The following is a 57,671-nucleotide window of genomic DNA, read 5'->3' on the forward strand; positions in this document are numbered from 1 at the left end:
GCGCAGTGCCGCCGGTGGTGGCGAGCTGCCGGTGACGATCATCGGTGCCGCCGGCAAGCCGCTGCCCGAGCGCGGCCAGCTGCTGTTCTCCGGCATCAATGTCGATGCACGCACCGGCGATGTGATCCTGCGCATCCTGGTCGACAACCCGCAGCGCCAGCTGTTGCCCGGCATGTACGTGCGCGCGAAGGTGCCACGCGGTGCCCCGGCCAGTGCACTGACCGTGCCGCAGCAGGCCGTGCTGCGCAGTGCTGGCGGCCAGGCCTACGCCTGGGTGATCGGCGCCGACGGCAAGGCGGTGATCCGCACGCTGGAGGTGGACGGCAGCGTTGATCGCCAGTGGCTGGTGCGTACCGGCCTGAAGGCGGGCGAGAAGGTGGTGGTCGAGGGCCAGGAGCGCCTGCAGGAAGGCGTGGTGGTCGATGCGCGCGACTGGCAGAGGCCGGTCGCCAGCGCCGGTGCGATGCAGGCCGGCAGCAAGGGCTGAGCCTTTCCCGGGCCGGTCCCTCCAGGGAAATCCAACATGGCACGTTTCTTCATCGATCGCCCGGTGTTCGCCTGGGTGCTGGCGATCTTCATCATCCTGGCCGGCGTGTTGGCGATTCCGCGGCTCGCCGTGGAGCGCTATCCGGCGGTTGCGCCGCCGAGCGTCAGCATCTATGCCAGCTACCCGGGTGCCAGCCCGCAGACGCTGAACGATGCGGTGGTCGGCCTGATCGAGCGCGAGCTGTCCAGCGTCAAGCACCTGTTGTACTTCGAATCGTCGGTGGACACCTCCGGTGAAGCCTCGATCACCGCCACCTTCAAGCCCGGCACCAATCCGGAGCTGGCGCAGGTGGACGTGCAGAACCGGATCAAGGCGATCGAGCCGCGCCTGCCGCGCAGCGTGCGCCAGAACGGCCTGTTCGTGGAGGCCGCCGATTCCGGCTTCCTGATGCTGGTCGGCCTGCGTTCGCCGGACGCCAGCGTCAGCGAGGCCGCGCTGGGCGATTTCATGGCGCGCAACATCATCGAAGAGCTGCGCCGCATCGATGGCGTCGGCCGCGTGCAGCTGTTCGGTGCCGAGCAGGCGATGCGCGTGTGGCTGGCCCCGACCCGGTTGACCGGCTACGGCCTGACCATGGGGGATGTGGCCACCGCCATCGAGCAGCAGAACCTGGAGATCTCGCCGGGACGCATTGGTGATTCGCCGGGTGTTCCAGGCCAGCGCATCACCGTGCCGCTCAGCGCCGAGGGCCAGTTGTCCACGCCGGAACAGTTCGCCGCCATCGTGCTGCGTGCCGGGGCCGACGGTTCACGGGTGGTGCTGGGCGATGTCGCCCGCGTTGAACTGGGCGCGCAGAGCTATGCCTGGGGTACCCGCGAGGACGGCCATCCGGCCACCGCCGCCGGCGTGCAGCTGCGCCCGGGCGCGAATGCGGTGCGCACCGCGTCGGCGGTGCGTGAGCGCATGGCCGAACTGGCGCCACTGCTGCCGCGCGGCGTGGAATCGAGCATTCCGTTCGACACCGCACCGTTCGTCAAGATCTCGATCCAGAAGGTGGTACAGACGCTGCTTGAGGCGATGCTGCTGGTGTTCGCGGTGATGTACCTGTTCCTGCAGAACTGGCGCTACACGCTGATTCCGGCGCTGGTCGCACCGATCGCGCTGCTCGGCACCTTCGCGGTGATGCTGGCGCTGGGTTTCTCGATCAACGTGCTGACCATGTTCGGCATGGTGCTGGCGATCGGCATCATCGTCGACGACGCGATCGTGGTGGTCGAGGGCGTGGAACGGATCATGGCCGAGGAGGGCCTGCCGCCGCGCGAGGCGACCATCAAGGCGATGCGCGAGCTGACCGGTGCGGTGATCGGCATCACCCTGGTGCTGACCGCTGTGTTCATTCCGATGGCCTTGGCCAGCGGCTCGGTGGGCGCGATCTACCGCCAGTTCACCGTGGCGATGGCAGTGTCGATCCTGTTCTCGGCGCTGCTGGCATTGAGTCTGACGCCGGCGCTGTGCGCGACCCTGCTGCGCCCGAACACCCATGGCCACCATGGTCGGGGCGGGCTGTTCGGTGCCTTCAATCGTGGCTTCGAGAAGATGACCGGGCGCTACCAGCGTGGCGTGGCCTCCGTGCTGCGGCGAAGCGGGCGGGTGATGGGCGTGTTCGCCGCACTGGTAGTGGCGCTGCTGCTGGGCCTGCACTGGCTGCCGGGCGCGTTCCTGCCGGAGGAGGACCAGGGCTATTTCATGACCTCGATCCAGCTGCCGGCCGAAGCCACCGCCGAACGCACGCTGGCCGTGGTCGAAGCCTACGAACGGCATGTGGCCTCGCGCCCAGGCATCGGCTCCAACCAGTCGATCCTTGGCTACAGCTTCTCTGGCTCCGGCCCGAGCGCGGCGCTGACCTACACCATGCTGAAGGACTGGGGCGAGCGCGCAGGCGCCACCGCGGCCGGCGAGGTGGAGGCCGCGCAGAAGGCGATGTCCACGATTGCCGAGGGCGAGGTGATGAGCGTGATGCCGCCGGCGATCGACAGCCTGGGCCGTTCGTCCGGGTTCTCGCTCGCCCTGCAGGCGCGCACCGGGCAGAGCCAGGCCGAGCTGCGCGCGGCCCTGCAGCAGCTGCTGAAGCTGGCCGAGGCCAGCCCGCTGCTGTCCGAGGTGCATGCCGATGGCCTGCCTGCAGGCACCAGCGTGCGGCTGGACATCGACCGCGCCAAGGCCGAGGCGATGGGCGTGGGTTTCGGTGACATCAGCAGCACGCTGTCGGCGGCGATGGGCTCGCAGTACGTCAATGACTTCCCCAACAAGGGCCGGTTGCAGCAGGTGATCCTGCAGGCCGACGCGCCGCACCGCATGGAACTGGAGGACGTGCTGAAGCTGTACGTGCGCAACAGCGAGGGCGGCATGGTGGCGCTGTCCGAACTGGTGACCCCGCACTGGACCGAGGCGCCGCTGCAGCTGCAGCGCTACCTCGGCTTCCCGGCGCTGAACCTGTCCGGCGCCCCGGCCTCCGGGGTGTCGACCGGCCAGGCCATGGCGGAGATGGAGCGGCTGGCCGAAAAACTGCCGTCCGGCTTCGCCCTGCAGTGGACCAGCCAGTCGCTGCAGGAGCGTGAGTCGGGCGCGCAGGCGCCGTGGCTGCTGCTGTTGTCGATGCTGGTGGTGTTCCTGGTGCTGGCGGCACTGTACGAGAGCTGGTCGATTCCGCTGGCGGTGATGCTGGTGGTGCCCTTGGGCCTGCTCGGTGCGGTCGCCGCCGTGTTGTTGCGCGGCATGCCCAACGACGTGTTCTTCAAGGTCGGCATGATCACCGTGATCGGGCTGTCGGCGAAGAACGCGATCCTCATCGTCGAGTTCGCGCGGCAGCTGCAGCAGCAGGGGCGCGGCCTGGTTGAAGCAGCGCTGGAGGCGGCGCGACTGCGCCTGCGGCCGATCGTGATGACCTCGCTGGCGTTCGCGCTGGGCGTGGTGCCGCTGATGCTGGCGCAGGGCGCGTCGAAGGAAACCCAGCAGGCGATCGGAACCGGCGTGTTCGGCGGCATGGTCAGTGCGACCGTGCTGGCGGTGTTCTTCGTGCCGGTCTTCTATGTTGTGGTGCAGGGCGCGCGGCAGTGGATCGCGCAACGCCTGCGCAGGCGCCGGCCGATGCCGGAAGGATCCGTGGATGGAACGGGATATCGTTGAAGACCTGCATGAGCGGCAGCTGGCAGTGCTGGAACAGCGCCTGCGGCAGGCATTGCTGGAAGACGACCACGATGTGCTGACCGCGCTGGTATCGCCGGCCTTGTTCATGATGGACGGGCAGGGCGGGCGCATGCTCGATCTGCCCTGGCTGGGCGACTGGCTGGCCGGGAACCTGCAGGTGCGAAGCCTGCAGTCGTACGCGGTGGAAACGCTGCTGTGTGGCCGTCTGGCGTTGCTCTCCAGCGACGTGCGATTGGCGGTGTGCCGGCACGGCCGGGAGAGCGAATTGAAACTGCGCCTGCTGCGGGTCTGGACCTGCAGTTCCGGCGGCAGCGGCGCGCAGCTGCTGTCCATGGCGGTACTGGCTGCATGAGTGCGGTCAGGCCGCTTTCAGGCCCCGCTCACCGACAGGTGGTAGGGTCGAGCCTCTCTGTAGTGTCGACAAGGAGTCGAGCCATGCGTGTAGTTCCCAGTCTGTTGGCAGCCTCCCTCGGGTTGGTGCTGGCCGCGTGCCAGCCGGCCCAGCCGCCCGCCGCGAGCGGCAGTGATGCCGCGCCGCCGGCGGCGCCCGAACCGGCTGCCAGCACCGGCGCCGGTACCGGCAGCGAGACCACGTACCAGTGCGGTGATCTGAGCGTGCGCGCGACCTTCAATGGCGAGGATGCGGCGACGGTAGTGATCGGCGACCGTACCTTCGCCATGACCTCCGAGCGTGCGGGGTCGGGCGCGAAGTATGGTGATGGCCAGGGCAACAGCTTCTGGACCAAGGGTAGCGATGACGGCCTGTTGAGCCTGAAGGGCGAAGCCGATCGCGAGTGCCATGCGGTGGAAGCCACTGAAGGCGATGGCAGTGCCGGCAATGCCGCGTTCCGTGCCACCGGCAACGAGCCGGGGTGGCTTGCGGTCGTTGATGGCGACACGCCGGGCCTGCAGGTGGAAGTCGACTATGGCGAGCGCCGCTTCGATGTGGCCAAGCCCACCGAAGGCGCTGACGGCTGGAGTGGCAAGGCGTCCGACGGTACCGACGTCAAGCTCAGCTTCCAGCGCACCAGCTGCCAGGATGACATGAGTGGCGAGGCATTCGATGCCAAGGTGAACCTGACCATCGGCACCCGCCAGTACCACGGTTGTGGCAACTTCGGCGCGAAGCAGCCGTAAGCTCTCTGTAGAGCCGAGCCCACGCTCGGCTGCTGTGTGCGTTGGGCAGGCACTGCAGCCGAGCGTGGGCTCGGCTCTACACAACCGTTGTCGCCGATGATCCGTCCGCTGCCTGCGGCGAACACGCCGCAAGCAGGGACAGGCAGGCGATCAGCGCGAGGCGCTTAGTCGGCACGGCCAGCGAATTCGCCGGTGGCGGTGTTCACCAGCACGCGCTCGCCGTTGACGATGTACTCCGGCACCATGATCTCGATGCCGGTGTTGAGCTTGGCCGGCTTCGGGCGCTTGGTGGCGGTGCCGCCCTTCAGTTCCGGCGGCGTCTCGATCACTTCCAGCACCACCGAGGCAGGCAGCTGGATCGCCACCGGCTGCTCGTCGATCACCTGCACGTAGATGCCGGTCAGGCCGTCGGTGATGTAGCCGGCGTCGTCGCCGATCACGTCCGCGTCCAGGGTGTACGGGGTGTAGTCCTCGTCATCGAGGAACACGAAGGCATCGCCATCCTTGTACGAATAGGTGGACTGGCGGCGCAGCAGTTCGACCTCGACCAGGTTGTCGTCGGCATCGAAGCTGGCGTCGAGCTTGTTGCCGCCCGGCACGCTGTACATGATGAAGCGGAAGCGGACGTTGCCGCCGCGACCCTGCGGCGAGCTGCGCTCGATGTCGCGGATCTGGTACACGCCGTTGTTGTACTCGACGACGTTGCCCTTCTTGATGTCGTTGGCTTTCATGGTGATCTAGGTCGTTGGGGGAGGGCGCCGTCCCGGCGCCCGGGGGAATCACTTCGGAGCGAGGCGGGTAGCGCCGTCCAGGCGGATGGTCTCGCCATTGAGGTAGGTGTTGCCGAGGATGAAGCCGACCAGGCTGGCGAAGTCTTCCGGCTTGCCCAGGCGCGACGGGAACGGGATCGAGGCGGCCAGCGACTGCTGCACGGCCTCGGGCATGCCGTCCACCATCGGCGTCCAGAACACGCCTGGAGCAATCGTATTGACGCGGATGCCGAAGCGCGACAGTTCGCGCGCCATCGGCAGCGTCATCGACACCACGCCGCCCTTGCTGGCGGCATACGCGGCCTGGCCGATCTGGCCTTCATAGGCGGCGATGCTGGCGGTGTTGATGATCACGCCGCGCTCGCCGTCGGTGCCGGCCTCGTTGTGCTGCATGCGGTTGGCCGCGGCCTTTGCAACGTTGAAGCTGCCGACCAGGTTGACCATCACCGTGCCCTGGAAGCCGGCCAGCGGCATCGGGCCTTCCTTGCCCAGCACGCGGCCGGCGCCGAGGATGCCGGCGCAGTTCATCGCCACGTTCAGGCCGCCGAGGAAATCGTGGGCCTGGTCGATGGCTGCCGAGACGGCGGCTTCATCACTGACGTTGACGTTGAAATAGCGGGCCTTGTCGGCACCCAGATCGGCAACGGCGGAGGCGCCCTTGTCGTCGTTGAGGTCGAACAGGGCCACCTTGCCGCCCTGGGCGACGAGGTGCTGGGCCACGGCCAGGCCGAGGCCGGAGACGCCGCCAGTGATCACGGCACGTACGGAAGACAGCTGCATTGCACGGTCCTGCAGGTTCGAGAACCGCCGATTCTAACGGAAGCCGCGACCGCCGCTGTTGTGCACTGCGCCGCCGCTGCAGGGCGGCGCAGCGCAGCGGTCAGCCGGCGGCGGCCAGTGCCTGGCCGGTGCGGCTGGCGGTGGCGCGGCCGAGCAGGCCGGCCAGCCAGCGGCCGGTCTCGGCCAATGCCGGCAGGTCCACGCCGCTGTCCAGGCCCAGGCCCTGCAGCAGGTAGACCACGTCCTCGCTGGCGACGTTGCCGCTGGCGCCCTTGGCATACGGGCAGCCACCGGCGCCAGACACCGCGCTGTCGACCACGCGCACGCCTTCTTCCAGGCAGGTGGCGATGTTGGCGATGGCCTGGCCATAGGTGTCGTGGAAGTGCACGGCCAGTGCCGCCATCGGAATCTCGGCGGCAACCGCCTGCAGCATCGCCCGTGCCTTGCGCGGGGTGCCGACGCCGATGGTGTCGCCCAGCGAGATTTCGTAACAGCCCATCTGGTGCAGGGCACGCGCCACCCGCACCACGTCGGCCAGTGGCACCTCGCCCTGGTAGGGGCAGCCGAGCACGGTGGAGACATAGCCGCGCACGCGCACGCCATCGGCGGCGGCGCGGCGCAGGATCGGCTCGAACCGGGCCAGCGATTCGTCGATGCCGGCATTGGTGTTGGTGCGGTTGAACGCCTCGGACGCTGCGGTGAACACCGCCACTTCCTCCACGCCCACCGCACGGGCGCGGTCGTAGCCCTGTTCGTTCGGCACCAGCACCGGGTAGTGGATGCCGGGCCGGCGCTGGATGCCGGCGTAGACCTCGGCGGCATCGGCCAGCTGCGGGATCCACTTCGGGCTGACGAAGCTGGTCGCCTCGATGCTGCGCAGGCCGGTGGCCGACAGGCGGTTGATCAGTTCGATCTTGTCGACGGTGGACACCGACTGCTTTTCGTTCTGCAGGCCGTCACGCGGGCCGACCTCGACGATGCGGACGTAGTCGCTCATGCGGCTACCTCGTCGGCGGGGCGATGGCAGACCGCCTCGATGTTGTTGCCGTCCGGGTCGAGCACGAAGGCGCCGTAGTAGTCGGGGTGGTACCACGGGCGCAGGCCCGGCGCGCCGTTGTCGCGGCCACCGGCGGCGAGGGCGGCGGCATGGAAGGCATCCACCTGGTTGCGGCTGGCGCAGGCGAAGGCCACGTGCACGCCGTGGCTCGCGGTACCGCCATTGCCGAGCCAGAAGAACGGCTTGCCGTCGCTGCCAAAGCCGATGTGGTCGTGCGCGCCGGTCTGTTCGGCGGTCACTTCCATCACCACGCCGATCTGCAGCGGCGCCAGTGCCTGCAGGAAGAAGGTCTTGCTGCGCGCCAGGTCGGCGCTGGTCAAACCAAGATGATCGAGCATGTTCAGGCTTCCGTGACCCAGTGGGGCGCGCGCTTGTCGAGGAAGGCGCCCAGGCCTTCCTGGCCCTCGGCGGACACCCGCAGGCGCGCGATCAAGGCGGCATTATCGCGATCCAGGGCGTCGCGGTCATGGCTGTCGCGGACCTGCCGCACAAGCTGCTTGGCGGTGGACGAGGCGATCGGGCCGGCCTTGTCGAGCAGGGCCAGTTGGCGCTCCAGTGCTTCATCCAGGCGTTCCGGCTCGACCAGCTGATGGACCAGGCCGATGCGCAGCGCTGTCTCGGCGTCGAAATGCTCGCCGGTAGCGAACCAGCGCCGGGCCTGGCGCGGGCCGATGGCCTCGATCACGTAGGGCGAGATCACCGCCGGCAGCAGGCCCAGGCGACTTTCGGTCAGGCCGAAGCGCGCCGAGCTGCTGGCGATGGCGATGTCGCAGCAGGCGACCAGGCCGACGCCGCCACCGAAGGCCGCGCCATGGACCCGGGCCAGGGTCGGTTTGGGCAGCTCGTCCAGGGTGCGCATCAGCCGCGCCAGGGCCAGCGAGTCCTCGCGGTTGTCGGCCTCGCTGGCGGCGGCCATGCCGCGCATCCACTGCATGTCGGCGCCGGCCGAGAAGGAGGCGCCGTTGCCGGCGACCACCACGGCGCGGACCGAATCATCGCGGCCGGCGGCTTCCAGTGCGGCGGTCAGCCGGGCGATCAGGCTGGCGTCAAAGGCGTTGTGCAGCTCCGGCCGGTTCAGCCAGAGGGTGAGGACGGCGCCACGGCGCTCGATCTGCAAAGCATCGTTCATGGGATTCCAGGGTCACTCCATACCTGTATGGATCATAGCGGGCCATTGGTCATGGGCCATGACGCGACGCGGGAATGTTAGAATCGAGAACCATTTACATCCAGCAGAGAACACGCTAGATGACGCTGTCCGAACTGCCGCTGCACACCTCGGCCGTGGTCGAGTCCGTGCAGGACCTGCATGCCAACGATGCCATTGCCCGTCGCCTGCGCGAGCTGGGTTTCGTGAAGGGCGAGGAAGTGCGCCTGGTGGCCAAGGGCCCGGTGGGCGGCGAGCCGCTGCTGGTGCAGGTCGGGTTCACCCGGTTCGCGCTGCGGATCAGTGAAGCCAAGCGCGTCGTGGTCGACGCCGCCAGCCAGGAACGACGCGCATGACCGCTACCACCGCCACCGCCCCCCTGCGCATCGCGCTGGTCGGTAACCCCAACAGCGGCAAGACCGCGCTGTTCAACCAGCTGACCGGCAGCCGCCAGAAGGTCGCCAACTATACCGGCGTCACCGTCGAGCGCAAGGAAGGCCGCCTGCGCGCGCCGTCCGGCCGCGAGTTCGCCGTGCTTGACCTGCCGGGCGCCTACAGCCTGCATCCGGCCAGCCTGGACGAGGCGATCACCCGTGACCTGTGCCGGGGCTTCTACCCGGGCGAGGCCGCACCGGACGTGCTGCTGTGCGTGATCGACGCCACCAACCTGCGCCTGCACCTGCGTTTCGCGCTGGAACTGCGCGAGCTGGGCAAGCCGATGGTGGTGGCCCTGAACATGGTCGATGCGGCCCAGCGCCGCGGCATCCAGGTGGATGTGGCCGCGCTGGAGCGCGAACTGGGCGTGCCGGTGGTGGAAACCGTGGCGGTGCGCAAGCAGGGTGCCAAGGCCCTGGTCGAGCGCCTCGATGCGATGGTGCCGCACCTGGATGCGCCGGTGCCGGGCCCGGAAGGTGGCATCGACTATCACGCCAAGGTGCGCGAGATCCTGTCGGTGGCCGTGCGCATGCCGGCGCGGACCGCGAAGATCGACGACGCGCTGGACCGCTGGCTGCTGCACCCGGTGTTCGGCCTGATCAGCCTGGCGGTGGTGATGTTCCTGATCTTCCAGGCGGTGTACGCCTGGGCGACGCCGCTGATGGACGCCATCGAGGCCGGTTTCGCCTGGCTCGGTGCCTTCGTTGGCAGCGTGCTGCCGGAGGGCCCGCTGGCCAGCCTGCTGACCGACGGCATCATCGCCGGTGTCGGTGGCGTGGTGGTGTTCCTGCCGCAGATCCTGATCCTGTTCTTCTTCATCCTGGTGCTGGAAGAGTCCGGCTACCTGCCGCGAGCAGCATTCCTGCTCGACCGCATGATGGCCGCCGCCGGCCTGTCCGGTCGCTCGTTCATCCCGCTGCTGTCCAGCTTCGCCTGCGCGGTGCCGGGCATCATGTCCACGCGCAGCATCCAGGACCCGCGTGACCGCCTGGCCACGATCCTGGTCGCGCCGTTGATGACCTGTTCGGCGCGGCTGCCCGTGTATGCGCTGCTGATCGGTGCGTTCATTCCGCAGAAGACGGTGTGGGGCGTGTTCAACCAGCAGGGCCTGGTGCTGTTCGGCCTGTATGCGGCCGGCATTCTCAGTGCGCTGGCGATGTCGTGGATCATGAAGAAGTGGCGCCGCGACAAGAGCGAGCACCCGCTGATGCTGGAGCTGCCGTCGTACCGCCTGCCGCATGTGCGCGACCTGGCGGTCGGCCTGTACGAGCGCGGCATGATCTTCCTCAAGCGCGTTGGCGGCATCATCCTGGCGCTGACCATCCTGCTGTGGGTGCTGCTGTCGTTCCCGGCGGCCCCGGCTGGCGCCACCATGCCGGCCATCGACTACAGCTACGCCGGCCAGATCGGCCATGCGATGGCGGTATTCTTTGCACCGCTGGGGTTCAACTGGCAGATCTGCATCGCGCTGATTCCGGGCCTGGCCGCGCGCGAAGTGGCAGTGTCCTCGCTGGCCACCGTGTACGCGCTGTCGGCGGCCGATGACGATGCCGCCAGCCAGGCGCTTACCCCGCTGATCAGCGACGGCTGGTCGCTGGCCACCGCGCTGTCGCTGCTGGTCTGGTACATCTACGCCCCGATGTGCATCTCGACGCTGGCCACCATCAAGCGTGAGACCAATTCGTGGAAGACGATGGCCTTCTCGGCGTTCTACCTGTTTGCTGCGGCCTACGTGGCGGCGCTGATCACCTACCAGGTGACCAAGGCGCTGGGAGGCGGCTGATGGATGCCGGCCTGCTGCTGCAGTACCTGATCATCGCGGTGGCCGTGCTGGTCAGTGCCTGGGTGGTGCTGAAGAAGCAGTTCCCCGGCACCGTGCGCAAGCTGCGCGGGGCGCTGGCGCTGGCCCTGCTGAAGCCGGGCCGCGCTGCCTGGCTGCAGGCGCTGGGTAGGAACATCGCGCCGCCGGCCACGGGCGGTGGTGGTGCCTGTGGCGGTTGCGACAGCTGCGGGCCGACCAAGAAGTAGCATCGAGCCATGCTCGACTGCGGCCGCCCTGTGGGTGCGAACCTTTGCCCTGTGGGTGCGAACCTTGGTTCGCACGCTCCCCGGGTTCAGACCTCTCTGCGGATGAGCGCGCGGAAGTTCCCGTCCTGATTCAATCGCCGCACCGACTCGCGGTTTCCATGGGTTGCCGCGAAGCCCGCCACGTCGGCAAGGGCACCGAGCAGCAGGCATTTCATCCCATCGCGATTGCCGGCCTCCAGCAGATCATCCAGATCCTGCTGGATAAAAGCCCGGCGCAGGCCCGGCGTCTCTTCGATCCGCCAGTCGACATGGGGCGTGGGAATGCTGGAGCGGTACCTGAACGCGGTTTCAAGGTCGTCAGGCGCAAGGGGATACGCGAGCAGTTCTGGAAAGTAGAGCCCGGCATTCACATAGAAGCCCCGGCTTTCGCTGGCGCGTTGGTGATTGACGACAAGCAGGGCGGCATCCAGCAAGCGGTAGCGGGTCGTCGACGTGCCGGCAAAGCCGGTCTTCCTGGCGCACTTGCTGAAGACAGTCGAGGATTTCATGGGCTTTGCCTGGGCCGGAAGAGGGGTCCACAGCCTTGAGGCGCAGTGCCTGGCGGTCAATTGGCAAACGCGACACTCGCAACGAGTACCCCCCAGGTGGGAGTGAACCTTCCAGGTGGGGGGCAAACCTTCCAGCCAGGTGGGTGCGAACCTTGGTTCGCACGCTTTGCCCATGGCCGCGGATCTACCCGGCCCGTGAACCCAGCTCTGCTGCCAGCGCCAGCCACTTGCTGCGTTGTGCTGGGGTACTGCTGCGCACCGCACCGAGACGGCTGATCCGCACCGGGCGGATGCCGCAGAATTCCAGGAGGGGCGCGCGGATCTGGGTGATGCCCGGGTCGCGGTAGATCCAGCGGTAGTACCAGGGCGGCGTATCCAGCGTGGTGATCACCCGCGCGCTGCGCCCGGCCAGCAGCCGGTCCCACCACACCGAATCGCGCCGGTAGCGGAACGCGTACCCCGGCAGCAGCACGCGATCGAAGAAGCCCTTCAGCAGCGCCGGCATCGCGCCCCACCAGGTCGGGTAGACCAGCACCAGATGGTCGCAGGCCTCGATCGCATCCGCGGCGTCCTGCAGGTCGGCTTCCAGTGGCTGGATCTGGCGGTAACCGTGGCGCAGCACCGGGTCGAATTCAAGGTCGCCCAGTGCGATCAGGCGTACCCGGTGGCCGGCGTTTTCGGCGGCGGTGGCGTAGCGCTGGGCGAGGGCGCCGCACAGGCTGTCGCGGTCGGGGTGGCCGAGCAGGATCAGGATGGAACGGGACACGGCAACCTCGGGCAATGGAAAGTGCGCGAGGTTGGCCTATGCCCTAGGGACAGAGTCAAACGCCAGAGGTGCAGCCGCTGGGTTGCAGGATGCAGTCACCGCTGCCAGAGCGCAGCCACTGCTGCAGTTCGTCGCTGACCTGCTGCAGGTCGAGCTCGACCTGCGCCAGCCGTGCCCGCTCGCTGGCAATGCGGCTGCGCTGCTGCTCAAGCAGGGCCAGCACCGCCGGCCAGTCGAGCCGTCCATCGCGTCCCTGCAGGCGGGAGATTGCGGCCAGCGTGATGCCCAGCGCCAACGCCTGCCGGATCAGCTGTACCCAGGCCACGTCCTGTTCGCTGTAGTCGCGATAGCGGTTCAGGCGCGGCACCGGTGGCAGCAGTCCGCGCGCCTCGTACAGGCGGATGGCCTTGGCGCTGGCACCGGTGAGGCGGCTGACCTCGGAGATGCGCATCGGCTCAGTCCCGCACCAGTCCGCCATCCACCACCAGGTTCTGCCCGGTCACCGCGCGTGACCACGGGCTGGCGAAGAACAGCGCGGCATCGGCGAATTCGGTCGGGGTGGTGACGCTGCGCAGCGGGGTGTTGGCGGCGATGTAGTCGAATACCGCTTCGGGCGTGGCGGCGCTGGCATCGGTGGTGCGCAGCAGGCCGCCGGACAGCATGTTGACGGTGATCCCGTGTGGACCGAGGTCGCCGGCCAGGGTGCGGGTCAGCGACAGCAGTGCGGCCTTGGCGGCGGTGTAGTCGTGGTAGGGCACGACCGGGTTCTGGAACAGGTTGGTGCCGATGTTGATCACCCGGCCGAAGCGACGGGCCTGCATCCCGGGCAGGGCGGCCTGCACGGTGTTCAGTGCGCCACGCACACTGCCCTCGAACTGCGCCTGGAAGGCCGGCCAGCCGATATCGGCGGCGGCGGCGCGGGCATCGCCATTGAACGAGAACGCAGCGAGTGCGTTGTTGACCACCGTGGTGACGCCCTGGCCGAAGTGCGCCAGGGCGTGCTGCAGCATCGCGTCCACCTGGCTGCGGTCGGTGACGTCGGCCGGCAATGCGATCGCCTGCCCGCCCAGCTCGGCGGCCAGCGCACGTGCGGCGCCTTCGCTGCGGTGGTAGTTGACGATGACGCGTGCACCCTGCGCCGCGAACGCGCGGGCGATGTGCTGGCCAAGGCCGCGGCCGGCACCGGTGACCAGCACCAGCTGTTCGCTGATCTGCATGAGGGGGCTGCCATCCATTGCATGAAAGGGCATGCAGCGTAGCAGTGATGGCGCTTGCCGGAGCAGGCGTGCTGCCGCTAGCCTGCAGGCATGAACCAGACTCCCCTGCGATTGCTCATTCACGGTGCCTCCGGGCGCATGGGCCAGGCCCTGCTGCGGCTGGCCGCCGAACATCCCGAAACCCTGCAGATCGTGGCTGCGGTAACCGGCCGTGCGCCGACCCAGCGCGTGGTCGATGGCGTGCCGTTCTTCGCGGCCAGCGAATTGCCTGGTGCGCCGGTGTTCGATGTGGCGATCGACTTCAGCCTGCCAGAGGGCTTCGACCCGATGCTGGCGTTGTGCGTGGAGCGGGGTGCGGGCCTGGTCTCGGGCACCACCGGCATCTCCAGTGCGCAGCGGCAGGCGTTGGAGGCTGCTGCGGCGTCCATCCCGCTGGTCTGGGCGTCGAATTTCAGCCTGGGCGTGGCGGTACTGGACGAGCTGGTCGAGCGCGCGGCGCAGGCGCTGGCCGGCTGGGACTGCGACATCGTCGAATCGCACCACACGCAGAAGAAAGACGCGCCGTCGGGCACCGCGCTGACGCTGGGCGCGGCGGCGCAGCGGGGTGGGGCGGAGCCGCATTACGCCAGCCTGCGTGCCGGCGACATCGTGGGTGAGCATCTGGTGCAGTTCACCGGCCCGGGCGAGCGCATTGAGCTGGTGCACCGGGCCACCAACCGCGACATTTTCGCCCGCGGCGCGCTGTTCGCCGCCCGCCAGCTGCAGGGCCGCGCCCCGGGCAGCTACCGGGTGCGGGACCTGCTGCAGTAGGGCAGGCTGATTCCTGGGGTCGGATCCCTTTCCAGCGGAAAGGGCTCTGACCCCATCCGAGGGCGCCTGGGGTCAGAGCCTTTCCCATCCGGGCAAGGATCCGACCCCGCCTCCGGCCCGCATACGCCGCCGGATTGAAATGAATGCGCAATCGCCTGTTCATGAAGTGCGATAACCGCTGGCGCGAGCGCCCCGGCAGCGCTACAATTCGCACTCGCCGAATCACGAAAGCCGGACCGGTCCCAGACCGCACGTCCGCGCTTTTTTGCAACCGGATTTCCGTGAAGCGCAGGCGTGACTTCGGCAGCCCCCTCGGTAGCCAAAGTGAGATTCCCGTGACCCAAGCCGCAATCCTCGTCCTCGAAGACGGCACCGTATTCGAGGGCGAATCCGTAGGCGCGCCCGGCCTGTCCGTCGGTGAGGTGGTGTTCAACACCGCCATGACCGGCTACCAGGAAGTGCTGACCGACCCGTCCTACGCCCGGCAGATGGTCACGCTGACCTATCCGCATATCGGTAACACCGGCATGACCGACCAGGACAATGAAGCGTCCAAGGTGTGGTCGGCCGGCCTGATCGTGCGCGATGTTCCCCGCCGTCCCAGCAACTGGCGCAGCCAGGTGTCGCTGCAGGACTGGCTGATCCAGCGCGGCGTGGTCGCCATCGCCGGCATCGACACCCGCAAGCTGACCCGCATCCTGCGCGAGAAGGGCGCGCAGAACGGTGCGCTGATGGCCGGTGACATCGACGTGGAAAAGGCACTGGAAGCCGCCCGCAAGTTCCCGGGGCTGAAGGGCATGGATCTGGCCAAGGTCGTCACTACCGAGAAGACCTACACCTGGACCGAGGGCCAGCTGGACCTGGATGCCAACGCCTTCGTCAGCGTGCCGGCCAAATACAAGGTCGTGGCCTACGATTTCGGCGTGAAGACCAACATCCTGCGCATGCTGGCCGAGCGTGGCTGCGAAGTGACCGTGGTGCCGGCACAGACCCCGGCCGCCGAAGTGCTGGCGCTGAAGCCGGACGGCGTGTTCCTGTCCAACGGCCCGGGTGACCCGGAACCGTGCGACTACGCCATTGAAGCGATCAAAACCTTCATCGACGTGAAGATCCCAACCTTCGGCATCTGCCTGGGCCACCAGCTGCTGGGCCTGGCCTCGGGCGCGCAGACCATGAAGATGGGCCACGGCCACCACGGTGCCAACCACCCGGTGCAGGACCTGGACAGCGGCCGGGTGATGATCACCTCGCAGAACCACGGCTTCGCGATCGATGAAGCGACCCTGCCGGCCACCCTGCGCGTGACCCACCGCTCGCTGTTCGACGGCACCAACCAGGGCGTGGCCCGCACCGACGTGCCGGCGTTCTCGTTCCAGGGCCACCCGGAAGCGTCGCCCGGCCCGACCGATGTCGGCCCGCTGTTCGACCGCTTCGTGGTGCTGATGGAGCAGGCCAAGGCGTGATCAGTACGCCGCCGGCCCCCCGGTGGCGTCGCGATGGACCGTAAACCCCGCAACGCTGCTGCCGCTGGCGCGGCGCTGCGGATCAAGATTCCTGATCGACAGCGTGCGATCACCCCCCTTGTCACGCTGTACTGACTTAGAGAAGAAAATGCCCAAGCGCACTGACCTCAAGACCATCCTCATCATCGGTGCTGGCCCGATCGTCATCGGCCAGGCCTGCGAGTTCGACTACTCCGGCGCCCAGGCCTGCAAGGCCCTGCGTGACGAGGGTTACCGCGTGGTGCTGGTCAACAGCAACCCGGCCACGATCATGACCGACCCGGAGATGGCCGACGCCGTCTACATCGAGCCGATCAACTGGCAGACGGTCGAGAAGATCATCGCCAAGGAAAAGCCCGATGCGCTGCTGCCGACCATGGGTGGCCAGACCGCGTTGAACTGCGCGCTGGACCTGGCCGACAACGGCGTGCTGGAGAAGTACAACGTCGAGCTGATCGGCGCCAAGCGCGAAGCGATCCGCATGGCCGAAGACCGCGAGCTGTTCCGCGTCGCCATGGGTGAGATCGGCCTGGAATGCCCGACCGCCGCCGTCGCCCATACCCTGGACGAAGCGCTGGAAATCCAGACCCGCGTCGGCTACCCGACCATCATCCGCCCCAGCTTCACCCTGGGCGGCAGCGGTGGCGGCATCGCATACAACCGCGAAGAGCTGGTCGAGATCGTCAGCCGCGGCCTGGAACTGTCGCCGACCACCGAAGTGTTGGTGGAAGAGTCGGTGCTGGGCTGGAAGGAGTTCGAGATGGAAGTGGTCCGCGATACCGCGGACAACTGCATCATCGTCTGCTCGATCGAAAACCTGGACCCGATGGGCGTGCACACCGGTGACTCGATCACCGTGGCGCCGGCGCAGACCCTGACCGACAAGGAGTACCAGCGCCTGCGCGATGCCTCCATCGCCGTGCTGCGCAAGATCGGCGTCGATACCGGCGGCTCGAACGTGCAGTTCGGCATCAACCCGAAGACCGGCCGCGTGGTCGTCATCGAGATGAACCCGCGCGTGTCGCGTTCCTCGGCGCTGGCCTCCAAGGCCACCGGCTTCCCGATCGCCAAGGTCGCCGCCAAGCTGGCCGTGGGATACACCCTGGACGAACTGAAGAACGAAATCACCGGTGGCCTGACCCCGGCCTCGTTCGAGCCGTCGATCGACTACGTCGTCACCAAGATCCCGCGTTTCGCCTTCGAGAAGTTCCCGGCTGCCGACGCCCGCCTGACCACCCAGATGAAGTCGGTGGGCGAGGTGATGGCGATGGGCCGTACCTTCCAGGAGTCGGTGCAGAAGGCGCTGCGTGGCCTGGAAACCGGCAAGGTCGGCTTCGACCCGACCGGCCTGGACCTGAGCAACGAAGAAGACCTGCAGACCCTGCGCCGCGAGCTGAAGGCCCCGGGCCCGGAGCGCCTGTTCTTCGTCGCCGATGCGTTCCGCGCCGGCATGAGCGTGGAAGAGATCTACGCATTGTCGTTCATCGATCACTGGTTCCTGGACCAGATCGAGGAAATCATCGCGGCCGAAGCCGAAGTCGCTGCCGGTGGCATCGACGCGCTGGACGCCGCCCGCCTGCGCAAGCTGAAGCGCGCCGGTTTCTCCGACGCACGCCTGGCACAGCTGACCGGCACCAACGAAGCCGCCATCCGCGCGCTGCGTCGTGCGCACAAGGTGCGTCCGGTCTACAAGCGCGTCGATTCCTGCGCCGGTGAGTTCTCCACCGGCACCGCCTACCTGTACTCGACCTACGAGGACGAGTGCGAGGCCGCGCCGAGCAACCGCGACAAGATCATGATCCTGGGCGGTGGCCCGAACCGCATCGGCCAGGGCATCGAGTTCGACTACTGCTGCGTGCACGCGGCACTGGCGCTGCGCGAGGATGGTTTTGAAACCATCATGGTCAACTGCAACCCGGAAACCGTGTCGACCGACTACGACACCTCCGACCGCCTGTATTTCGAACCGCTGACCCTGGAAGACGTGCTGGAAATCGTCGAACTGGAACAGCCGAAGGGCGTGATCGTGCAGTACGGCGGCCAGACCCCGCTGAAGCTGGCGCGCGCGCTGGAAGCCAACGGCGTGCCGGTGATCGGCACCAGCCCGGACTCCATCGACCTGGCCGAAGACCGTGAGCGCTTCCAGCAGCTGGTCGACAAGCTGGGCCTGAAGCAGCCGCCGAACCGCATCGCCCGCAACGACCAGGAAGCCCTGCTGCTGGCCCGCGAGATCGGCTACCCGCTGGTGGTGCGTCCGAGCTACGTGCTGGGCGGCCGTGCGATGGAAATCGTCTACGGCGAAGCCGACCTGGCCCGCTACGTGCGCGACGCGGTGAAGGTGTCCAACGATTCGCCGGTGCTGCTGGACCGCTTCCTCGACAATGCCGTGGAGTGCGACGTCGACATCATTGCCGATGCCCAGGGCAACGTCCTGATCGGCGGCGTGATGGAGCACATCGAAGAAGCCGGCGTGCACTCGGGCGATTCCTCGTGCTCGCTGCCGCCGTACTCGCTGTCGGCTGAAACCCAGGCCGAGCTGCGCCGTCAGGTGGTGGAACTGGCCAAGGCCCTGAACGTGGTCGGCCTGATGAACACCCAGTTCGCGATCCAGACCAGCGATGAAGGTGCCGACACCATCTACCTGCTGGAAGTGAACCCGCGTGCCTCGCGCACCGTGCCGTTCGTGTCCAAGGCCACCGGCATGCCGCTGGCCAAGATCGCCGCCCGCTGCATGGCCGGCAAGACGCTGGCCGAGCAGGGCGCGACCAAGGAAATCGTGCCGGACTACTACTCGGTGAAGGAAGCGATCTTCCCGTTCGCCAAGTTCCAGGGCGTCGACCCGATCCTCGGGCCGGAAATGCGCTCCACCGGTGAGGTGATGGGCGTCGGCCGCACCTTCAACGCCGCCTTCGCGCGTGCGCAGGAAGCCGGTGGCATCAAGGCGCCGCCGGTCGGCAAGGCCTTCGTTTCGGTCCGCGATCCGGACAAGAAGCGCGTGCTGCCGGTGGCCAAGGCGCTGCTGGCGCGTGGCTACAGCCTGGTCGCCACCCGTGGCACCGCCGCATGGCTGCAGCAGCACGGCATGGACTGCGAGATCATCAACAAGGTGGTCGAAGGCCGTCCGCACATCGTCGACTCGATCAAGAACGGCGAGATCGTCTACATCGTCAACACGACCGAAGGTCGTTCGGCGATCAACGACTCGTTCTCGATCCGTCGCGAGGCGCTGCAGCATCGCGTCACCTACTCGACCACCATTGCCGGCGCCAAGGCGCTGGTGGATTCACTGGAATTCCGCGGCACCGGCCCCGTCTGGTCGCTGCAGGAGCTGCACAAGGAGTTGAATGCATGAGAGCCCCCATCACGATGAAGGGCGCGCAGAAGCTGCGCGACGAACTGGATCACCTGAAGTCGGTCAAGCGCCCGAAGGTGATCGCTGCGATCGCCGAAGCGCGTGAGCATGGCGACCTGAAGGAGAACGCCGAGTACCACGCCGCGCGCGAGGAACAGGGCTTCATCGAAGGCCGCATCAAGCAGCTGGAAGGCGAGCTGTCGCACGCCGAGATCATCGACGTGAGCAAGCTCAACGCTGGCTCCAAGGTGGTGTTCGGCGCCAGCGTGACCCTGGCCGACGTGGAAACCGACGAAGAGAAGAAGTACCAGATCGTTGGTGATCTGGAAGCGGACATCAAGCTGGGCCTGATCGCGATTTCCTCGCCGGTGGCGCGCGCGATGATCGGCAAGCTGGAAGGCGATTCGATCGTGATCGACGCCCCGGCCGGCCAGCGCGAGTACGAAATCGTCAGCGTCAGCTACGTGGACTGACCCGGTGGCAACGGCGACCCTGCTGTTGCCCGCGCGCAGCCGCTTTGCCGCGGCTGCGCTGCCTGATGACGTGGCGCGTGCCCTGGGCCGCGCCAACGCCTCGCAGTTCGAAGCCGGCGAGCGGGCACAGCTGCAGCGCCATTTCACGGTCGCCGCGCCGCACTGGCCGGTGGCCGCACTGAGCCGCCAGCGTGACGCCGGCGATGCTGCCGGCGCGAGCTGGCTGCGTGCCGATCCGGCCTGCATGGTGCCGGACATGCACGGCGCGCGGATGATGGCCTACGGCGAAACGCTGCGGCCGACGCTGGCCGACTGTCTGGCCCTGCTGCCGGTGCTGCAGCCGTTGTTCGCCGATGCCGGGTTCGTGCTTGACGCGCCCGACCCCTCGCGCTGGTACCTGCGGCTGCCGATCGACAGCGAGCTGCCGGACTTCGACAGTCCGGACGAGGTGCTGGGCGATGACCTGTTCTCGCACCTGCCGGAAGGCGAGGGCGGTCGCCGCTGGCGGGCGTTGATGACCGAGGCGCAGGTGTTGTTGCACAACCATTCCTGGAACCAGCAGCGCGCCGCGCAGGGACAACAGCCGATCAATTCGCTGTGGTTCTGGGGCGGTGGCGTGATGCCGGTATCGGTCAGCACGGCGCATGCGCAGGTGCGCAGTCGTGATGCCCTGCTGCAGGGCCTGGCTCTGGCGGCAGGCGTCGCCGTGGATGGCGAGCAGGCGGTGGATGCACTGGTCGACCTGCGCCAGCTGCGCTCCCTGCAGCAGCTCGGCAATGATGCGATCCGTCCGCTGCTGGCTGCACTGAAGCGTGGCGAGCTGCAGCGACTGGTGCTGGATTTCGAGGATGGCCTGCAGTTCCAGCTGGATCGTGGCCAGCGCTGGCAGTTCTGGAAGAAGCCGCGTCAGCTGCACGATTGAGCGGGGTCGGATCCGTTTTCCATCGGAAAACGGCTCTGACCCCCGATGTTTGCCGGGGTTGCCGGCCAGCGGCCGGCACTACCGCAGCTGCCGGGCGCAATCCCGCCAGCCTCTCCCACGCGCGGTATCATCTCTCTGTCTTTCGTAACCGGCGATGCCGATGTCCCTTGCCGCCGATGCCGTGCAGCCCACCTCTGATGCGCCGATGATCCGCCGCCGCGATGCGGTCGCGCCCGGCAGCTGGCCGGAAGGCACGCTGCCGCTGCTGGCGCGGCTTTACGCCAGTCGTGGCGCAGGCACACCGGAACTGGCGCTGCCGAAGCTGGGCAGCCTGCATGCGCCCGAGCTGCTGACCGGCATCGACGATGCGGTGGGCCTGCTGGTCGAGGCCATCGCCAACGACAAGCGCATCCTGGTGGTCGGCGATTTCGACTGCGATGGCGCCACCGCCTGTGCGGTCGGCGTGCGCGGTCTGCGCATGCTCGGCGCACGGCATGTCTTCCACGCGGTGCCGAACCGCATGGTGCACGGCTACGGCCTGTCGTCGTCGCTGGTGGAGGAGCTGGCCGAGCTGCAGCCGGACCTGCTGGTCACGGTCGACCACGGCATTGCCTGCCACGCGGGTGTGACCGCGGCCAAGGCGCGTGGCTGGCAGGTGCTGGTCACCGACCATCATCTTCCCGGCCCGCAGCTGCCGCCGGCTGACGTGATCGTTGATCCGAATCTGGACGGCGATGCCTTCCCCAGCAAGTCGCTGGCCGGCGTCGGCGTGATCTTCTACGTGCTGATGGCGTTGCGACGGCAGATGCGCGAGGCCGGCGTCTTCGCCGATGGCAAGGGGCCAGACCTGACCACGCTGCTGGACCTGGTGGCGGTCGGCACCGTCGCCGACCTGGTGGCGCTGGATCCGAACAACCGTGCGCTGGTCAGCGCGGGCCTGCGCCGGCTGCGCGCAGGGCAGGGCTGTGTCGGCCTGCGTGCGCTGATCGAAGCCAGCGGCCGCGACGCTGCGCGGCTGACCGCGACCGACATCGGCTTCGCACTCGGCCCACGCCTGAACGCTGCAGGCCGGCTTGAGGACATGGCGCTGGGCATCGCGCTGCTGCTGACCGAAGACCCGCGCCAGGCGCGCGACATCGCGCAGACGCTGGAGCAGATCAATTCGGAACGGCGCGCGGTGCAGCAGTCGATGACCGACGCCGCCGAGCAGGCGTTGACCCGCGTGGTGCTGGACATGGCAGGGCAGCGACCGGTGGCGGCCTGCCTGTTCGACGCTGACTGGCATCCCGGCGTGGTCGGCCTGGTCGCGTCGAAAATGAAGGATCGCCTGCATCGCCCGGTGATCGCTTTCGCCCCGGCCGAACCCGGTGCCGACACGCTGCGTGGTTCGGCGCGCTCGATTCCCGGCCTGCACATCCGTGACGCGCTGGCACTGGTCGACGCGCGCCATCCGGGCCTGATCGAACGTTTCGGTGGCCACGCCATGGCGGCCGGCCTCAGCCTGCGGCTGGATCACGTTGATGCCTTCAAGGCCGCCTTCGTCGCCGTGGTGCTGGAAATGCTCGACCCGGCGGCACTACAGCAGCAGGTACTCAGTGATGGCGAACTGGCCGCGGACGAGCTCGACCATCGCCACGCCGATGCATTGCGCCTGGCTGGGCCGTGGGGCCAGGGCTTCCCCGAACCGCTGTTCGACGGCCACTTCGAAGTGGCCAACTGGCGCGTACTGAAGGAACGCCACCTGAAGCTGGAACTGCGCCTGCCCGGCGTACCCGGCACGATCAACGCGATCCATTTCGGCGGCTGGCACGGCAACGCACCCGCCCGTCATGTACACCTGGCCTACCGGCTGGCCTGCGATGACTATCGCGGCGGCAGCGCCATCCAGCTGATCGTCGAGCACTGCCTCCCCGCATGAAAAAAGGGGACGGAGGGGATTAAGTCGCAAGTGGCAAACAAGGCACAAGCGACTTAATCCCCTCCGTCCCCTTTTTATGTGGCGTCAGCGGACCTCGCTGACCAGCATCGGCAGTTCCCAGGTACCACCGGGTACGCCCCGGCATAGCCCAGGTGCCACCTCCGACGTCGCGATGAAGTTCGTCCCGTTCCACGTCCAGGCTGCGTGCGAAATGCAGTCAGCGAGGCCGCGGCCCTTCTGCGCGGCAACGATCTGGCCATCGTCGTAGTCGATCGCATCGCTGGTCACCCACTGTGCCTGGAACGGCGGCTGTGGGCGGGCCACCCAGTAGCCATCGCCGCTGTTGTAGGCCGCTCGCCAGCAGGGCACGTTGACCAGCACGTGCTGTGCGTCCAGGCGGCGGACCTCCAGCGGCGAGTTGCTCAGCGGAATATCGGCATCGGTTTCCTGCAGGCCTTCGCAGTTGTCGCCCTCCAGCGTGGCACGTAGTGCCGCGCGCAGGGCGGGTGAAGCAGCCAGTCGTGCAAACGCAGGATCGTCCGGGGGCGAGTCCAGGGTAGCGGCCTTGCGCACCACCGGCACCGGCAGGGCGGCGGGGACGCTGGATTCAGGCGTACTGCCCTTGCGCATCACTGCGCCGGCTGTACCGAGGCGACCCTGATACTCATCGATCTTCAGCAGCACGGCTGCCGCACCCTTGTCCGACAGTGACCAGCGATGGCCGGCGCCATCGGTCACGCTGATCCCGCCATCGCGCACCAGCGCGGACAACAGCGCGCTGGTCTGCGCGGCATTCAAGCCATGCGTGCCTTCGCCCCTGGTGGGGGCCAGCACACCCAGATCCTGCTGCTGGATGCGCAGGTGCAGCGGGCCCTTGGGCTGGGGCTGGCCCTCTTCCGGCTGCAGCGACAGGCGTCCCTGTATCGCCTGGTTGGGGCCGCCCCTGCGGGTGAGCAGCACGCTCAGGGGGCTGTCTTCGTCGGTGGCGTAACCGGCGGCGCGGCAGGTCAGGGTGTTGTCACAGGCCACGACCCAGTCGTGGTGCTGGAAGTACAGGCTCTTTGCCGGAGCTGCAGCGCCGGTTGCAAGAGGGCAGACCAGGAACAGCAGGGCAGGAAACAGGAAGGAACGCATGGGTGTCCATACACATGGGCGGGGCCATATGGTGCCTACCGATGCGCGTCGCGACCAGCCTGAATGAGAGGGTCTGAGGGTGCCGATCTGTGATGGAATTCGCGCTGTCTTGAAAATACTTAATGAATTCATCTCCTTATCCAGCCGCGGATGTGTCAAAAAGCTGGCGCATGTCACACGGCAATGGCAAAGTCAGGCCACGACCAACATGGGACGACGGAACGCCCGATGTACGCCGAATCACTGCTCCCCGGCGCTGTGCTGCAGCGCCTGCACCAGGACCGACGCCTGATCCGCGTCGAAACCGCCTTGGACCCGGACACGTTCCTGGTCAAACGCTTCGAGGGAAGCGAGGCGGTGTCGAACCCGTTCACCTACCGTATCGACCTGCTCTCGATCCAGCCGCGGCTGGAACTGAAGCAGCTGGTCGGGCAGCCGCTGCGCCTGCAGCTGGGCGATGAGTTCGGCAATCGCAGCGTGCACGGCTACGTGCGCGAGTTCGCCAGCACCGGGCAGCAGGCACAGTTCAGTGCCTACCGCGCCGAGCTGGCGCCCTGGTTCGCCTTCCTCGACTACACCTGCAACTGCCGCATCTTCCAGGACCGGAACGTGCTGCAGATCATCGAAGAGGTGTTCGCCAGCTACGCGCAGCTGGCGAAGTTCCGCTACGACCTCAACGCCGGCAAGCTGCCGCCGTTGCCGTACTGCGTGCAGTACAACGAATCGGATTTCGCCTTTGTCAGCCGCCTGCTGGAGGACGCCGGGCTGTACTACAGCTTCGTGCACGATGACGAAGGCCACACCCTGGTGATCAGTGATGATTCGACGCTGAGCACCGTGCACGGTGAACCACGCCCGATCGCCTTCGTGTCCGACCAGGGCACGCTGGCCAGCACCGGGCTGCACCGCTGGGGCGCGCGTCGACGGGTCGGGCCCAGCGTGCAGACCCTGCGCAGTTTCGATTTCAAGCAGCCCAGCCAGTCGCTGGACGGCAACCAGGGCAACCAGGTGCCGCTGGGCCTGCTGCCGCCGCTGGAGCAGTACCGCTACGATGGCGCGGCACGCTTCACCAACAGCCGCATCGGCCAGGCATTGGCGGCCGTGCGCAATGAAGAGGTGGCGTGGCCGACCAAGCTGTTCGAATGCGCCGGCAATGCCGGTGAGCTCGACGCTGGGTCCTGCTTCGAACTGCAGCGGCATCCGGATTTCATCGGCCGTGACGACACTGATCGCAGCTTCTTCGTGGTCAGCGTGCAGCGCGAAGGCCACAACAATTTCGCCGCCGACTTCGGCAGCGCCGAAGCGCCCAGCGTTGAAGTGCAGGCGGAAGTCCTGCGTCGGCGCATCCCGTACCGCCCGCTGCGGCGCACGCCCTGGCCGCGCATGCCGGGCCCGCAGACCGCGACCGTGGTCGGCCCGCCGGGAGAAGAACTGCATGCCGATCGCTATGGTCGGGTGAAGGTGCAGTTCCACTGGGACCGGCAACTGGATCGCCGCGAGAACGCCTCATGCTGGATCCGCAGCGCCAGCCCCTGGGCCGGTGCCGACATGGGCGGTGTCTCGCCACCGCGCGTCGGCCAGGAGGTCATCGTCGATTTCCTCGATGGTGACCCGGACCGGCCGATCATCACCGGCCGCGTCTACAACGAAGACAACATGCCACCGTTCGGCATGGAGGTCAGTGGCCTGAAGTCGAAGACGGTCAAGGGCGCCGGCTGGAACGAGATCACCATGCACGATGGTGCCGGTGGCGAGCTGCTGAACATGCGCGCGCAGCGCGACATGGTCACCACCGTGCTCAACGATCAGAACGCCAGCGTCAAGAACAACAAATCCACCTCCGTCTCGGTCAATCACCGCATGGACGTGGGCTCCAACCAGGACATCAGCGTTGGTGGCAATCGCGGCATCACCGTCACCGGTACCGACACCCTGGGCGTCACCGGCACCCGCACCACCAACGTGACCGGTGCAGTCACCGAGAAGTACGAGAGCGGCGAAACCAAGACGATCGTGGCGTCTGGCTACACCGAAACCATCACCGGCGATTTCAAGACCACGCTGACCGGCAACTACACCAGCCAGCGCACCGGCACCTGGACCGAGACGGTGACCTCCACCTCCAGCCGCACCGTCGGCGGGCTGGTCACGGAGACGCTGAAGGCAGCACGTGAAGTGACCATCACCGGCCAGGACAAGCGCAAGGTGCAGGGCAAGGTGGACGACAGCAACGTCGGTGAGCGCGTCATCGATGTCACCGGCAACTTCAGCCAGGATGCCAGCGGAACCCATAGCCAGGGCTCAGACGGCGTGATGAGCCTGGAGTCGGCAGTCAAGCTCACCAGCAAGGTCGGCGGCTCGGTCATCGAGATCACCGACAGCGCGATCAAGATCACCGCCGGTGGTTCGGAAGTGGTGATCGACGCGGGCGGTGTCTCGGTCAATGGCAGCGAGATCAAGCTCAACTGCTGAGCCGCACGGGAGAAACACGATGCAGGATACCCCCATGCTGCGCGGCCTGAACGCATTGCGCGATGCTTGGTTGGAGGCAAGTGCCGACAGCAGCCGGCGCTTGCTGGTCTGGCGCCTGCCTGCCGCCGCCAGCCGGCTGCTGGCCGCGTTTTTCGAGATGCAGCGCCACGACGCCGGCCGCGATACGCCGGACTACTTCCTGCGCATCGATACCGCCTATGAGCTTGGCTTCCGCTACAGCCGGCAGCTCAAGCAGGACCTGCTGGACCGCTACCTGGCCAGCCAGGAGGATCTGCGTGCGCAGCAGGTGACGCTCGGCTGGCGTGGCCCGCACGAAGGGCATCCGGACAGCGCACAGGGTGTCGTCGAGGTGCTGGAGAGCTTCATCGAGCATCATGGCGAACACCTGCGCCTGCTGGCGGCGGTGCTGGAACCGGAGCGCTGTGTGCCGGGCGAGGGATTCGAACGCTGGGTGGACGCTGCGCTGGCCGCCGGCCCTGGCCAGCGCCTGCGTCTGGTACTGGTGGATACCGAGGAGGATCCGCGCTGGCAGTCGTTGCTGGAACGGCACGGCAGGATCGCGCGCGTGGTCAGTGCGCCGATCGATATGTTCGGCATCGCCCGCGATACCGCCGCACAGTCTGGCGGCCGCGGCCCGGAAGTGCTGTACCGGCAGCTGCTGGCCGACCTGATGCTGCTGCTCGAACGCGGCAGCCCTTCCCAGGTGGTTGCCCGCGCAGAGCGCGCACAAGGGCTGGCGCAGCGGCAGGGGTGGCAGGACCAGCAATCGGTGGTGCAGATGATGGTGGCCGGTGCATGGTTGAAGCACGGCGATCACGGCCAGGCGATCAACAGCTACCGCCAGGCGCGCAGCGCGGCCGAGGGCGCGCGCGCGAGCGGCAATCCAGCCGCGCCGGAACTGGTGATGCAGAGCTGGTTCGGCGAGGCCGGTTGCTGGTTGGCCGCCAAACAGCCCGAGCGTGCCGCGCAGACCTACCTGCAGGCCTCGACGTCGGCGGCCAGCATTCCGCATCCGATGTTCGCGTTGGAGGGCCAGCGCATGGCTGGCTGGTGCCAGTTGCAGTCGGGCCAGCGCGAAGCGGCGCGCACCCAGTTGCTGGAGGCGATCCGCATCGCCAAGCCGCTGGCACCGGCCGACCGCAAGGCCACCACGCTGCCGCAGGCGCTGTGGGACCTGCTGCAATTGCAGGACGCGCGCCGCTGCGAATCGCTGCAGCAGGTGGCCGCGGAGTACCTGCAGGCCAGTACCGGCCTGCTGGAAAAGGCCGATGCACAGGGCCGCGCGCTCGGCCCGCGACCCGCACGGCCGGCATTGGACGCCATCGACGCAGCGCTGGATGCCGCGCTGGAGCGTGGTTTCCACCGCGCCCAGCAGGAGCGCGAGCGGTTGATCCAGGGCGGCGATGAGTTCTTCCGCAAGATCGTGGCCGTCGGCCGCGATTTCCTCGACCCGGGCTGGAACGGCCTGCCGGCCATCGAACACCCGCTCGATCACGAGATACCGGTGTGGAGCGAGCCGCCGGCGATGCAGCCGTTGCCCGATCCCAGTGGCCTGCTGCAGGCGTCCGCGGCGGCGCCGGCCGGGCCTGCCGTTACAGGAGTGGCTGTTGCATGAAGTCGAACAAGACCGTGGTGATGCTGGTGGCCATCGTGCTGGGCATCATCGTCGTGACCTGGATCAGCGCCGAGTACCGTGACGAAGTAAAGGCGTTCCTGCGCGCGTTGTTCCGCGCCTTGTAAAGCAACAGGGAGTGTTGCCGTGAGCATCGCCGCCAAGCATTTCGATCCGCAGCTGGGCATCGACATCCACATGTACGCGGTGCCGCCGTGCCCGCTGCCGACGCCGCATATCGGCCTGGTGCTGGATCCGTTCGACTACATTCCGTTCATCGGCTCGACCATCAAGGTCAACGGTGTGCATCGCGGTACTGCCGGTACCGGCGGCCTGGACATCCACATTCCACTGGGCGTGTGGGGGCCGCCGCTGGCCGCGCCGATGGGCCCGCAGTTCGACGGCGAAGAAATCTTCATGGGTAGCCGCACCGTGTCTGCCGACGGCGAACCGTTCTCGCGGCTGGCCATGCCGGTGCTGGACTGCAACCTGGCCGGGATGATCAACCCGTTCCGGGTGAAGAAGCCGAAGAAGCCGCTGCGTGCGATGTCACTGCCGACCGGCCTGAACGTGGCCATTCCCACCAGCGTCAAGGTGGGAGGACCGCCGACGGTGTCATGGACCGCGCTGGCGTTCCGCGCCGCATTCGCCGGACTGGGCAAGCTGCGCAAGAGTGCGTTCTTCCGCAAGAAGATGGATGCGTTTGCCAACTGGCGGCGCGGCAAGTGGGGCCATCTGCCCTCCGGCTTCCTGAAGTGCAAGGTGCTGCGTGCCGAGCCGGTGGATATCCGCGATGGCAGCGTGGTGGTCAGTCACCAGGACTTCGACATTCCGGGGCGGCTGTCTTTCGCATGGCAGCGCAGTTATGGCTCGCGCCGGGCGGGTGAGCCGGGACTGTGCGGTGCTGGCTGGCAGACGCCGGCCGACATCCGCCTGGAGCTGCTGGACGACGGCAGCGTGTGGCTGTCCGGGCCGGACCAGGTCGCCTTCTTCCCGGAGCTGCCGCCGGCCGATGGCGAGGCAGGAGCGATCCTCGATTTCGTCGATGGCGCGCGCCTGCTGCGTCGGCGCGGGCAGTGGCAGGTGCGCTTCAAGAGTGGCCTGAAGTATGTGTTCGGCGGCGAACTGCCGGCAGGCGTGAGCGCGCTGCCGAATCCACAGTCCTGGCCGATCGAGCGCATCGAGGACGCGCACGGTAACCACTGGCGGTTCGAGCGTCGCGACGGCCATCTGGTGCGCATCGTCGAGAGTGGCATCGGTGACCTGCAGGGCCGTTTCATCGAGGTGGAGGCGCGCCACGGCCGCATCGACCGCATGGCGCTGCATGACCCGGCCACCGGCCTGGTGCATCCGTTGGTGAGCTACCGCTACAGTGGCGAGGGTGATCTGTTGGCGGCCGTCGATGCGCTGGGCGCGCCGCGCACCTTCGCCTACGAGCAGCACCGCATGGTGCGGCACACCGACCGCGTTGGGCTGTCCTTCCATTACGCGTTCGACGCGCAGGGCAGGGTGGTGCATTCGTGGGGCGACGGTGGCCTGTACGATTATCACTTCGAGTACGACGCGCTGCTGCGCGAGACCCGGGTAACCGACTCGCTGGGCCACCTGAGCGTGGTCAAGTTTGACGAGAACCAGCTGCCGCTGTGCGAGATCGATCCGCTCGATGGCGTGACGCTGTTCGAGTACGACGATTTCGGGCGGACCGTGGCGGTGACCGATCCGGAAGGACTGCGAACGGCGTTTGTCTATGATGCGCATGGCAACCTGGTCTGCCTGACCCGCGCCGATGGCACGTCGATCCAGATGGAGTACGACCTGGACGATCACATGGTGTCGTTGCGTACGCCGGATGGTGTCGACTGGCAGCAGGCATACAATGGTCAGGGCCTGCTGGTCAGCCAGACCGATCCACTGGGTGCAACCACCCGCTTCGACTACGACGCACAGGGCCAGTTGCAGGCGCAGACCAACGCACGGCAGGCGGTCACGCAACTGCGCTATGATCGTCATGGACTGGTGGCCGCGGTTATCGATGCGCTGGGCCATCAGAGCCGGTTTGAGCATGATCCACTCGGCAACCTGCTGCGCCAGGTCGACCCGCTGGGGCAGGTCAGCCGCTACGAGTACGACGCAAAGGGTCGCCTGCTGGGCACGATTGGCCCGGACGGCAGCGGCGTGCGCTGCGAGTACGATGCCGAAGATCAGCTGGTGCGACATACCAATGAGGTGGGCGCACAGACCCGGCTGCAGTACGTCGGCATCGGCCAGATCGGCAAGCGCCTGCAGGCCGATGGCCAGAGCGTGGAGTACCGTTACGACACCGAGGAGCAGCTGATCGCGGTCATCAACCAGCGCGGCGAGACCTACCAGCTGGTGCGCGATGCGCTGGGACGCATCGTCGAAGAGGTGGACTACTGGGGCCAATCGCGGCGCTACACCTATGACGGGGCCGGACGATTGACGGCCACCCTGGATCCGCTGGGCCAGCGCATCGCCTTCACCACCGACAAGCTCGGGCGCATCACCCGCAAGACGCTGCCCGATGTGCGCCATCCTGGTCAGCAGGTACAGGAACACTTCGTCTACGACGTGCAGGGACAGATTGTCGAGCTGCGCAATGCGGCGCGTACGGTGAAGCGCCGGTACGACCCGCTGGGGCAGCTGCTGGAAGAACTGCAGGACGGGTTCCGCGTGGGCTACGCCTATGATGAAGTGGGCAACCGCGTGCTGCGCGAGACCGCTGCCGGCAATCGGGTGGCGTTCGGCTACGATCTGCGCGACCAGACCGTATCGGTGGCCATCAACGACGAATCGCCGATCTCGATGGAGCGCGACGCGCTGGGCCGCACCACGCGCGAGCAGTTGAGCCCGCAGTTGCAGCGCGAGTTCACCTACGACAGCCGTAACCTGTTGACCTCGCAGTCGGTACTGAAGGACGCTGCGCCGCTGTTCGAGACGCGTTACGACTATGACCGCAGTGGCAACCTGACCCGCCGCAGCGACAGCACGCAAGGCGTGGACGAGTACCGCTACGACGCTATCGGGCGCCTGCTGCAGCACATCGACCCGAAGGGAAGGGTCGAGCGCTACTTCAACGACCCGGCCGGCGACCGGCTGCGCACCGAGGTGAAGCAGGTGCAGGCGCGCAAGGTGATGGGCGGCGACGATGACGACCTGACCACCTGGACGCGCGAAGGCACCTATCAGGGCGTGCACTACGTGTTCGACCGGGCGGGCGATCTGGTGCGCAAGGGTGCGCCGCAAGGAGATGCGCCGGATGACCTGACGCTGATCTGGGATGCCAACCATCGATTGGCGGAGAGCTGCCGCAACGGGCAGTCAACGTACTATGGTTACGACCCGCTGGGGCGGCGCGTGTTCAAGCGCAATCCGACGCAGACGACGTGGTTCTTCTGGGATGGAGACGCGTTGCTGGGTGAGGTGCAGCAGGCGAATGACGCCGAAGAGGCGGCGCCGGTGTGGGTGGGGAATGTAGCCAGCCTGGTAGAGATGAGGCGGCGGCAGCGGAGGCTTGAACGGGTGCATGACCGGGTGCGGGAGTATGTGTACTACCCGGGGACGTTTGTGCCGTTGGTGTGGGTCAGACCTCTCGATCTAGAGAAGATATCTGGTCCAATTTCGGAGGTATCAGAAGCCCTCGATCCTCTGCACGAGGCTGCATCGTTTGTCGCCCCTCTTGATCCGCCAAGTGCAGTAGGGCGTGAGGTAGAGCAAAGGACAACGTCTCGCTCGTTTGGTGGTGGACTTGGGCAGTTGGGTGCATCTTCCTTGGGATTCAGGGGGTCTGCGCGTACCGACAAGCTTGAATCGACTGCTTCTCCGACATCCGGGCAGCTCAATCGTTCGGCAGAGAGCAGGAAGGGCTCCAGTTTGACCTTCCCGACCGGAAAGGCGCCGGCTAACTCCGCGTCGCTGGCGGATCAGTCCGCATGCAGTACTGCTCGGGCGGGCCTATTTGTGGTGGATCCGAATGGAGCGGCAGTTCGAGCGCTGGATGTGTCAGGAGTAGAGGAGTGGGCAATAAGATACGGGTCATGGGGCGCCGATGAGAACAGCACCCAGGGGGGGATGGAGTTCTTTGTTCGCCTGCAAGGGCAGTATCGGGACATTGAGACAGGTCTCTACTACAATAGAAACCGATACTTTGATCCGCTGGTCGGTAGCTTCATATCTCCGGATCCGCTCGGCCTCGATGCGGGAGAGTGCATATACGAATACTCTCTAAACGCGATTACGTACTGCGATCCGCTGGGTCTGAAGTACCGGAAGACTACGGCGAGTGATGGTAGAACCGTTTATCAGAATGATGATGCATTCAATCCTCATAGAAAGGTGTCGTGGGAAGATGCAGAGACGGGTGAGTTCAGGCGTGGTACGAATCTTGATCGAATGTCCGAGGGCTTGGCGCCCATTGGCAAGGATGGGCGGCCAGTTCAGTTGCACCATCTGACCATGACCGAGGCGCCCGGGATGAATGGGCGGAGAGGTTCCTTGGCTGAGGTGAAGGCATCCATCCATTCGAAGTATACATCAATTCTCCATATTCCTTTCCCGAGGAATCCAAACAACAAGAGGCAGACCTTGCCTCGATATCCGAGTTTTAGAAGAAATAACGATGGAAGCGCGTCCCTGCTGGCAAGTCAATTCGATAGCTTCAGGGAGTCATATTGGAAGGCGAGAGCGCAATCAATAATTGCTGGCTGCCGACAATGAGGTGTGTTCATGTTTGATAATCTGGAGGCGCTGGTGGCGCAGCACCCGCGAGTCAAGGTGTTTCCTGGGCGGCAGGTTGAACCTGGCCTTATCCGGGAGGCAGAAGCTGAGCTGGGGATTCCATTGCCTGATTCGTACAAGGAGTGGTTGCTCAAGTATGGGAATCTGAGGGTCGGCGCTTATCCTGTTCTGACCCTTGCACCTCGCGATGTGCGTGAAATTTCGGATAGTGATCTGATCTACAATTTTAGACTGGATTCACGTGATGGCGACCTGCCGGGCGGGTATATCTCAATTCATTTGCCGGATGCGGATGAATCATTCTATTTCGATACCAATAATGGGCTGGTTGGTGGAGAGTATCCAGTTGTCAGGCGGGATTGGTCTGACGGATCTTATGAGCCGTTTGCCGATAGTTTTATGGGCTTTCTAGAGGAGATTGTTCGGCAGTCTTGATGTGATTTTTGATTTCGTGTGTCACAAATGAATGATGGAATTTGATGCGGTTCGATTTGGTTCCAGAATTTGAACGTGTTGATGAAAGGATTGCTGGAATATCGTGCCTCAGGGTCATTCCTGGTCGCGCTGTTCCTTCCCGGCGGATGGAGGATGCAGGGGAGTGCTTGGCCTGTCTCGGTCGCTGTCCCATAAGGCGTGGCTAGCTGAGTGTGGAAGCTCTTTCATAGGCTCGCCCGCAGCTTCGGCTCACCCGAGTGGAGCGCGAGCTTGCCGGCGTTTGGGGCAGTTGAATGCCAAAGAAGATCAAGATTGAGGGCGGTGATGCATTCGCAGCTGCGCCGCCCGGAAGCGGATATGGAGTCGGTCGGCTGATCTAGTGAATCGGATCGAAGACGGCCGGCGCAGTTCATTGACCTGGAGCTGGACGTTCCGAGCCGAAGGACTCAGTTGCTGGGTAGGGTGGCGCGATACCTTTTCACAACATCGCAACGCTTCGCATGGAAGACGGCACCTGGCGTCTACGGAGTTTGGGAGAATGAGCAGGGAGATCGGATCGATCTATCGAGGGGCAGGGACAAACAAGCAGAAATCAGATCGAGCATGGGCCTTGTTGGAGGGCGCATGCAGAAGCTGATTTCTCCCTGTTCGTCTGTCTTCTCATACGATCCCCGATGGGCAGAGGTGCGCCTTGGGGCTGAGCCCGCGCTCTACTACATGGGCGCCAGTTCAAGCTTCTTTGTCGATCAGAATCCAATGGGAGACCGCATTCTGGCTCCTGCTGCAGACATTGAGGTTGATCAGTCGGTCGGCGCTCTGAGATTGACGTCGACCGATAAGGGCGAGCCCGTCGAGTACGTGGTGTCCGCGGGGTGTGACTTCGACCGTCTCATCTTTGAGCTTGTGCATGCGCTGAAGGATTCGGGTCTAGCACCAGGCGAGACCGATGACAAAATTGATGTGGCCTGTGAGGGCGGTCTGATAAAGACGTGTTACATCACTCGCGTGTTTGAGGGGGATGCGCCTAGATCGCTGCGTATTGTCCGTAAAGATGAGGGTATTCATGTCGTCATTCCTAGTCCGCGATATCAAGCTCGCGTCACTTCCTTGATGATGAGTGGTGCTGAGCTGTTCATTGGGACCGATGACGGAGCAACCATGAAGCGTAAGCTCACTCTTCACCAGTCCATTCTAATGTTCTTCACAGGTGTGGTTGACGAATTGAGAGAAACTTCAGGTTGTGACTAAATTTAATAGGATTGTTGATCGCACCCTGTCGCGATTGGGGCTGTGGAGTGCAGATGGAAGTGACGTTGAGCGGAAGGTTGGGCGGGCCAGAGGTGGGGATGAAGTATCAACCTGGGATCGTCCAGGCACGCGCTAGATTGAAGTCTGCTTTCGCAGAGCTGTCTATTGATGGTCTGGAGACGATCGATGTTGAACTGTGGATCAGTGGCAGTTTGACAGAGTATTGCCCGGAAGGGATTTCATCGTCGGTTAGATTCTATGCCAAGAAAAAGAGTGTTCTGCTTGCTGTCTGCGTTGGAAAGGACGAGGCAACGTCCGTCGATGATGATTGTGCTGCATCGGCAATTGGAGGTTGGCTGACGCGCGGTTTCGAAAGTGCAAAGCTGCCGCGCAGTGCCGGTAGGATTGATTTCTCGGGCGTTGCTGGCGCCGTGAATCTCTGTTTCGCTTGATTGATCCGGGAGGCCTGGTGTGTCCTGATTGGAGTTCCTGTTTTGAGCGACTTGATGAAATGATCGCTGGATCAGCGCGGGCAAGGGTGTTTCCTGGTCGCGCTGTCTCTCCGGAGCTTACGGAGGATGCAGAGAGGGAGCTTGGGTTGGCTCTGCCCGTTTCCTACAAGGCTTGGCTTGGTGAGTTTGGCAACCTGTTTGTAGGTCCAGATCCCGTGTTCGGTCTCGCCGATGCGGAGAACCGTGACGTGGCTGATGACGATCTGGTCTACAACGCTCGCTTGGTCGAGGAGAACGGGTTTCCTCCCGTAGGCCTGATTCCGATTTTCGTTCCGGACTCGGATGAAGCCTTCTACTTCGATACATGTGAAGGATTGAAGGATGGGGAGTATCCAATTCTTCGGTACGACTACAATACCGGGGAGTTCGAGTTCTCTTCTCCATCATTCTTTGATTTCCTGATGGACCTCGTTCGTCACTCAGGGTAAAGAAGTTCTTGCTCTCCAGTTCCTCGCCTTGCCCCGTTCACAGCGGTGTCGCTGTAGCGCTGTGGTCTTACGCCATGGGTGAAGTGGCGGCCCCGTCGACTACCTCTCGCGTTGCGCAATTCGGTGCTGATGTTGAAGCGCCGCTATGAGCGTGTATTCATTCACATCATGTGTGGTGTCTTCATTGGTCTCTGTGGTGGACTGGAATATGCGAAACATTGATGATCAAGAATTCAAGATGGTGTTCGATCAAGGTGGTAGCGTCTTCGAGGCGGTACGGATAGCAAACAGTAGTTTTGACAACTGCGGAATGTCGTTGTCCAAGCGCCCTTCAAGGATGAGTTCCGTTCGCGATGTAGTAGTGTCGAACTGTAAGGTGATCAACTCTGAGATCGGGCCGACAGTGTTCGAGGATGTCCAGGTCGAAGGGTTGGATGTGAATCCAATTCTCCTGCTCTGGTCCTGCTTCTATAAGAGGGTGTGTCTCGTCGGGAAGATTGGGAAGATCAGAGTCAATATCGAGCCCTCCGCGTTCTGCACAGATGCCGGAGTTCTCGCGGAATTTGCGGAACGGCGCGCGGCGTTCTATTCAAGCGTAGACTGGGCTCTGGACATCAGTCGGGCGAGGTTTGTCGACTTTGCCTGCAAAGGTGTTCCTCTCGCTTTGATCCGGAGAGATCCGGAGACTCAGGTGATAGTCCGGAAGCAGGACTTCTCCGGGGTCGATATGCTGGGAACTCAGTTCGCGAGTGCGTTCCCTGAGACGCACACAAGACTAGGCATCTTCGGTGAGTCGATTGCTGAGGAGGCGTTGCTTGTGGTGCCTTTGGCCGCACCAAGGAAGCGACGCGAAGACTGGGTAGGTGGGATCGCAGAGTTGAGGCGTTTGGGTATTGTCTCGGGTTAGGCGGGTTTTCGCTCATGCTCGGCTCTCTTCCCATTGGATTGTAGAGAGTCTTGGGTGAGGGCCTGTTTCGACGACATCTCCCCATCCAACCCCATTCGCCCCAGTCACGCGTTGAACCGTCCAACTTCCCGCTGGAGCAGTCCGATGCCCCTCGCCCGCCGCGTGATTCCATCCATACTGGCCCTGCTGCTCTGCGCTGCCGCTGGGGTTGCCCAGGCGCAGTCCGCCAAGGCCGTCCGGCCCGTCCGGTCGGTGCCGCTTCTGCAGGTTGCCGGCGCCGAGCAGCCCATCGCGCTGCGCCAGGCCCGTATCGAAGGCGACATCCAGGCCGGCATCGCCCAGACCCGCATCACCCTGGAATTCCACAATCCGAACCGGCGCGTGCTGGAAGGGGAGTTGCAGTTCCCGTTGGCCGAGGGCCAGCAGATCACCGGGTTTGCCCTGGATATCGGTGGTGAGCTGCGCGAGGCGGTGCCGGTGCCCAAGGACCGCGGCCGCCAGGTCTTCGAGGAGATCGCCCGCCGTGGCGTCGACCCCGGCCTGCTGGAGCAGACCGCCGGCAATCAGTTCCGCCTGCGCATCTACCCGCTGCCCGCCGGCGGCAGCCGCCGCGTGCAGTTGGTGCTGCGCGAGCCGCTGGCGTTCTCGGGCCAGGGCTGGCGCTGGACGCTGCCGCTGCAGTTCGCCGCTGGTGCTGCCTCTGTTGCAGTGAAGGTGCAGGCGCCGGGTGCGATGGCCGCAGGTACCGCACCGTTCCAGATCACGGCGGGTCAGCTGCAATGGCAGGGTCGCGGCGCGCAGCTGCCGCCACAGCTGCAATGGACCCTGCCGGCCGAACGCAAGCCGCAGGTGCAGGTGGCGCCGTGGCAGGACGGCCACTATCTGCTGGCGCAGCTGCCAGTGCCGATCAGTAGCGCTCCCCGCACGCTGCCGAGCGAGGTCGGCCTGCTGTGGGACGGTTCGGGGTCATCCGGCCTGCGCGACCGCGCGCGTGAGTTCGCGCTGCTGGACCGCTACTTTGCCCGGATGGGTAATGGCACGGTCGCGCTGACCGTGCTGCGCGATCGCGCCGAGCCGGTCCGCCGATTCCGCATCCGCGGCGGCAACTGGAGTGAGCTGCGGGCGGCGCTGCAGGCGGTGCGCCCGGACGGCGCCAGTGCGCTGGCGCAGTGGCAGCCGCAGCCGACGGTGAAGGAATACCTGCTGGTCAGTGACGGCCTGCTGACGTATGGACCGGAAGCACTGCCGGCGCTGGCGCCGGACCAGCGCTTGTTCGCAATCAGCAGCGCCGGCGCCCGCACCGATGCGGTCCGGCTGCGCGGATGGAGTGAGTCGCATGGTGGCCGCTTTGTTGCACTGGAGGCGGATGTCGATGCCGCCGCGCGCGAACTGTTCTCCTCGCCGCTGGACGTGCAGGTCGATGCGGGGCGTGGCGTGCAGGACGTGGTGATTGATCGTCGCAGCGAGGCCGAAGGCTGGCTGTGGCTGCATGCCCGCCTTGCGGTGGACGGTGTGCCGATGCGGGTGCGCGTGGGCGGTGGTGAATGGCAGGCGCTGCCGGCAACGCAGAAGCGTGACGACGGTGAGCTGCTGGCCGGCTTGTGGGCGCAGGCCCGTCTGCAGCAGCTGGCGGCCGATCGTCGCGGCAACCGCGAGGCGATGCAGCGCCTGTCGCAGCAGTTCGGCCTGGTCGGGCCGGACACCTCGCTGATCGTGCTGGAAACGCTGGAGGACTACCTGCGCTATGCGATCCGTCCGTCCGGGAAACTGCGTGCCGAGTACGACGCCCGCTACGCGCGACAGCTGAGCGACCGCGCCGCGGCCGATCGCCAGCGTCTGGACGAGGTGGCCGCACGCTGGAAGGAGCGCCAGCAATGGTGGAGCCGCACCTGGCCAAAGGGCGCACCGCCGCAGCTGAAGGTCAGGGCGCTGGAGGTAGCGTCCGCAGACTACGCGATGGAATCGGCGCCGGTGGCGATGCTGGCGGCCCCCGCTCCGGCGGCCCCGCCTGCGCCGATGGCAGCGGCAACCGAGCAGCGCAGGGAGGCCAGCAGCGCGCGCGCGCGTCGCTCCGTGTCCGCGGCGAACCAGGCGCTCGACACGGTGGTGGTCACCGGTTCGGCCATCGATCAAGCGGGGCCCGCCAACGAGGGCCAGCTCGGCATCCAGCTGGCCGCATGGCAACCGGATTCGGCGATTGCCCGCCGCCTGCGCCAGGGCCCAGCGTCGCAACTGTATGACCGCTATCTGGCCGAGCGTGACGCACATGCCGACAGCAGCGCGTTCTTCCTCGATGTGGCCGACCTGCTGTTGGAGCAGGGCCAGCGCGAACTGGCATTGCGCGTGCTGTCGAACCTGGCCGAGATGGACCTGGACAACCGCCACCTGCTGCGCGTGCTCGGCTACCGGCTGATGCAGGCCGATGCGCCGGCGCTGGCGGTGCCGGTGTTCGAACAGGTGCTGGCGATGGGCCAGGAAGAACCGCAGAGCTTCCGCGACCTGGGCCTGGCACTGGCGGCCGCTGGCAAGCCGCAGCAGGCGCTGGCGCCGCTGTACCAGGTGGTGGTGCGGCCCTGGGACAACCGCTTCGATGGCATCGCGCTGATCGCCTTGGATGAGCTCACCAACCTGGTCGCGCGCAGCATGCCCCGCCTGGATACCCGCAACATCGACCCGCGCCTGCTGCAGGCGATGCCGCTGGACCTGCGCGTGGTGCTGTCCTGGGATGCCGACAACAGCGACATGGACCTGTGGGTGACCGACCCGAACGGCGAGCGTGCGTACTACGGCAATCGCCTGACCTACCAGGGCGGGCAGATGTCGCAGGACTTCACGGGTGGCTATGGCCCCGAGCAGTTCTCGCTGCGCAACGCCAAGCCGGGCAAGTACAAGGTGGAAGCGAACTACTTCGGCAGCCGCCAGCAGCTGGTGACCGGGGCGACGACGCTGATGCTGCGCCTGACCACCCACTGGGGCACGCCGAAGCAGAAGGACCAGATGGTCACGATGCGGCTGAAGGACCGCGCCGAGACTGTGCTGGTGGGTGAGTTCGAGGTGCGGTAGCGCCGCGCCATGCGTGGCTGTTGCTTGGTTTCGGAACCGGCCTATCCACGCATGGCGTGGATCTACCGGGTGCTGCCTGGCATCGAGGGGCGTTGGCGCGGAATCCACCGCGCCAGCGCCACGCCGCCACCGAGGATCAACAGCGTGCCAATGGCCTGCCACAGCACTTCGGTCGCCGTTACATCAGGCAGCGGAATGGTCGCGGCCAGCAGATCGATCAACGGCCGCGCCAGCAGATAGATCACCACAACACCCAGCACGCGCAGCACCCGCTGCGCGATGCCCTGCGGATCCACCGGCCAGCCGCGCCATTGCAGCCACGCCACCAGCAGGCTCAGTGCCAGCAGTCGCCCGGCTTCACCGATGGGAACGAAGCGCGTGGTTGCTGCCGCCCACGCCAGCACCAGACTCAATCCAAACAGAAGCGGCAGCTGCCAGCGCCTGCTTGATAGCATCCCCGGCATCAGCTGCCACGCCAACAACGCCACGCCGACGCCAATCAGCCACCCGGCCAGTACGTCGGCCAGGAAATGCCGGCCCAGGTACATCCGTGACAGCGCCATCAGCAGCGGCCAGCCCAACGCCAGCGCCCAGCGCAGCCAGCGGCGGCGGATGCCGAAGGCCAGCAGCAGGCCGAGGCAGGCAGCGGTGGCGACGCCGACATGGCCGCTATTGAAGCCATAGTCGGCATCGGGCTGCGCCCGCAGCATTGCGGTGGCTTGTGCGTCCGGCAGTGCCCAGAAGGTGTGACCTCCGCCGTCCACCACGAACGGGTGGGACGGCTCGCCCTTGTCCAGCACTGCTGCGTCCACATCGGTCGGACGGGGCAGGGCGGCGCCCTGTTTGATTGCATGCGTGGCGCAGGCCATCAGCAGCACCGCCAGCATCACGCAGAGGCCGGCGCGCAGGCGTGCACCGAACGCGCACACCAGGATCAGCGCCGTATAGGCCATTTCATAGCCGAGCAGGCTGATGAACTGCATCACCCACAGAAACCAGCCGGCGTCGAAGGTGTGCTGCAACCACAGGTGCCACTGCGTCTGGAACATCCGTTGTCCTAATTGTTTATTGGTTGGTGGACCGGCAGAGCTGAGCCAACGCTCGGCTCATGGCAGATGCAGCCGAGCGCAGGCTCAGCTCTACATCCGCGCGGCGCGCCTGATCGGCGATGCCGTGCGCGTGGCCGCCGACGATAGCGGATTTTCGGTTGGTGGACCGGTAGAGCCGAGCCTACGCTCGGCTCATGGCAGACGCAGCCGAGCGTTGGCTCGGCCATACATCGGCGCGCAGCCCGAAAAGCGGCCGCAGCCAACGCGCGCGGCGGATCAGCAGTTCGTGGATCAGCAGGCAGCCACCGACGGTACCGCCCAGCAGCAGGGCCGGCTCAAGCCACGGCTCCAGTTGCAGTGGCTTGAGCCAGAACAACAGCGCGATGATCAGGCTCTGGTGCAGCATGTACCAGGGATAGATCGCCTCGGTGCAGTACGGCAGCCAACGGAACGGGCGGTCGAGGAACACCTTGCCCCAGCCGAGGATGGCCAGCAGCGCGGTCCACACATACAGCGACTGGCTGGTCCTGACCTGCAGGTCCCAGAACGGTTCGGGCCAGTGCCGCAGCGGTGAATCGTCCGGCAGCACCTGGCCAAGGATGCGCAGGCCCATGTACCAGCCGATGGCCGCAAGGGCCAGCCACAGCGTGGTGCGGCGCAGGCCGACAACCCGTTCCCAGAACACTGGCTCGCGACCCAGCAGGTAGCCGGCCAGGAACACCGTGGCGTACTTCGCATGCTGGTACCAGTCACCCATCAGGGCATTGGTGGAGGGATAGATCGGCTCCAGCCACACCACCCACGCCAGCAGCAGGGCGAACGGGATGCCGATCAGCAGCCACGGTGATGCGGCCACCCGCGCCATGGTCCGGCGCACCAGGGACGTCCCCAGCGCGGGCATCAACAGCGCCAGCGCCAACGTGTAGTTCCACAGGTAGGCCAAGTACCACAGATGGTTCCAGGTGATGCCGTACTGCCAGCCGGAGAAGCTGCCTTCCGGCCATGGCCGCACCTGCCAGTAGCGCAGCAGGAAGTGGCCGAAGCCTGGCGCCACGTGGCCGTTGGCAACGCCCTCGCAATAGGGCTGGATCGGCACGACCACGAACATGCCGAACAGCAGTGGCAGCACCAGTCGCCAGGTGCGCTGGCCGGCGAAGCGCAGCAGCTTTCCTTCCGGGCGCATCAGGGCGATGGCGATACCGGAGATCAGGAACAGCAGCGACATCCGCCAGCGGTTCACGAACAGCATCGGCCACTGCAGCCATTCGGCGGTGTGCACGCTCTTGAGGTGGAAACCCCAGTCGTCCACGTAGGCCATGCCGGTGTGGTAGAGGATCAGCAGTGCGAAGGCGAACACGCGCAGGGCGTCGATGTCGTGGCGTCGGGTCATGGTCAGGCCAGGCCGGGAGGTCGAGCCAATCTGGCCCTCGCCGCTGGTCTGGGCCATCGCCAGGGGCCTGCCGGCGGCCGCGCAGTGACCAATGGCGGGGGTGATGGGACCAATGGAGCGGCTACGCTGGCTCCCTTGAGGCACGCTGGAGCACCACAACACCATGGATGCAGCAATGGCCCAGGGCCGTCCACCGCGCTGGCGCACCTCCACCCGTCTGCTGGTCTGGGCGGCGATCCTGTCGGCCTCGGCGGTCACCAACGCGCTGGTTGAAGTGATGGATGCCACGCGGCGCGGCAGCGATCTCGGTCTGTGGGAGCCGATGATCTGGGAGTTCAGCAGCATCAGCCTGATCCTGCTGACCCTGCCCGTGCTGTGGTGGGGCTGCGAGCGCTGGCCGCTGCACGCCGACACCTGGAAGCGGCGCTTGCCTTTGTATGTGCTGGCCAGCGTGGGCTGGTCGCTGCTGCACGTGGTCGGGATGATGCTGCTGCGGCATCTGGCCTACGCGGCGCTGGGCTACCGTTATCACGATGATGCCGGTTGGCTGGAGCGCTTTGCCTACGAATACCTGAAGGATGTGCGCACGTTCGTGATGTTCGTGGCACTGGAGCACTTCGCCAGCTGGTTCGGCCGGCGCCGTCAGGGCGAGGCGCATCTGCTGGCCGAGCCCGATGTCGGTCCGCCGGTGGAACCGGTCGAGCGCCCCCAGCACTTCCTGGTGCGCAAGCTGGGCAAGGAGTTCCTGGTGGCCACCGAAGATGTGGAGTACGCCCAGGCGGCGGGGAACTACGTGAACCTGCGCGTACGCGGCCATGACTACCCACTGCGGATCACCATGGCGGTCCTGGAGCAGCGGTTGGATCCGGTGCAGTTTCTGCGGCCGCACCGCAGCTGGCTGATCAACCGCGATCAGTTGCGTTCGATCGAACCACTTGATGGCGGTGAAGCCCTGCTTCACATGGCCGATGGCGTCAAAGTGCCGTGCAGTCGACGACAGCTGCCGTTGCTGCGCCAGGCGCTGGCAGGAACCTGAGCGGGCGGACCGGTCGGCCCGCCCGCATGGGCATTACTTCTTGTCCTTCTTGATCATCGCGTCGATGCGCGCAGCGCGGGCTTCCGAGCCCGGGTGCGAGGACATCAGGCCGCCTTCACTGGACAATTTGCGGAACATGCTGGCCAGGGCCGCCGGGTCATAGCTGTGGCGCTTCATGAACTGGTAGCCGTACTCGTCCGCCGCGCTCTCTTCCTTCTGCGAGAACTGGGCGTTGACGAAGCCTTCGGCCAGTTCGCCGAGCTGGCCCTGGCTGAGCTGGGTCAGGTTGCCGTTGCCCGAAGCGGCCAGGCCCTCGCGGCCAGCCGAGGCGAGCAGGGCGGTGCGCATCTTGGTCTTGCTGTGGCCCAGCTTCACGTGGCCGATTTCGTGGCCGATCACGCCACGCACTTCGTCGTCGCTGGCCATGTCCATCAGGCCGGTATAGACGCGGACGCAACCGTTGGCCATCGCCCAGGCGTTGACATCGGCGGTGCGGTACACCTTGAAGTTCAGGTTCAGGCCGTCCTCGTTGGCCAGGCCCTGGGTGATCTTGGCCAGGCGCTGGGCATACGGATCGTTGCCGGCCACCACCTGGTTGTCCTTGTCCATGTAGGCGCAGGCCTGATCGGCCGCGGCCGAGACCTCAGCGTCGGACAGGGTCAGCGCCTTGCCGGCCTTCATGCCGGTGCTGGTCAGGCCCTTCAGGTCGATGGCCGAGGCATTGGCGGCCAGCAGGCAGGCGGCCAGGCACAGGGTGGAACGCATGATCGTCATTGAAATGGTGCTCCTTGGGTTGGGAATGACCGCGTGGCCCCTGTTCCCGCGGCGGTGGGGAAGTCTACCGGGATCGGATGGCCGCGTGTCCACCCGGGGCCCAGCCCTGGCCTGCCTCGCCGCCGGGCGGACGCCTGCGGTATCATTGGCAGTCATCTTTTGAATGCATAACCGCCGACATGATCGAACTGAATCCTGTCCGCCAGCGCATCACCGATCTGACCGATCGCGTGCTGTCGCTTCGGGGGTATCTTTGACTACGACGCCAAGAAAGAGCGTCTTGAAGAAGTAACGCGGGAGCTGGAAAGCCCCGACGTCTGGAACAACGCCGAATACGCCCAGAACCTGGGCCGCGAACGTTCCAGCCTGGAAAAGACCGTGGGCGGCATCGCCTCGGTGCTGGACGGCCTGGCCGATGCCACCGAGCTGCTGGAACTGGCCGAGTCCGAACAGGACGAGGACACCGCGCTGGCCGTGGTCGCCGACCTGGACAAGCACCAGTCGCACGTCGAGAAGCTGGAGTTCCAGCGCATGTTCTCCGGCGAGATGGACAATGCTGCCGCGTTCGTCGACATCCAGGCCGGTGCCGGTGGCACCGAAGCCCAGGACTGGGCCGAGATCCTGCTGCGCATGTACCTGCGCTGGTGCGAATCGCGCGGCTGGAAGACCGAGCTGATGGAAGTCTCCGGCGGTGACGTCGCGGGCATCAAGTCGGCCACGCTGCGCGTGGAAGGCGACTACGCCTATGGCTGGCTGAAGACCGAGACCGGCGTGCACCGCCTGGTGCGCAAGTCGCCGTTCGACTCGGACAACCGCCGCCACACCAGCTTCACCTCGGTGTTCGTGTCGCCGGAGATCGATGACAACATCGACATCACCATCAACCCGGCCGACCTGCGTACCGACGTGTACCGTTCATCCGGTGCCGGTGGCCAGCACGTCAACAAGACCGAGTCGGCGGTGCGTATCACCCACATCCCGACCAACATCGTCGTGGCCTGCCAGACCGGCCGCAGCCAGCACCAGAACCGCGACAACGCGATGAAGATGCTGGCCGCCAAGCTGTACGAGCTGGAGATCCAGAAGCGCAACGCCGAAAAGGATGCGGTGGAAGCCACCAAGTCCGACATCGGCTGGGGCAGCCAGATCCGCAACTACGTGCTGGACCAGAGCCGTATCAAGGACCTGCGTACCGGCATCGAGCGCTCGGATACGCAGAAGGTGCTCGACGGCGACCTGGACGAGTTCGTCGAGGCCAGCCTGAAGGCCGGCCTGGCCGTGGGCTCCAAGCGCGTCGATGCCTGATCGACGCGCCTGCGCGGATATCATCGCCTTCCGCAACGGAGGGCGCTGATGCGCAGCGAAAGTGAACGCAAGGAACTCGGCGGCTTCCTCAAGGCCTGCCGCGCCCGTGTCGACCCCGCCACGCTCGGCCTCCCGGCCGGGCGCCGGCGTACCCCGGGCCTGAAGCGCGAGGAAGTTGCGCTGGCGATCGGCGTCAGCGTCAGCTGGTACACCTGGATCGAGCAGGGCCGCGAAGTGCGCGCCTCGCCCGAAGTGCTGGAGCGTTTGGCGCAGGTGCTGCGCATGAGCGACGACGAACGCGCCTATGCGTTCGCGCTGTCCGGCTACGGCGTGCCGCTGGAGTCTCCGGACGAGACAGTCACCGATGGCCTGCGCCAGCTGGTGGAGGCGATGCAGCCGATCCCAGCGTATGTGCGCAATACCCGCTACGACATCCTGGCCTGGAACCCGGCCATCGCCGATCTGTTCGTGGACTACAGCCAGCTGGCGCCACATGAGCGCAACACGCTGCGGCTGATGTTCCTGTACCCGCCGTACCGCACGCTGATCCTCAACTGGGAAGAAATGACCCGCGGGCTGCTGGCCGGCTTCCGCGCGGCGATGGCGCAGGCGCCGGACAAGGCACCATTCCTGGCGCTGGTCGAGGACATCGCCGCGCACAGCGAGGAGTTCCGCCAGTGGTGGCCGGAGCACGACGTGCGCCGGTTCGACGAAGGTGCGAAGAAGCTGAACCATCCCACGCGCGGGTTGCTGGACCTGCAGTACGTGGCGCTGGTGCCGGAGAGCCGGCACGACCTCTCGCTGGTGACCTATCTGCCGCGTAGGTAGAGGGTTGTTCGGCAGGGCTTGCAGCCCTGCACCTGCGGTAGTGCCGGCCGCTGGCCGGCAACAGCAACTTCAGATGCCGGCTTCCCGCGGGATGGCGGGGCGGTGTCGGAGTGCGGGGACGCCGTAAACCCCGCTCCGCGGTCCGGCCCAGCCGCTGGCGGCTGTGCGTTCGGGCGCTTGCGAAGCAGTGCTTCGCAAGCAAAGCGCCCTCACCCCTGGGGGCTCGATGGCGCCATCCATGGCGCCAACGGTCCTGCCAACCCACACCGCCCCACCTCTGACAGATTCCTGCGGCTGTTGGTAGGTGTCGACCTTGGTCGACACATCTGTCAGATATCGAAAGAAGTTCCGGGGTCAGATCCGTTTTCCTACGGAAAACGGATCTGACCCCAAGAGTATTTCCGACAGATAGCAGGAAACCGTCGAAGGCGGGGTGGGGCCGGTTGCGGGGGCGTGAGCCGCATGGATGCGGCGACCGAGCTTACATGGACGTACTTGCAGCGCCCCCCGCAACCGGCCCCACCCCGCCATCCCATAGGAAACCAGCTTGTGCTGTTGCTACGGTTGTTGCCGTTGCTTCGGCGGGTGCAGGGCGCAGCCCTGCCAGGAGAATCCACCCCATTCAGGCAGGTAAGTGCAGGTCACAGGATAAGCAGACGCCTTGTTGTGCCCGTCCATCGGGTCCACATTCCTCTGCAGGAGACGGGCCACCGCCCGTTGTCGAGACAACAGGAGCCCTGCATGTCCGCTGCCCCCACCACTGCTGTTTCCCGCGATCCGGCCACCGGCCAGCAGATCGCCAGCCACCCCTTCGCCACCGACGCCGAGCTGGAAGCGATCCTCGATCGCGGCCAGGCCGGCTTCGCCGCCTGGAGCGCCAGGAGCCTCGAACAGCGCGCAGACGTATTGCGCGCGATGGCGGTGGTACTGCGCCGTGACCGTGAAAAGCTGGCCGCGCTGGCCACCGCCGAGATGGGCAAGGTGCAGGCCGAATCGCTGGCCGAGATCGAGAAGTGTGCCGTGCTGTGCGACTGGTACGCCGACAATGGCGCGCAGTTCCTGCGCGACGAACCGACCCAGGTGCCCGATGACAAGGCTTACGTGTCCTACCTGCCGCTGGGCGTGGTGCTGGGCATCATGCCGTGGAACTTCCCCTACTGGCAGGTGATGCGCGCGGCGGTACCGATCCTGATGGGCGGCAACGGCTTCCTGCTGAAGCCGGCCGAGAACATCGTTGGTACCGCGCAGCTGCTTGATGCCGCCTGGCGCGACGCAGGGCTGCCGGAAGGCACCTTCATTGCCGCCAACATCAGCCGCGACGGCACCAGCCGCGCGATCGCAGATGATCGCATTGCTGCGGTCACCCTGACCGGCAGCGTGGCCGCCGGCCGCAGCATCGCCGCCCAGGCCGGGCAGGCGCTGAAGAAGGTGGTGCTGGAACTGGGCGGCTCGGATCCGTTCATCGTGCTGGCCGATGCCGATCTGGACGCTGCGGTCGATGCCGCCGTGGCCTCGCGCTTCCAGAACACCGGGCAGGTCTGCATTGCCGGCAAGCGCATCATCGTCGAAGACGCGGTCTACGACCGGTTCGTGGCGCAGTTCTGCCAGAAGGTGCAGGCGCTGACCATCGGCGACGGCCGCGACCCGGCGAACCGCATCGGCCCGATGGCGCGCCAGGACCTGCTGGAGCAGCTGGATGCGCAGGTGCGGGCGTCGGTGGATGCGGGTGCGCAGCTGCTGGTCGGTGGCCACCAGCTGGATCGTCCGGGCGCGTTCTATGCCCCCACCGTACTGGCCGGCGTGGAGCCGGGCATGCAGGCCTTCGATACCGAGACATTCGGGCCGGTGGCCTCGATCAGCCGCGCCCGCGACGCCGATCATGCGGTGGAACTGGCCAACCAGAGCGAATTCGGCCTCAGCGGCAACCTGTGGACCGGCGATCGTGCACGGGCCATGCAGCTGGCGCGCCGGCTGCAGACCGGCGGCGTGTTCGTCAACGGTTTCTCCGCCTCGGACCCGCGCGTGCCGATCGGTGGCGTGAAGAAAAGCGGTTTCGGCCGCGAGCTCTCGCACTTCGGTATCCGCGAGTTCGTCAACGCGCAGACCGTGTGGTTCGACAAGCGTTGACGCGCGGCTTCCACCCTTCCTGCAACGATCCATCATCAGTCCAGCGAAAAGGACGGCATTCCAATGTCCAAGGGTTCAGACCTTCTCGTCGCCGCGCTTGAGAACGAAGGCGTCGAACGTATTTTCGGCATCCCCGGCGAGGAGAACCTCGACGTGGTCGAATCGCTCCGCCATTCCAGCATCGAGCTGGTCATCACCCGCCACGAGCAGGCGGCGGTGTTCATGGCGGCCACCTATGGCCGGCTGACCGGCAAGCCAGGTGTGTGCCTGGCCACGCTCGGCCCGGGCGCGCTCAACTTCACCACCGGTGCCGCCTACGCGCTTCTCGGTGCGTGGCCGGTGATCATGATCACTGGCCAGAAGGGCATCGTCGCCAGCAAGCAGGCGCGCTTCCAGATCGTTGACATCGTCAGCACGATGAAGCCGCTGACCAAGCAGGCGCGGCAGATCGTGTCGGCGCGCACCATCCCGACCATCGTCCGCGAGGCGTTCCGTGTCGCCCAGGAAGAGCGCCCGGGCCCGGTGCTGCTGGAGCTGCCGGAGGATATCGCTGCCGATGAGGTCGAGGGCGTCGCGCTGATTCCGCCGCACGCGGTGGATCGTCCGATTGCCAGCCCGGAGGCGTTGGATCGCGCGGCGGAGATCATCCGCAATGCCAAGCGTCCGCTGCTGATGATTGCTTCGGCGGCGTCGCGGCCGCAGTCCAGCGAAGCGCTGTCGGCGTTCGTGTTGCGTGCCGGCATTCCGTTCTTCACCACGCAGATGGGCAAGGGCGCGGTGGCCGGTGGCTCGGGCCTGTACATGGGCACTGCGGCGCTGACCGAGCGCGACTACGTGCACATGGCGATCGACCAGGCCGACGTGATCGTGACGATCGGCCACGAGGTCACCGAGAAGCCGCCGTTCGTGATGCGCCCGGGTGGGCCGACCGTGATCCATATCGGCTATTCGCAGGCGGCGGTGGAACAGGTGTACTTCCCGCAGGTGGAGGTGATCGGCGATATCGGCCGTTCGCTGACCCAGCTGGCCGACCGCATCGAAGGCGCGGTGCCCAATGCCGGTGCGCTGCTGCCGCTGCGTACGACGATTCTCGAGCACCTCGCCGATCGTGCCGAAGAGGCCGGGTTCACCCCGCAGCGGCTGGTGCACGACGTGCGCCAGGTGATGCCGCCGGACGGCATCGTGGCGCTGGACAACGGCATGTACAAGATCTGGTTTGCGCGCAACTACCGCACTCAGGTGGCGAATACGCTATTGCTGGACAACGCGCTGGCGACGATGGGAGCGGGTCTGCCGTCGGCGATCATGGCCTCGATCCTGTACCCGCAGCGGCGGGTGCTGGCAGTGTGCGGCGACGGCGGCTTCATGATGAACAGCCAGGAGCTGGAGACCGCGCGGCGGCTGGGCCTGAACCTGGTGGTGCTGATCCTCAACGATGGCGCCTACGGCATGATCCGCTGGAAGCAGGCGGTGGATGGCTTTACCGACTACGGCATGACCTTCAGCAACCCCGATTTCGTGAAGTACGCCGAGGCCTATGGCTGCAAGGGCCACGAGGTGACCGCCATCGAGCAGTTCATTCCGACCCTGGAAGCGGCCTTCAACGAGGGTGGGGTGCACCTGGTGTCGGTGCCGATCGACTACTCGGAGAACGAGCGGGTGCTGGTGGACGAGCTGCGCCAGGCGTTCCCAGGAAACAGGTAGCTATCCAGGGTCCTGGCAGGGTCCCGGATGGGGTCAGATCCCTTTTGCCTCGCAAAAGGGATCTGACCCCAGGCTGCTACCGGGGCAGGCGGCGGGCCGGGGCCGGGGCAGGGCGGTTTTGGTATGCTGGGCAACCGGCTGTGCCGGGCGCAACATCCCCCCTCACTACACGATTCCCGCAGATCCATGAGCGAAGCTACCGATACCCCCCCCGTCGACGAAAACAAGTTGATCGCCGAGCGCCGTGAGAAACTCAAAGCGCTGCGTGGGCAGGGCATCGCGTACCCGAACGACTTCCGTCGCGAGGACTTCGCCGGCCGCCTGCAGGAAGAGTTCGCCGACGCGGAGCAGTGGACCGCCGAAGCCCTGGAAGGCGCTGGCCGCCAGGTGAAGATGGCCGGCCGCCTGATGGCCAAGCGCATCATGGGCAAGGCCAGCTTCGCGCAGATCCAGGACGAGTCCGGCCGCATCCAGCTGTTCCTGCAGGGCGCGGTGCTGGGTGACGCCTACACCGCCTTCAAGGGCTGGGACGTGGGCGACATCATCGCCGTCGAAGGCGGCCTGACCCGTACCAAGACCGGCGAGCTGTCGGTCAAGGCCGAATCGATCCGCCTGCTGACCAAGTCGCTGCGCCCGCTGCCGGACAAGTGGCACGGCCTGGCCGACGTCGAGCAGCGCTACCGCCAGCGTTATGTGGACCTGATCGTGACCCCGGAGTCACGCGCGGTGTTCATCAAGCGCTCGAAGATCATCCGCGCGATGCGCGCGTGGCTGGACAACCGCGACTTCCTGGAAGTCGAGACGCCGATGATGCATTACATCCCCGGCGGCGCGGCGGCCAAGCCGTTCACCACCCACCACAATGCGCTGGACCTGGACCTGTACCTGCGCGTGGCGCCGGAGCTGTACCTCAAGCGCCTGACCGTGGGCGGCCTGGAGCGCGTGTACGAGATCAACCGCAACTTCCGCAACGAAGGCGTCAGCACCCGCCACAATCCGGAATTCACCATGATGGAGCTGTACGAGGCCTATGCCACGTACAACGAGATCATGGACCTGACCGAAGGCGTGATCCGCGACGTGGCCAGGTCCGTCAACGGTGGCACCGAAGTCGAGTGGGACGGCGCGAAGATCGACCTGGGTCCGGCGTTCCGCCGCTGGCGCATGGACGAGGCGGTGCGCCACCACAACCCGGAAATCTCTGCTGCCGACTGCACCGACCGCGACGCGCTGCTGCGCCATTGCGAGCGCCTGAAGATCCGCGTCAAGCCGTCTTACGGCTGGGGCAAGCTGCTGCTGGAGATCTTCGAAGCCACCGTCGAACACACCCTGATCCAGCCGACCTTCATCACCGACCATCCGGTGGAGGTCTCGCCGCTGGCCCGCGCCAACGACAATGATCCGGGCTATACCGACCGCTTCGAGCTGTTCGTCAACGGCAAGGAGCTGGCCAATGGTTTCTCCGAGTTGAACGATCCGGAAGACCAGGCCCAGCGTTTCCAGGCGCAGGTAGCAGCGAAGGAGGGCGGCGACGACGAGGCGATGCACTACGACGCCGACTACATCCGTGCGCTGGAGTACGGCATGGCCCCGACCGGCGGCCTCGGTATCGGCGTCGATCGCCTGGTGATGCTGCTGACCGGCAGCAGCTCGATCCGCGATGTGCTGCTGTTCCCGTACATGCGTCCGGAGCAGTAAGTCGCTTTCCTGACTCCTGATTGTGCGCGCCGTCTCGAAATGAGACGGCGCGATTGACGCCTCCCGCACTCGGCGTATCGTTAATGCACTACCTTGACGCCTGTTGTGGCTTGATCGGCGGCAGGGGGATGATGCATCGTGGAGAGTCCGCTTCACAATGCGACGACGATCATGAACCGGGACGTATGACACGGGAGCCAGGCCGATGCAGGGTGCGAGCGTTCGCAGCGGCAGAGTATCCTCGCCTGCTGATGATCCAGCATGGTCGAGAAACCAGGCAGAGTACGCCTTGAACATCGTCATTGTTGACGACCAGACGTCCGCCCGGACGATGCTGCGCCACGTCATCGAGGACATCGCGCCCGAACTGAGCGTGTATGACTTCGGTGATCCGCTGACTGCCTTGGCCTGGTGCGAGGCGCATCCGGTCGACCTGCTGCTGCTCGATTACCGCATGCCGGAGATGGACGGGCTCGAGTTTGCGCGCCGTTTCCGCCGCCTGCCCAAGCATCGCGACATTCCGGTGATCCTGATCACCGTGGTCGGTGATGAGCCGATCCGGCAGGCCGCGCTGGAAGCGGGTGTCATCGATTTCCTGGTCAAGCCGATCCGCCCGCGTGAGCTGCGTGCGCGCTGCTACAACCTGCTGCAGCTGCGCCAGCAGACCGAGAACGTGAAGCAGCGGGCGTTGTCGCTGGAGCAGCGACTGCTGGCCAGCATGCACGAGGTCGAGGAACGCGAACGCGAGACTCTGTCGCGATTGGCCCGGGCGATCGAGTTCCGCGATGCCGGTACCAGCGCCTATCTGGAGCGCATGGCGCGCGTTGCAGGATTGATCGCCGAGCAGCTCGGCCTGCCCGAGGATGACGTCAGGCTGATCGAGATGGCTGCCCCGTTGCACGACATGGGCAAGATCGCCATTCCCGATGCGGTGCTGCTCAAGCAGGGCAAGCTCAATGAGGAAGAGCTGGCGATCATGCGCCGGCACCCGCGGATCGGCCATGAGCTGCTCAGTGGCAGCCAGAATCGTTTCATCCAGGTCGGTGCCTTGATCGCACTGCGCCATCATGAGCGTTACGACGGCAGCGGCTATCCCGATGGGCTGGTCGGGGACGCGATTCCGCTGGAAGCGCGCATCGTGGCCGTTGCCGATGTCTTCGATGCCCTGATTTCCCCGCGTCCGTACAAGGAAGCATGGACCATGGAAGCCACCCTGGCCTATCTGTATGCCCAGCGTGGCCGACTGTTCGACCCACGTTGCGTGGACGCGCTGCTGCGTGGCCGCGAACAGCTGGACCAGATCTGCACCGAGCATTCGATGGCCTCCGCGCGCCCGGGGCTGGGCGCGTGAAACGCCTGTGGTCGCAGCTGAGGCTGCGCCTGGCCCAACGCCAGGACAGTGAACACGGCCAGCAGATCGTCCGCATTGTCCTGATCAGCCTGATCCTTGCCTATGTGCTGCTGCCGGCACCGCGCCACGACCTGCCGCATGAGCAGTACGCGGGCGTGCTGGCGATCGTGCTGACAGGCCTGAGCCTGTCACTGCTGCTGTTCGGCTGGCTGCTGTGGCGACCGGAACGCTCCGATCCGCGCCGCGTGCTGGGCATGCTGGCCGACTACGGCCTGATCGCCGCCGGCATGGTGCAGATGGGCGAGCCACTGGCCTGGGTCTACATCGTGGTGATGTGGGTGACGGTCGGCAACGGCATGCGTTTCGGCAATCACTACCTGTATGTGGCGGTGGCGATGGCAATGGTCAGCTTCGGCTGTACCGTGCTGCTGACCCCGTACTGGGAGCAGAACTTCCGCCTGGCCATCGGTCTCTGGCTCGGGTTGGCGGCAGTGCCTCTGTACTTCTCGACACTGCTGCGGCAGTTGACCGAGGCGATGGCCGAAGCGCGCCGTGCCAGCGAGGCGAAGAGCCGCTTTCTCGCCAACATGAGCCACGAGTTCCGCACGCCATTGAATGGCCTCAATGGCATGACCGAAGTGTTGGCGACCACGCGCCTGGATGACGAGCAGCGCGAGTGCCTCAACACCATCCAGGCATCATCGCGCAGCCTGCTGGCCCTGGTGGAGGAGGTGCTGGACATCTCTGCCATCGAGGCGGGCAAACTGCGCGTGGTGGCTGAGGATTTCGCGTTGTCCGACGTGATCCAGGCGATCGGGCTGATCCTGCTGCCGCAGGCCAAGGCAAAGCGGCTGGACTACCGGGTGAAGATCGCCGACGGCGTGCCGCCACGGTTGCGCGGCGATGTCGGCCACCTGCGGCAGATCCTGCTGAACCTGGCTGGCAACGCAGTCAAGTTCACCGACCATGGCCGGGTGGAGATCCGTGTCGGCGTGGTACACGCCGACACCAGCGGCGCGGTGCGCCTGCGCTTCGACATCCTCGATACCGGCATCGGCGTGGCGCCGGCCATGCGTACGCGGTTGTTCGATGCGTTCGAGCAGGCCGACGTCAGCATGGCGCGCCGCCACGAAGGCACCGGTCTGGGGACGACCATCGCCAAGGGCCTGGTAGAAGCGATGGACGGCGACATCGGCTACCTGGAGAACCCGCCCCGCGGAAGCCATTTCTGGGTCGAGCTGCCGTTCGCGCCGCCGCAGCCGATGGTGCCGGGGGCGGTGCCGAGCCTGTCCGGAGATGAGGAGGTGGGGCAGGGTGGCAACGTGATCGCCTTTGCCGATCCGTTCCTGCGTCACCGGGCGCGCGTGCGCAGCATGCAGATCCTGGTGGCCGACGACCACGAGGCCAATCGCATGGTCCTGCAGCGCCTGCTGCAGAAGGCCGGCCACCGCGTGCTGTGCGTGGACGGCGGCGAAGCGGTGCTGGATGCGTTGGCCGACAGTGAATTCGACGCGGTCATCGTCGATCTGCACATGCCGGGCATGAGCGGGCTGGACATGCTCAAGGAACTGCGGGTGATGCAGGCCGGCGGTGGCCCGCGCACACCGGTGCTGGTACTCAGTGCCGACGTCACGCCGGAGGCGATCCAGCGCTGTACCCAGGCCGGTGCGCATGCATTCCTGGCCAAGCCGGTAGTGGCGGTGCGGCTGCTCGACACGCTGGCCGAGATCGCCAGCAACGCCCAGCTGAAGACCATGGCTGCGCCGGTGGTACGGGCGACGACGCCGCTGCAGGATGGCGTGCTCGACAGCAGCGTGCTGGACGAGCTGGCCTCGCTGGGCATGGGGGAGGGGTTCGAGCGTGAATTCATCCGCCAGTGCCTGGAGGATGCCGCGACCTGCATGGGCAAGGCCGAGCAGGCCGGCGAAGCTGCGCAGTGGGAAGTGTTCCGTGAACAATCCCATGCCATCAAGGGCGTGGCCAGCAACCTGGGCCTGATGCGGGCGTCAAGCCGCGCCGGCGAGCTGATGCGGATGGCCGACTGGCAGCTCAAGGCTGAATGGCGTACGCGCCTGACCATCCTGCAGGACGCGATCAAGGAAGGCCGACGTGCGTTGGATGCACGGGCCGAACGCCGGAGCCGTGGTGCCGCTGATGACGGCGAGGCGCGCTGAGCCATGGCGTTGGACCGATAAAAAAAGCCCGGTGGCCAACCGGGCTTGAACCCTTCTGGGGGGAGGGGGTGAATCAGGCCGCGTCGAGGCCGGCGCGACGGGTCTGGGCCTTGATCAGGCGATCCATGGTGCGCAGCGAGCGGTCGCCGAGGGCGAGGGCGGAATCGACCCACACCTTGGTGATCTCCAGCAGTTCGTCGTAGCTGACGGCCTGGGCGATGCCACGCGCGGCGTTCATCGCCAGGTAGGACTGCGGAATCCGCTGCTGCTGGCGGATCAGATCTTCGACGGCGGCACGGCCTTCACCCTTCTTCACCAGCACGTCCACCACGCCCATTGCGTGCATTTCCTCGGCGCTGTAGACCCGGCCGTCGAGGATGATCTTCTCGGCCAGATGCGGTGACACCCGGCGGCACAGGAACGAATAGGCGCCCATGCCCGGGAACAGGCCGAACAGCACTTCCGGCAGGCCGAGACCACTGCCTTCCTCGGCAACGATGGTATGGCAGGCCAGTGCCATTTCCAGGCCACCGCCGAGGGCGTCGCCCTGGATCAGGGCGATCGAGCGGACATCGCCGCCGAACCCGGTATGCAGATGGTGTACACCCTCCACACAGCGCTGGGCGTAGGTCAGCAACAGGTCACGGTTGCCTTCGCGGATGAGGCGGGTGAACAGGTCCAGGTCACCGCCGAGGTTGTAGGCGACGGCATCGGACGCCAGTACGAAATGCCTCAGCTTCCCGCTGTGACGCTCGGCGGGGCCTTGGGTGATGGCGGCCATGTAGCTCCACATCTCATCGAGCATGTCCTTGCGGCAGCATGGCCGCACGCCGGTGCTGGCATCGGCGTGCATGAACAGCCAGTGGGCAGCGCCGTCGGCGCTGTCTTCGGTACGGATGGTGGTAAAACGCGAGCCGCTGGAAGGCAGCTTTTCAATGGTGCTCATGTAGGGGTCCTCGGCATGCGGCCCGCAGAATGAAGTGGGTGGCCGGCGGGCCGAACGGTCCACACACGCGGCGATGCTACACCGCCTCTGCGGCGGCGTATGCGAAAGGGCCCGGGACGTTTCCGTCCCGGGCCCGATACCCTTCAATCTGCCGTAAACCCTTACTGGGCGGGCGTATCGCGCAGTTCGCGACGGAGGATTTTGCCGACGTTGGTCTTCGGCAGCTCTTTTCGGAATTCTACGATTCTGGGGTGCTTGTAACCGGTCAGGTTCGCCCGGGCATGTTCCTTGACCATCTCGGCGGTCAGGTTCGGGTCCTTCTTCACGATCACGACCTTCACCACTTCACCGGACTTCTCGTCCGGCACGCCGACCGCGGCCACTTCCAGCACGCCCGGCATCATCGCGATGACGTCTTCGACTTCGTTCGGATAGACGTTGAAGCCGGACACCAGAATCATGTCCTTCTTGCGGTCGACGATGTAGAAGAAGCCCTGCGCATCCATCTTTGCCATGTCGCCGGTGTGCAGCCAGCCGTCGGCGTCGATGGCCTTGTCGGTTTCCTCCGGACGCTGCCAGTAGCCCTTCATCACCTGCGGGCCCTTGATGCACAGCTCGCCCACTTCACCCAGCGGCAGGATGTTGCCGTTGTCGTCCTTGATGCAGGCATCGGTGGACGGGATCGGCAGGCCGATCGAGCCGTTGTACTCGGTCAGGGTGAGCGGGTTGATGCAGGCCGCCGGCGAGGTCTCGGTGAGGCCATAGGCCTCGACCAGGGTCACGCCGGTGACCTTCTTCCAGCGCTCGGCCACGGCACGCTGCACCGCCATGCCGCCACCCAGGGTGACCTTCAGCGACGAGAAGTCGACCGTGTCGAAGCCGGGGGTGTTGAGCAGGCCGTTGAACAGCGTGTTGACACCGGTGATGGCGGTGAAGGGCACCGACCTGAGCTCCTTGACGAAGCCCTTCATGTCGCGCGGGTTGGTGATCAGGTGGTTGCAGCCACCGAACTTCATGAAGACCAGGCCGTTCGCCGTCAGTGCGAAGATGTGGTACAGCGGCAGGGCGGTGATGATCCACTCCTTGCCCATCTCGATGCCGGACGCACTGATCCAGGCCGAGGCCTGCTGCATGTTGGCGATCAGGTTGCGGTTGGTCAGCATCGCGCCCTTGGCCACGCCGGTGGTGCCACCGGTGTACTGCAGGAAGGCGATGTCGTCGTGGTCGATCTCGACCTTCGGGAGCGTGTGCCGGCTGCCCAGCTTGAGCGCCTGCCTGAAGCGGACGGCACCCTTCAGATGGTAGTTGGGCACCATCTTCTTGATGTACTTCAGCACGAAGTTGACGATCACGCCCTTGGTACCGAGCAGGTCGCCCAGGCCGGTGGTGATCACATGCTTGACCGGCGTATCGGCGATGACCTGTTCGACGGTGTCGCCGAAGTTGTCGACCACCACCAGCGCGGTCACGCCGGCATCGACCAGCTGATGCTTGAGCTCGCGGGCGGTGTACAGCGGGTTGACGTTGACCACGGTCAAGCCGGCACGCAGCACGCCGAAGGTGGCGACCGGGTACTGCAGGCAGTTGGGCATCATCAGGGCGACGCGGTCACCCTTCTTGAGCTTGAGCTCACCCAGCAGGTAGGCCGCGAACTGGTTGACCAGCGCATCGGTCTCACCATAGGTGAGTACCTTGCCGAAGCTGGAGTAGGCGGGACGGTCGCGGAATTTCGCGACGGAAGCGTCGAAGACCGAAGCTACCGAATGGAACTCGTTGACGTCGATCTCGGCGGGAACGCCTTTCGGATAGCTCTGCAGCCAGGGACGATCCAGACTCATATTCCCCCTCCAGGAATCGTGATGTATTAGGTTCCGGCCCTGAGCGTATCGACAATGGCCGGTCATTGCAGCATACCCCGCCGTAGGGAAAACGCGAAGAGGCCCCGAGGGGCCTCTTTGCGTGGTAGCGCCGGCCGCTGGCCGGCATCTGCGCTCGATCGGGATTCCGGTGGACGCCGGCCAGCGGCCGGCACTACCGTGGCCCCAGGCGGGCCGCTTGCGTCAGCCCTGCTTGCGTACCGGTGCGCCGTTGGCCTTGTAGTACGGCGCGGTGCTGCGGGCCAGCGGGGTGCGGCCGCGGATCACGT

At 65.9% G+C, this 57,671-nt stretch carries 47 protein-coding genes (2 of these 47 running past the window's edge); 31 read left to right on the forward strand and 16 right to left on the reverse strand.

Annotated elements, in window-relative coordinates:
* From SriyCCGPB3_RS09775 to SriyCCGPB3_RS09790, 4 genes are all read left to right on the forward strand, one after another.
* Nucleotides 1-487 carry the 3' portion of an efflux RND transporter periplasmic adaptor subunit gene (locus tag SriyCCGPB3_RS09775; protein ID WP_049444827.1) on the forward strand. It extends 662 nt beyond the left edge of the window, so 487 of the gene's 1,149 nt are visible here — the last part of the coding sequence; its start codon lies off the left edge, out of view; its stop codon occupies nucleotides 485-487.
* Nucleotides 488-523: 36 nt separating this feature from the next.
* The gene (locus SriyCCGPB3_RS09780; protein WP_350260232.1) at nucleotides 524-3,673 is read left to right on the forward strand and encodes a multidrug efflux RND transporter permease subunit; all 3,150 of its coding nucleotides are present in this window, start codon (nucleotides 524-526) and stop codon (nucleotides 3,671-3,673) included.
* Entirely contained in the window at nucleotides 3,654-4,046 is a 393-nt protein-coding gene (locus SriyCCGPB3_RS09785) for a nuclear transport factor 2 family protein (RefSeq protein ID WP_180855128.1), read from the forward strand. Before SriyCCGPB3_RS09780 ends, SriyCCGPB3_RS09785 begins: the two co-directional genes overlap by 20 nt.
* Before the next feature lie 83 nt (nucleotides 4,047-4,129).
* Nucleotides 4,130-4,831, forward strand: a complete 702-nt coding sequence (locus tag SriyCCGPB3_RS09790) for a COG3650 family protein (protein ID WP_110712156.1) — start codon at nucleotides 4,130-4,132, stop codon at nucleotides 4,829-4,831.
* 164 nt (nucleotides 4,832-4,995) lie between these two features.
* Here SriyCCGPB3_RS09790 and yeiP read toward each other — a convergent pair whose 3' ends face one another.
* From yeiP to SriyCCGPB3_RS09815, 5 genes are all read right to left on the reverse strand, one after another.
* On the reverse strand, nucleotides 4,996-5,562 hold the full coding sequence (gene yeiP, locus SriyCCGPB3_RS09795; RefSeq protein ID WP_005409468.1) for an elongation factor P-like protein YeiP: 567 nt from the start codon (nucleotides 5,560-5,562) through the stop codon (nucleotides 4,996-4,998).
* A gap of 48 nt (nucleotides 5,563-5,610) precedes the next feature.
* A complete protein-coding gene (locus SriyCCGPB3_RS09800) occupies nucleotides 5,611-6,381 on the reverse strand; it encodes an SDR family oxidoreductase (RefSeq protein WP_049400131.1) in 771 nt (256 codons plus the stop codon).
* A 100-nt stretch (nucleotides 6,382-6,481) separates the two neighbouring features.
* Nucleotides 6,482-7,378, reverse strand: coding sequence for a hydroxymethylglutaryl-CoA lyase (locus SriyCCGPB3_RS09805; RefSeq protein ID WP_180855129.1), 897 nt, complete (start codon nucleotides 7,376-7,378; stop codon nucleotides 6,482-6,484).
* Nucleotides 7,375-7,776: a VOC family protein gene (locus tag SriyCCGPB3_RS09810; RefSeq protein ID WP_164162652.1), complete on the reverse strand. Its 402-nt coding sequence runs from the start codon at nucleotides 7,774-7,776 to the stop codon at nucleotides 7,375-7,377. Before SriyCCGPB3_RS09810 ends, SriyCCGPB3_RS09805 begins: the two co-directional genes overlap by 4 nt.
* A gap of 2 nt (nucleotides 7,777-7,778) precedes the next feature.
* Entirely contained in the window at nucleotides 7,779-8,567 is a 789-nt protein-coding gene (locus SriyCCGPB3_RS09815; protein ID WP_350260233.1) for an enoyl-CoA hydratase/isomerase family protein, read from the reverse strand.
* 119 nt (nucleotides 8,568-8,686) lie between these two features.
* Here SriyCCGPB3_RS09815 and SriyCCGPB3_RS09820 point away from each other — a divergent pair, with 119 nt between their 5' ends.
* From SriyCCGPB3_RS09820 to SriyCCGPB3_RS09830, 3 genes are read left to right on the forward strand one after another with little or no spacing between them, the layout of a single operon-like run.
* On the forward strand, nucleotides 8,687-8,941 hold the full coding sequence (locus SriyCCGPB3_RS09820) for a FeoA family protein (protein ID WP_005409473.1): 255 nt from the start codon (nucleotides 8,687-8,689) through the stop codon (nucleotides 8,939-8,941).
* A complete protein-coding gene (feoB, locus tag SriyCCGPB3_RS09825; protein ID WP_350260234.1) occupies nucleotides 8,938-10,803 on the forward strand; it encodes a ferrous iron transport protein B in 1,866 nt (621 codons plus the stop codon). Before SriyCCGPB3_RS09820 ends, feoB begins: the two co-directional genes overlap by 4 nt.
* The gene (locus tag SriyCCGPB3_RS09830) at nucleotides 10,803-11,048 is read left to right on the forward strand and encodes a DUF6587 family protein (protein ID WP_180855134.1); all 246 of its coding nucleotides are present in this window, start codon (nucleotides 10,803-10,805) and stop codon (nucleotides 11,046-11,048) included. The genes feoB and SriyCCGPB3_RS09830 overlap by 1 nt, the downstream gene beginning before the upstream one ends.
* A gap of 86 nt (nucleotides 11,049-11,134) precedes the next feature.
* Here SriyCCGPB3_RS09830 and SriyCCGPB3_RS09835 read toward each other — a convergent pair whose 3' ends face one another.
* The 4 genes from SriyCCGPB3_RS09835 to SriyCCGPB3_RS09850 form a co-directional block, all read right to left on the reverse strand.
* Nucleotides 11,135-11,596, reverse strand: coding sequence for a DUF4304 domain-containing protein (locus tag SriyCCGPB3_RS09835; protein ID WP_153854898.1), 462 nt, complete (start codon nucleotides 11,594-11,596; stop codon nucleotides 11,135-11,137).
* A 184-nt stretch (nucleotides 11,597-11,780) separates the two neighbouring features.
* Nucleotides 11,781-12,362 (reverse strand): NAD(P)H-dependent oxidoreductase, encoded by a 582-nt coding sequence (locus SriyCCGPB3_RS09840; RefSeq protein ID WP_110712163.1) that lies wholly within the window; start codon nucleotides 12,360-12,362, stop codon nucleotides 11,781-11,783.
* A 55-nt stretch (nucleotides 12,363-12,417) separates the two neighbouring features.
* Entirely contained in the window at nucleotides 12,418-12,813 is a 396-nt protein-coding gene (locus SriyCCGPB3_RS09845; RefSeq protein ID WP_097048037.1) for a MerR family transcriptional regulator, read from the reverse strand.
* Nucleotides 12,814-12,817: 4 nt separating this feature from the next.
* Nucleotides 12,818-13,579, reverse strand: coding sequence for a 3-oxoacyl-ACP reductase (locus SriyCCGPB3_RS09850; protein WP_433963291.1), 762 nt, complete (start codon nucleotides 13,577-13,579; stop codon nucleotides 12,818-12,820).
* Between the two features lie 138 nt (nucleotides 13,580-13,717).
* Here SriyCCGPB3_RS09850 and SriyCCGPB3_RS09855 point away from each other — a divergent pair, with 138 nt between their 5' ends.
* From SriyCCGPB3_RS09855 to recJ, 6 genes are all read left to right on the forward strand, one after another.
* On the forward strand, nucleotides 13,718-14,389 hold the full coding sequence (locus tag SriyCCGPB3_RS09855; RefSeq protein ID WP_433963295.1) for a 4-hydroxy-tetrahydrodipicolinate reductase: 672 nt from the start codon (nucleotides 13,718-13,720) through the stop codon (nucleotides 14,387-14,389).
* Nucleotides 14,390-14,724: 335 nt separating this feature from the next.
* On the forward strand, nucleotides 14,725-15,852 hold the full coding sequence (gene carA / locus SriyCCGPB3_RS09860) for a glutamine-hydrolyzing carbamoyl-phosphate synthase small subunit (RefSeq protein WP_032128798.1): 1,128 nt from the start codon (nucleotides 14,725-14,727) through the stop codon (nucleotides 15,850-15,852).
* Between the two features lie 148 nt (nucleotides 15,853-16,000).
* Complete coding sequence (gene carB, locus SriyCCGPB3_RS09865; RefSeq protein ID WP_350260236.1) at nucleotides 16,001-19,243, forward strand: carbamoyl-phosphate synthase large subunit; 3,243 nt, start codon at nucleotides 16,001-16,003, stop codon at nucleotides 19,241-19,243.
* Nucleotides 19,244-19,251: 8 nt separating this feature from the next.
* Entirely contained in the window at nucleotides 19,252-19,716 is a 465-nt protein-coding gene (greA, locus tag SriyCCGPB3_RS09870) for a transcription elongation factor GreA (RefSeq protein ID WP_026347191.1), read from the forward strand.
* Between the two features lie 4 nt (nucleotides 19,717-19,720).
* Complete coding sequence (locus SriyCCGPB3_RS09875; protein WP_350260237.1) at nucleotides 19,721-20,638, forward strand: phosphoglycerate mutase; 918 nt, start codon at nucleotides 19,721-19,723, stop codon at nucleotides 20,636-20,638.
* A gap of 160 nt (nucleotides 20,639-20,798) precedes the next feature.
* Entirely contained in the window at nucleotides 20,799-22,556 is a 1,758-nt protein-coding gene (recJ, locus tag SriyCCGPB3_RS09880) for a single-stranded-DNA-specific exonuclease RecJ (RefSeq protein WP_350260238.1), read from the forward strand.
* Between the two features lie 84 nt (nucleotides 22,557-22,640).
* On the opposite strand, the gene SriyCCGPB3_RS09885 is transcribed toward recJ, so the two are convergent.
* Nucleotides 22,641-23,690 carry a DUF1176 domain-containing protein gene (locus tag SriyCCGPB3_RS09885; protein WP_153854894.1) on the reverse strand — a complete coding sequence of 350 codons (1,050 nt, stop codon included), beginning with the start codon at nucleotides 23,688-23,690 and terminating at the stop codon, nucleotides 22,641-22,643.
* Nucleotides 23,691-23,918: 228 nt separating this feature from the next.
* On the opposite strand from SriyCCGPB3_RS09885, the gene SriyCCGPB3_RS09890 reads away from it, so the two are divergent.
* The 10 genes from SriyCCGPB3_RS09890 (at nucleotide 23,919) to SriyCCGPB3_RS09935 (ending at nucleotide 39,143) form a co-directional block, all read left to right on the forward strand.
* A complete protein-coding gene (locus SriyCCGPB3_RS09890; protein ID WP_180855144.1) occupies nucleotides 23,919-26,162 on the forward strand; it encodes a type VI secretion system Vgr family protein in 2,244 nt (747 codons plus the stop codon).
* 19 nt (nucleotides 26,163-26,181) lie between these two features.
* A complete protein-coding gene (locus SriyCCGPB3_RS09895) occupies nucleotides 26,182-27,798 on the forward strand; it encodes a hypothetical protein (RefSeq protein WP_350260239.1) in 1,617 nt (538 codons plus the stop codon).
* Entirely contained in the window at nucleotides 27,795-27,923 is a 129-nt protein-coding gene (locus SriyCCGPB3_RS09900) for a hypothetical protein (RefSeq protein WP_006441023.1), read from the forward strand. Before SriyCCGPB3_RS09895 ends, SriyCCGPB3_RS09900 begins: the two co-directional genes overlap by 4 nt.
* 19 nt (nucleotides 27,924-27,942) lie before the next feature.
* Complete coding sequence (locus SriyCCGPB3_RS09905; RefSeq protein WP_350260240.1) at nucleotides 27,943-32,529, forward strand: HNH/ENDO VII family nuclease; 4,587 nt, start codon at nucleotides 27,943-27,945, stop codon at nucleotides 32,527-32,529.
* 9 nt (nucleotides 32,530-32,538) lie between these two features.
* Nucleotides 32,539-32,985: an SMI1/KNR4 family protein gene (locus SriyCCGPB3_RS09910; RefSeq protein WP_180855150.1), complete on the forward strand. Its 447-nt coding sequence runs from the start codon at nucleotides 32,539-32,541 to the stop codon at nucleotides 32,983-32,985.
* Nucleotides 32,986-33,609: 624 nt separating this feature from the next.
* Nucleotides 33,610-34,233: a hypothetical protein gene (locus tag SriyCCGPB3_RS09915; protein WP_164162520.1), complete on the forward strand. Its 624-nt coding sequence runs from the start codon at nucleotides 33,610-33,612 to the stop codon at nucleotides 34,231-34,233.
* Between the two features lie 53 nt (nucleotides 34,234-34,286).
* Complete coding sequence (locus tag SriyCCGPB3_RS09920) at nucleotides 34,287-34,685, forward strand: Imm12 family immunity protein (protein ID WP_153854890.1); 399 nt, start codon at nucleotides 34,287-34,289, stop codon at nucleotides 34,683-34,685.
* Nucleotides 34,686-34,831: 146 nt separating this feature from the next.
* On the forward strand, nucleotides 34,832-35,173 hold the full coding sequence (locus tag SriyCCGPB3_RS09925; protein WP_350260241.1) for an SMI1/KNR4 family protein: 342 nt from the start codon (nucleotides 34,832-34,834) through the stop codon (nucleotides 35,171-35,173).
* Nucleotides 35,174-35,318: 145 nt separating this feature from the next.
* Nucleotides 35,319-36,080, forward strand: coding sequence for a hypothetical protein (locus SriyCCGPB3_RS09930; RefSeq protein WP_219629565.1), 762 nt, complete (start codon nucleotides 35,319-35,321; stop codon nucleotides 36,078-36,080).
* Nucleotides 36,081-36,224: 144 nt separating this feature from the next.
* The gene (locus SriyCCGPB3_RS09935; RefSeq protein WP_350260242.1) at nucleotides 36,225-39,143 is read left to right on the forward strand and encodes a VIT domain-containing protein; all 2,919 of its coding nucleotides are present in this window, start codon (nucleotides 36,225-36,227) and stop codon (nucleotides 39,141-39,143) included.
* A gap of 62 nt (nucleotides 39,144-39,205) precedes the next feature.
* Here SriyCCGPB3_RS09935 and SriyCCGPB3_RS09940 read toward each other — a convergent pair whose 3' ends face one another.
* Both SriyCCGPB3_RS09940 and SriyCCGPB3_RS09945 read right to left on the reverse strand, forming a co-directional pair.
* Nucleotides 39,206-40,192 carry a phosphatase PAP2 family protein gene (locus SriyCCGPB3_RS09940; RefSeq protein ID WP_164162523.1) on the reverse strand — a complete coding sequence of 329 codons (987 nt, stop codon included), beginning with the start codon at nucleotides 40,190-40,192 and terminating at the stop codon, nucleotides 39,206-39,208.
* Between the two features lie 181 nt (nucleotides 40,193-40,373).
* Nucleotides 40,374-41,582, reverse strand: coding sequence for an acyltransferase family protein (locus SriyCCGPB3_RS09945; protein WP_350260243.1), 1,209 nt, complete (start codon nucleotides 41,580-41,582; stop codon nucleotides 40,374-40,376).
* Nucleotides 41,583-41,757: 175 nt separating this feature from the next.
* Between SriyCCGPB3_RS09945 and SriyCCGPB3_RS09950 the strand changes: the two genes are divergently transcribed.
* Nucleotides 41,758-42,618, forward strand: a complete 861-nt coding sequence (locus SriyCCGPB3_RS09950; protein ID WP_350260244.1) for a LytTR family DNA-binding domain-containing protein — start codon at nucleotides 41,758-41,760, stop codon at nucleotides 42,616-42,618.
* Between the two features lie 33 nt (nucleotides 42,619-42,651).
* Here the strand turns inward: SriyCCGPB3_RS09950 and SriyCCGPB3_RS09955 are convergent, their stop codons facing one another.
* Nucleotides 42,652-43,392, reverse strand: coding sequence for a M48 family metallopeptidase (locus SriyCCGPB3_RS09955; RefSeq protein ID WP_110712181.1), 741 nt, complete (start codon nucleotides 43,390-43,392; stop codon nucleotides 42,652-42,654).
* 179 nt (nucleotides 43,393-43,571) lie between these two features.
* Between SriyCCGPB3_RS09955 and prfB the strand changes: the two genes are divergently transcribed.
* The 7 genes from prfB to SriyCCGPB3_RS09990 all read left to right on the forward strand — a co-directional run bounded on the left by prfB (nucleotide 43,572) and on the right by SriyCCGPB3_RS09990 (nucleotide 54,579).
* Nucleotides 43,572-44,697 (forward strand): peptide chain release factor 2 gene (prfB, locus tag SriyCCGPB3_RS09960; RefSeq protein ID WP_097048047.1). Its coding sequence is split into 2 segments (ribosomal slippage): nucleotides 43,572-43,646 and nucleotides 43,648-44,697, totalling 1,125 coding nucleotides; the frame shifts between segments, so codons are not numbered across the junction.
* 45 nt (nucleotides 44,698-44,742) lie between these two features.
* Nucleotides 44,743-45,525, forward strand: coding sequence for a helix-turn-helix transcriptional regulator (locus tag SriyCCGPB3_RS09965; RefSeq protein WP_153854884.1), 783 nt, complete (start codon nucleotides 44,743-44,745; stop codon nucleotides 45,523-45,525).
* 741 nt (nucleotides 45,526-46,266) lie between these two features.
* Nucleotides 46,267-47,652 carry an NAD-dependent succinate-semialdehyde dehydrogenase gene (locus SriyCCGPB3_RS09970; protein ID WP_180847591.1) on the forward strand — a complete coding sequence of 462 codons (1,386 nt, stop codon included), beginning with the start codon at nucleotides 46,267-46,269 and terminating at the stop codon, nucleotides 47,650-47,652.
* A 63-nt stretch (nucleotides 47,653-47,715) separates the two neighbouring features.
* Nucleotides 47,716-49,356: an acetolactate synthase large subunit gene (locus SriyCCGPB3_RS09975; RefSeq protein ID WP_153854882.1), complete on the forward strand. Its 1,641-nt coding sequence runs from the start codon at nucleotides 47,716-47,718 to the stop codon at nucleotides 49,354-49,356.
* A gap of 186 nt (nucleotides 49,357-49,542) precedes the next feature.
* On the forward strand, nucleotides 49,543-51,054 hold the full coding sequence (lysS, locus tag SriyCCGPB3_RS09980) for a lysine--tRNA ligase (RefSeq protein WP_110712185.1): 1,512 nt from the start codon (nucleotides 49,543-49,545) through the stop codon (nucleotides 51,052-51,054).
* Nucleotides 51,055-51,259: 205 nt separating this feature from the next.
* Entirely contained in the window at nucleotides 51,260-52,405 is a 1,146-nt protein-coding gene (locus SriyCCGPB3_RS09985; RefSeq protein WP_110712186.1) for a response regulator, read from the forward strand.
* A complete protein-coding gene (locus tag SriyCCGPB3_RS09990; protein WP_324187256.1) occupies nucleotides 52,402-54,579 on the forward strand; it encodes a response regulator in 2,178 nt (725 codons plus the stop codon). The genes SriyCCGPB3_RS09985 and SriyCCGPB3_RS09990 overlap by 4 nt, the downstream gene beginning before the upstream one ends.
* Before the next feature lie 73 nt (nucleotides 54,580-54,652).
* Here the strand turns inward: SriyCCGPB3_RS09990 and SriyCCGPB3_RS09995 are convergent, their stop codons facing one another.
* The 3 genes from SriyCCGPB3_RS09995 to betA all read right to left on the reverse strand — a co-directional run.
* Nucleotides 54,653-55,525: a crotonase/enoyl-CoA hydratase family protein gene (locus SriyCCGPB3_RS09995; RefSeq protein WP_110712188.1), complete on the reverse strand. Its 873-nt coding sequence runs from the start codon at nucleotides 55,523-55,525 to the stop codon at nucleotides 54,653-54,655.
* Nucleotides 55,526-55,686: 161 nt separating this feature from the next.
* Nucleotides 55,687-57,363: a long-chain fatty acid--CoA ligase gene (locus SriyCCGPB3_RS10000; protein ID WP_180860712.1), complete on the reverse strand. Its 1,677-nt coding sequence runs from the start codon at nucleotides 57,361-57,363 to the stop codon at nucleotides 55,687-55,689.
* Between the two features lie 222 nt (nucleotides 57,364-57,585).
* Nucleotides 57,586-57,671, reverse strand: the end of a protein-coding gene (gene betA / locus SriyCCGPB3_RS10005) for a choline dehydrogenase (RefSeq protein WP_049429885.1). 1,597 nt of this gene lie beyond the right edge of the window; the window shows 86 of its 1,683 coding nt (coding positions 1,598-1,683); the start codon falls outside the window, past its right edge; it ends in the stop codon at nucleotides 57,586-57,588.

Origin of the sequence: Stenotrophomonas riyadhensis, from assembly GCF_040256885.1 — a bacterium.
GTDB classification, from domain to species: domain Bacteria; phylum Pseudomonadota; class Gammaproteobacteria; order Xanthomonadales; family Xanthomonadaceae; genus Stenotrophomonas; species Stenotrophomonas riyadhensis.

Bases quoted from the DNA above. Each gene is read 5' to 3' on its own strand.
- SriyCCGPB3_RS09780 (WP_350260232.1), top strand. From the start codon at position 524: ATGGCACGTTTCTTCATCGATCGCCCGGTGTTCGCCTGGGTGCTGGCG.
- SriyCCGPB3_RS09785 (WP_180855128.1), top strand. From the start codon at position 3,654: ATGGAACGGGATATCGTTGAAGACCTGCATGAGCGGCAGCTGGCAGTG.
- SriyCCGPB3_RS09790 (WP_110712156.1), top strand. From the start codon at position 4,130: ATGCGTGTAGTTCCCAGTCTGTTGGCAGCCTCCCTCGGGTTGGTGCTG.
- yeiP (WP_005409468.1), bottom strand. From the start codon at position 5,562: ATGAAAGCCAACGACATCAAGAAGGGCAACGTCGTCGAGTACAACAAC.
- SriyCCGPB3_RS09800 (WP_049400131.1), bottom strand. From the start codon at position 6,381: ATGCAGCTGTCTTCCGTACGTGCCGTGATCACTGGCGGCGTCTCCGGC.
- SriyCCGPB3_RS09805 (WP_180855129.1), bottom strand. From the start codon at position 7,378: ATGAGCGACTACGTCCGCATCGTCGAGGTCGGCCCGCGTGACGGCCTG.
- SriyCCGPB3_RS09810 (WP_164162652.1), bottom strand. From the start codon at position 7,776: ATGCTCGATCATCTTGGTTTGACCAGCGCCGACCTGGCGCGCAGCAAG.
- SriyCCGPB3_RS09815 (WP_350260233.1), bottom strand. From the start codon at position 8,567: ATGAACGATGCTTTGCAGATCGAGCGCCGTGGCGCCGTCCTCACCCTC.
- SriyCCGPB3_RS09820 (WP_005409473.1), top strand. From the start codon at position 8,687: ATGACGCTGTCCGAACTGCCGCTGCACACCTCGGCCGTGGTCGAGTCC.
- feoB (WP_350260234.1), top strand. From the start codon at position 8,938: ATGACCGCTACCACCGCCACCGCCCCCCTGCGCATCGCGCTGGTCGGT.
- SriyCCGPB3_RS09830 (WP_180855134.1), top strand. From the start codon at position 10,803: ATGGATGCCGGCCTGCTGCTGCAGTACCTGATCATCGCGGTGGCCGTG.
- SriyCCGPB3_RS09835 (WP_153854898.1), bottom strand. From the start codon at position 11,596: ATGAAATCCTCGACTGTCTTCAGCAAGTGCGCCAGGAAGACCGGCTTT.
- SriyCCGPB3_RS09845 (WP_097048037.1), bottom strand. From the start codon at position 12,813: ATGCGCATCTCCGAGGTCAGCCGCCTCACCGGTGCCAGCGCCAAGGCC.
- SriyCCGPB3_RS09850 (WP_433963291.1), bottom strand. From the start codon at position 13,579: ATGCAGATCAGCGAACAGCTGGTGCTGGTCACCGGTGCCGGCCGCGGC.
- SriyCCGPB3_RS09855 (WP_433963295.1), top strand. From the start codon at position 13,718: ATGGGCCAGGCCCTGCTGCGGCTGGCCGCCGAACATCCCGAAACCCTG.
- carB (WP_350260236.1), top strand. From the start codon at position 16,001: ATGCCCAAGCGCACTGACCTCAAGACCATCCTCATCATCGGTGCTGGC.
- recJ (WP_350260238.1), top strand. From the start codon at position 20,799: ATGTCCCTTGCCGCCGATGCCGTGCAGCCCACCTCTGATGCGCCGATG.
- SriyCCGPB3_RS09885 (WP_153854894.1), bottom strand. From the start codon at position 23,690: ATGCGTTCCTTCCTGTTTCCTGCCCTGCTGTTCCTGGTCTGCCCTCTT.
- SriyCCGPB3_RS09890 (WP_180855144.1), top strand. From the start codon at position 23,919: ATGTACGCCGAATCACTGCTCCCCGGCGCTGTGCTGCAGCGCCTGCAC.
- SriyCCGPB3_RS09895 (WP_350260239.1), top strand. From the start codon at position 26,182: ATGCAGGATACCCCCATGCTGCGCGGCCTGAACGCATTGCGCGATGCT.
- SriyCCGPB3_RS09900 (WP_006441023.1), top strand. From the start codon at position 27,795: ATGAAGTCGAACAAGACCGTGGTGATGCTGGTGGCCATCGTGCTGGGC.
- SriyCCGPB3_RS09910 (WP_180855150.1), top strand. From the start codon at position 32,539: ATGTTTGATAATCTGGAGGCGCTGGTGGCGCAGCACCCGCGAGTCAAG.
- SriyCCGPB3_RS09915 (WP_164162520.1), top strand. From the start codon at position 33,610: ATGCAGAAGCTGATTTCTCCCTGTTCGTCTGTCTTCTCATACGATCCC.
- SriyCCGPB3_RS09920 (WP_153854890.1), top strand. From the start codon at position 34,287: ATGGAAGTGACGTTGAGCGGAAGGTTGGGCGGGCCAGAGGTGGGGATG.
- SriyCCGPB3_RS09930 (WP_219629565.1), top strand. From the start codon at position 35,319: ATGAGCGTGTATTCATTCACATCATGTGTGGTGTCTTCATTGGTCTCT.
- SriyCCGPB3_RS09935 (WP_350260242.1), top strand. From the start codon at position 36,225: ATGCCCCTCGCCCGCCGCGTGATTCCATCCATACTGGCCCTGCTGCTC.
- SriyCCGPB3_RS09940 (WP_164162523.1), bottom strand. From the start codon at position 40,192: ATGTTCCAGACGCAGTGGCACCTGTGGTTGCAGCACACCTTCGACGCC.
- SriyCCGPB3_RS09945 (WP_350260243.1), bottom strand. From the start codon at position 41,582: ATGACCCGACGCCACGACATCGACGCCCTGCGCGTGTTCGCCTTCGCA.
- SriyCCGPB3_RS09950 (WP_350260244.1), top strand. From the start codon at position 41,758: ATGGCCCAGGGCCGTCCACCGCGCTGGCGCACCTCCACCCGTCTGCTG.
- SriyCCGPB3_RS09955 (WP_110712181.1), bottom strand. From the start codon at position 43,392: ATGACGATCATGCGTTCCACCCTGTGCCTGGCCGCCTGCCTGCTGGCC.
- SriyCCGPB3_RS09970 (WP_180847591.1), top strand. From the start codon at position 46,267: ATGTCCGCTGCCCCCACCACTGCTGTTTCCCGCGATCCGGCCACCGGC.
- SriyCCGPB3_RS09975 (WP_153854882.1), top strand. From the start codon at position 47,716: ATGTCCAAGGGTTCAGACCTTCTCGTCGCCGCGCTTGAGAACGAAGGC.
- lysS (WP_110712185.1), top strand. From the start codon at position 49,543: ATGAGCGAAGCTACCGATACCCCCCCCGTCGACGAAAACAAGTTGATC.
- SriyCCGPB3_RS09985 (WP_110712186.1), top strand. From the start codon at position 51,260: ATGCAGGGTGCGAGCGTTCGCAGCGGCAGAGTATCCTCGCCTGCTGAT.
- SriyCCGPB3_RS09995 (WP_110712188.1), bottom strand. From the start codon at position 55,525: ATGAGCACCATTGAAAAGCTGCCTTCCAGCGGCTCGCGTTTTACCACC.
- SriyCCGPB3_RS10000 (WP_180860712.1), bottom strand. From the start codon at position 57,363: ATGAGTCTGGATCGTCCCTGGCTGCAGAGCTATCCGAAAGGCGTTCCC.